The organism is Candidatus Marivariicella framensis, from assembly GCF_982709265.1.
The window spans coordinates 1-57,671 of sequence record NZ_CEXPNT010000007.1 but is presented as its reverse complement, the minus strand read 5'-3'; the positions used below and the strand labels follow the sequence as shown (position 1 = coordinate 57,671).

The window sequence follows — 57,671 nt, the reverse complement described above, 5'->3', positions numbered from 1 at the left end:
CAATGTATCAAACATACTTTATCTGAAATTGGAACTTTCAAAAACATATGGAATTATATCAGCTAAAGAATTTGATGCATTATATTTGTATTAATATTTGATTCTCAATTAAAATATATTTTGTGAAAATATCTTACAACTGGTTAAAAGAATATATAAAATCTGATTTACCTATTGAAAAAATTGCTTCTCATTTGACTGATCTTGGACTTGAAGTTGAAGGAGTGAATTTTTTTGAAACTGTCAAAGGAGGTTTAGAAGGTGTTGTTGTCGGAGAAATTATTAGTTGTATTCAACATCCAAATGCTGATCGTTTGAAACTAACTAAAGTTAAAGTAAATAAATCTGAAATATTACAAATTGTTTGTGGAGCACCAAATGTTGATGAAGGTCAAAAAGTTCCTGTAGCTCTTGTAGGTTCTAAATTATATACTAAGGATGGTGTTGAAATTAAAATTAAAGCAAGTAAAATAAGAGGTGAAGAAAGTCATGGTATGATTTGTGCTGAAGATGAGCTTGGACTTGGTGATTCTCATGATGGAATTTTAGTGTTAAGTGATGATATTCCAATTGGGACTCCTTGTGGAAAAGTTTTTAAGATAAGTGAAGATTATGTTTTTGATATTGGATTAACCCCAAATAGAGCAGATGCGATGAGTCATATGGGTGTTGCTCGTGATTTAAAAGCTTCATTTATACAAAATAAAATTAAATATGAATGGAATAGTCCTACTGTAGAACCATTCCCCTCTGGGTCCAATACTAAAACAATTGGTGTTCAAGTTAACAATCCTGAGATTTGTCCAAGATATTTTGGAATTACACTTACCGATATAAAAATTGGACCTTCACCAAGTTGGATGCAAAACCTTTTAAAGTCAGTAGGTATTTCACCAAAGAATAACATTGTTGATATTACAAATTATGTTTTACATGATTTAGGTCAACCATTACATGCATTTGATGCTGATAGAATTAATGGAAAAATAATAGTAAAGACACTAAAAAATAAAAGTAATTTTAAAACCCTAGATGGTTCCACTATTAAGTTATCATCAGAGGATTTGATGATATGTGATGAAAAGAAGCCTTTGTGTTTAGCTGGTATATATGGTGGTGAATCTTCGGCTGTAAATCAATCTACTACAAATATTTTTCTTGAAAGCGCATATTTTGACCCAATTAGTATAAGAAAAAGTGCTAAAAGACATGGACTTTCAACTGATGCATCTTTTCGATTTGAAAGAGGAATAGATCCTGAAATTACTGAATTTGCACTCAAAAGAGCTTCGCTTTTAATGATAAAATATGCTAACGCAAATGTTTCAAGTGAAATTCAAGAAGCTTGTGAACCTTTAAAAGAAAAGATTAAAGTGTTTTTATCCTATGATAAAATTAATAAAACCATTGGACAAGTCATTTCTAAAGAAGACCTGACAAATATTTTAAATGCTTTAGAGATTAAAATTGAAAGCGTATCAGTTGAAGGAGTGGGACTAACAATACCTAGGTATAGAGTTGATGTTAATAGACCTGCTGATATTATTGAGGAAATCTTAAGAGTCTATGGATATAATTCAATTTTAAACTCTACCGAATTAAAAATTAATTTTCCTGAGTTTAATGATAATAATGATTTTTTCATAGATGAATATGTTTCAATAAAACTTGTAGGCAAAGGTTTTATAGAGGTTATAAATAATTCAATTACAAATCCAGCATATGACAAACTTTCAAATTTAACATTGGACAAACTTGAAAGTATAAAAATAATTAACCCTCTAGGTAATGACTTATCACAACTAAGAAAAACTCTAGTCTATTCAGGGTTAGAAGTAATAGCTTTTAATTTAAATAGACAACAAAAGAACATTAAAGTTTTTGAATTAGGAAAAACCTATTTTATTGAAAGCAAAAAAAATATAGAGCACAAATCTCTATTTACTGGATTAGTTAAGTCAAATGACAATCTTCATTGGAGTGGTGACAACAAAGTTCCTCCCTTTTTTTATTTAAAAGGTGTTATAACTGATATTTTAAATGACTTAAATTTAAAAAATTTAAAATTCACAACTCTTAATTCAGACTTTTTTTCAGAAGGTTTATCAATTGAATCAAATAATAAAGAAATAGGTCATTTAGGTTTAATAAAAAAAACTATAAGAGATTATTTTGGTATAGATCAAGAAGTTTATGCATCAGTACTAAACATAAATTATATAGAAAAATCTAATTTTAAAGAAAATTTTAAGATAAGTGAGATTGCAAAATTTCCATTTACTCAAAGAGACTTTGCATTGCTATTAGATAAATCTGTTTCATTTGAATCTATTGTTGAACTATCTAAAAAAACGGAGCAAAACATACTTGACTCCGTAGAATTATTTGATGTATATGAAGGAAATAAAATCCCTAATGACAAGAAATCTTATGGTATTCGATTTACTTTTCTTGACAAAAGAAAAACTTTAACTGATAATTACATAGATAAAGTAATGAATAAATTAAAAAAACAGTTTGAGCAAGAGCTGAATGCTCAGCTTCGTTAATAAAATATACAGAATGAATTTAAATCTCCTTAAAACTTCAAATTTAGAATCAATTATTATTCAAGTAAATAGAAAAAATTTTGATGACAAACATTTTAATTCTTTTAAAGTGAGTAATCAAATTATAACTCGTAATAAGTTTAATTTTGATATACTTGAGTCAAGTAAAATTATTCATCTAAATTCAATAAGAACAACATGTATTAAATATAGACTTCGCTTTCTTGATATCCAGTTTTTTAAGGGTGAAGTTCCAATTGAAGCAATTGATAAGATCAAACAATTAGAGCTTGACCATAAAACTGAAATTAATAGTTTTAAGATAATGGCACCATCAATTATGTTTCGTTTAAAGAAAACTGACGATCCTTTAATGTTTATTCCAATAGGTAATAATTATTTCTATTTAATTCATAAATGGGGAAATGATTTAAATCCATTAAGAAAACTAAGAATGTGGCCCTTTCATTCTTTAATTAATTTACTTATCACATTATTAGTTATTAGTTTTGCAGTTACACTTATAACTCCACTACAAATATTTACTAAGTCTCCTGACTCATCATCATTTTGGCTTTTATTTCTGTTTATGTTTAAAGCTATAGTTTCTATAGTTTTATTTTTAGGTGTTGCATTAGGTAAAAATTTTAATTCCAAAATTTGGCAAAGTAAATACAATAAAGTTTAATTATTTATATTATCAATTCATATTCTAGAATATATACTGGATCTTCAATAATTGTTATGGCAATTAAAAACGCCCTTATTGAAAAAAATATTATCCCTGTTATAAAGGATCAGTCAGAATCAGCAAGACTTGCTGGTTTTGGAATTACTGCCCCTTTTTCACAAGAAGTATTTGTTCATGATGATGAAAAAATCAATGCAGTAGAAATTATAAAAATGATCATTTGATCTTAAGTGAAAAAATAAAAAGCTTTTTAATTTTATTTCAATTATATTGAAATCGATTTTAAAGTGCTATATAAAAAACTAAAGTCTGAACCTGAAATTAATACTATAATATGAATACAAATTTTGAAACATTAGACTATATCGTTTTTGCTTTATATGGAGTTGTGATTCTTAGTGTTGGCTTATGGGTTTCCAGAGATAAAAAAGGAGAAACTAAAAGTGCTGAAGATTATTTTTTAGCTAGTAAATCACTTCCTTGGTGGGCTATTGGAGCGTCCTTAATTGCTGCAAATATTTCAGCGGAACAATTTATTGGAATGTCTGGTTCAGGTTTTGCAGTCGGACTTGCAATCGCTTCTTACGAATGGATGGCAGCCATAACGTTAATTATTGTTGGGAAGTACTTCCTGCCTATTTTCATTGAAAAACAAATTTACACTATTCCTGAATTTGTTGAAAAAAGATTCTCCAGTCAATTGAAGACAATTTTAGCAATTTTCTGGATTGGATTGTATGTATTTGTTAATCTTACTTCTGTCCTGTATTTAGGAGGGCTAGCATTAGAAACAATTTTAGGTATTGAATTAATTGAAGGAGTTCTTGGGTTAGCACTTTTTGCCGCTGCATATTCGCTTTATGGAGGTTTATCTGCAGTTGCTTGGACTGATATAATCCAAGTGATTGTATTAGTTATAGGTGGATTAATAACTTCTTACTTAGCTTTAAATACAGTTTCAGGAGGTGAAGGAATGTTCAATGGTTTATATAAATTATATGAAGTTGTACCTGATAAATTTGATATGATTCTAGAAAGAAGTAATCCAGAATATATGAATTTACCTGGAATTGGTGTTTTAATTGGCGGAATGTGGGTTGCTAATTTATATTATTGGGGATTCAATCAGTATATAATACAACGAACATTAGCCGCTAAATCTTTAAAAGAATCTCAAAAAGGTATTTTGTTTGCAGCTTGTTTGAAAATGATTCTTCCATTAATAATTGTAATACCAGGTATTGCTGCATATGTAATTGTAAATGATCCTACACTTTTATCAACATTGGGAGAAACTGGTCTTGCAAACATGCCTACTGAAGGGGCAGCAGATAAAGCTTATCCATGGTTAATGCAATTTTTACCGACTGGGTTAAAAGGAATTGCTGTTGCGGCACTTGCGGCTGCAATTGTGTCTTCTTTAGCTTCAATGTTAAATTCTACAGCAACAATTTTTACATTGGATATCTATAAACCTTTTTTTAATAAAAATGCAAATGAATCAAAAACAGTTAATGTAGGTAGAGCTTCTGCTGCGGTTGCACTTATTATTGCTACAATAATGGCTCCTTTTTTAGGAGGAATTCCTCAAGCCTTTCAATTTATTCAAGAGTATACTGGAGTTGTAAGTCCTGGAATTCTAGCAGTTTTTATCCTTGGATTATTTTGGAAGAAAACTTCTAACAAAGGTGCGATATTTGGAGCCCTATTTTCTATACCAATAGCAATGTTTTTAAAAATTGGACCAAAGGGCTGGTTTACTGATACTCTATTAAATAATATTGCTCCTACCCTTCCATTTATAGATCAAATGGCTGTTACTGCAATTTTAACAATGATTGTTATAGCAATAGTTAGTTATTATGAAAATAAAGAAAAAGACGACTCCAAAGGAATTAAACTTGAACCGGGTATTTTCAATACTAGTTCAACTTTTAATATTGGATCTTTTGCATTAATGATAATATTAACTGGACTTTATAGTTTTTTTTGGTAAGCTTTACTAAGAGTACATTTTAAGTCTTAAATCCTTGATTTTTGGATCTGTCATATATTCATCAAAAGTAAGGTGTCTATCTAGTATGCCTTTTGGAGTGAGTTCAATAATTCTATTTCCTAGAGATTGTGCAAATAAATGATCTTGTGTTGAACAAAGCAAAGTACCCTTATATTTTTTTAAAGCATTATTGAAGGCAGTTATTGACTCAAGATCTAGATGGTTAGTAGGTTCATCTAAAATTAAAACATTAGAACGACTCATCATCATCTTAGATAACATGCATCTCACTTTTTCGCCTCCAGATAAAACATTTGATCCTTTTAAAGCTTCTTCTCCACTGAATAACATTTTCCCTAAAAAACCTCTTAAATAAACCTCCTCTCTTTCTTCTTCAACCTCAGTCCACTGCCTTAACCAATCAACTAATGAAAGTGATATATTAAATAAGTAGTCATTATCTATTGGTAAATATGCTTGAGTGGTTGTTATTCCCCAATCAAAACTTCCAGAATCAGGCATTAATTCTTTATTTAAAATTTTAAAAAAACTACTAACAGCTCTAGAATCTTTGCTATAAACAATAACTTTGTCAAGCTTTGTTAAATTTAAATTTATATCACTAAATAGAACTTCTTCATCTATCTTAAAAGAAAGATTTTCTATATTTAATATTTGATTTCCTGCCTCTCTATCTTGTTCAAAAAAGATACCAGGATATCTTCTACTAGATGGTTTTATTTCTTCTATATTTAATTTATCAATCATTTTTTTTCTTGATGTTGCTTGTTTAGACTTAGCGACATTTGCTGAAAATCTTGATATAAACTCCTGTAATTCTTTCTTTTTTTCTTCTGCTTTTTTATTAGACTGAGCCTTTTGTCTTGCTGCTAATTGAGAAGATTCATACCAAAAACTGTAATTTCCAGAAAAGTGATTTATTTTACCAAAATCGATATCTGAAATATGAGTACATACGGAATCAAGAAAATGACGATCATGAGATACAACTATAACAGTATTATCATAATTGCTTAAAAAGTTTTCAAGCCAATTTATTGTGTCATAATCTAAATCATTGGTAGGTTCATCCATAATTAAAACATCTGGGTTACCAAATAATGCCTGGGCCAACAAAACTCTTACCTTTTGTTTACCGTCAAGGTCTCTCATTTTAGTAGAATGAAGAGATTCTGATATTTCTAAATTAGAAAGTAAAGCTGCAGCATTACTTTCAGCATTCCATCCATCCATTTCTTCATATATAATTTGTAACTCTCCCACTCTTTCACCATCGGAATCTGAGAAATTATCATTTAAATAAATTTTTTCCATTTCACTTTTTATAGAGAATAAGTTTTTATCACCTCTTAAAACAGTTTCTAAGACTTGACTTTCGTCATGTGAATTATGATTTTGTTCCAAAACTGAAAGACGTTTACCTTGTTCCAGATTTACACTTCCTGAATTTGCATCTTGATTGCCCGATAATATATTTAATAAAGTTGATTTACCTGAACCATTTGCACCAATAATCCCATAACAACTCCCTGCTGAGAAAGTTATATTAACTTCGTCAAACAGAATTCTTTTTCCATATTGAACTGAAAGGTTATTTACTGAAAGCATAAAAAATATTTTTGGCAAAAATAAGTAAATCCATTAGAGGAAAGCTATAAATTTTATAAATTGAATTTAATTATGTCAAAAATTAATTTTCTAGTGAAATATTTTAAAATTTGTTTTTTAGGTATTGTGTTTCTTTTTTTAAATTCATGTAAAGAAAAAGTAAATGATAATTCAATATTTTTTGGTGGTCAAATTATAAATCCAACATCAAATTACCTTATTCTTCATAAGAATAACACAACAATTGACTGTTTGCTTTTAGATTCAAAGAATAGATTTAAAAAGAGTTTTAATAATTTAACTCCTGGAATTTATAAACTAGAACATATTCCCGAATATCAAACTATTTTTTTAGAGCCTGGTGATAGTTTATGGGTAAGAGCTAATGCAGCAGAATTCAAGCAGTCTATTGTTTTTAGTGGAAGGGGATCAAGTAAAAATAATTTTTTAATGGATATGGAGATTAATATAGAAAATGAAAATAATTTTCTTTCATCAAAATATTCTCTAGAAAGCAATTTATTTTCTAAAATTATTGATTCATTAGTACTTCAAAAAAAGAATCAGTGGAAATTGATGGATTCAATCAACAAACTAACACAGTTTGCTCAAAAAGTGACGATGGCATCATATGTATACCCATATGGAACAAGAAGAGAACGTTATGCTCTTTTGAGAGGAACTAATTGGAATACTTCTAAAGACAGTGTGTATTTTAACTACAGACAATTTTTAAATCTTGAAGAAACTGATTTAGCTTTCTTTGATCCATATATTGATTATGCTCTTAATTTTTTAAACGAAAAATCACTAGATAGCTCAAATTATTATTTTCAAATAAAACAAAAAACTTTTTTTAATATAAAGAGGTTACAGGTTTTAGAAAACAAAATTAAAGGAAGAGAGTTGAAAAATAATTTGGCTAGAGCAATAGCTTATGATGAAATTTTAAACTTTGATAATCATTCTGAACATGACAATTTTTTACAATATTATTTTGCTGTTAATTCAAATACTAAATTTTTAGGTGAAGTTTTAAATCTTCACAATGATATTAAAAAAATGTATACAGGCTCATCTCTGCCTGAGATACCAATTCAAAATTCACAACTTGATACTGTTAGTAGTAATATTCTCTTTAATAATAAGTCAACTGTGATTTATTTTTGGTCTCAATCACAAATGAATCATTACAGAGAAACATTGAGAATAATAGAAGAAATAAAAATTGATAAACCTGAATATCGTTACGTGGGAATATCAATTCAACCATTTAATCAAATGGCATTAGAGGTTAATGAAATATTGAAGCAAAATGTTGATGATCAGTTTGCTATAATTAATTTTAAAAATGCTAGTAAAAAATGGATAATAACACTTTTAAACAAAGCAATTGTCATAGATAATAATGGAAAAATAATTAATGGATTTGCAAATGTTTTTGATTCAAGTTTTGCAAATGAACTTTAATTTCCTTTTTTATGATCAGCCAAAAATTTTTCTAAACCAGAATCAGTAAGTGGATGTTTAGATAAAGCTATTATTGCACTTAAAGGACCAGTCATAACATCAGCCCCTACTTTAGCGCAATTGATTATATGCATTGGATGACGAACTGATGCTGCTAATATTTCTGTTTCAAAAGCATAATTGTCATAAATATGTCTAATTTCCTCAATAAGAAATATACCATCTTGTGATATATCATCAAGTCGTCCTATAAATGGTGAAACATAAGTTGCTCCAGCCTTGGCAGCAAGCAAAGCTTGGCCAGAAGAGAAAATTAGAGTACAGTTTGTTTTAATTCCTTTATTAGAAAAATATCTTATAGCTTTAATACCTTCGGGAATCATAGGGACTTTAACAACAATTTGTGGATGAAGTTCGGCAAGTGCTTCTCCTTCCTTTACTATTCCCTCAAAATCAACTGCAATTACTTCAGCAGAAACATCACCACTAACAGAATTACATATATTGACATAATGTTTTAAAATGTTTTCCTGTCCAGTGATTCCTTCTTTAGCCATTAAAGAGGGATTTGTAGTAACTCCATCAAGAACTCCAAGGTCTTCAGCTTGCTTGATTTGTTCAAGATTTGCAGTGTCAATAAAAAATTTCATAATAAGTTTGTTTATAGATTGTAAAATTTAATTAAGATTTTTTCGTATAAAAAATCAGGTAATATTTTTTTTAAAAAGATAGAAAATTTTTGAAGCCATGGCCCTACTTTATAGTGAACATTTGGAGATTTTGTTTTTATGATTTTAAAAACATTCTTGGCTACTTCATTTGGATCACTTCCACTATTTACATGATCATTCATTTTATTTAAATTTTCTTTGTATATCTTCTCGTATGCTCCTTTATTAACAGGAGAATGGTATCTTCTTGTTGCTATGTTTGTAGAATATTCACCGGGAGCTAGTGTTGATACATTAATACCAAATCTTTGTACTTCCATTCTAATTGATTCTGTAAATATTTCCATTGCAGCTTTTGATGCAGAATAACAACCTCTAAATGGTAAACCCATATATGCTGCTATTGAAGTAATATTAATAATCAAACCACTTTCATTACGTCTCATTGAAGGAAGAACTTCTTGCATTAATTTTATTGGACCAAAAAAATTTGTATTAAAGTTATCTTGCATTGCTTTAATGTTGGTTTCTTCTGCAGGACCAGTAATTCCAACTCCGGCATTATTAATTAAAATATCAATTCTTTTTTCTTTAATGAGAATTTCTTTAACTAATTTAATAATTGATACTTCATCATTTATGTTAAGAGATAGTAAATAATAATTGTTTGGAGTTTTATATTTAACTGGAAATCTGCTGGTCCCATATACTAAGTAACCCTTACCCGAAAGATATTCTGCTGTAGCTTTACCTAGTCCAGAGGAAGCTCCTGTAATTAAAACAACTTTAGCCATATTAAAAAAGGGCAAGCGATCTACATCACACCGCTTCAACTGTCTACCCTTGCTGTGTTCCCACCCTGGGGGGGTTCGACAGGAGCTGGTTGTGCAGGACTTGCCCATTACAAATATAACATTTACATTAATGTCAACAATGAGCTTTAAAATTTAATTTTATTTAACTTCGTATTAAATATTTAATATGAAACAATTATTAAAAACAATAATTATATCTTTTCTGTTAATGAGTTGTAGCACTCAACACTCTTCAGCCTTTAAAATCAAAACAAATTCATTAGAATTTAAACCAAATGACACCCTTGAAATTGAAATTATATCTAGTAAATTAAAAGAAGTTTTCAATAGTACCATTTATATTGATGAAATTAAAGTTGAACCTCCTTATATATTATCTAAACTTAAATTAGGCAAACACGAGGTTAGAGCTGAGTTAAATATTAATGGAAAAAAAATACTTTTAAATAAAGAATTTATAGTGTATGCAAGTGATTCACCTGATTTATACTCATACAAAATAATCAACTCTTATCCCCATGATAAAACTTCATATACTCAGGGTTTAGAGTTTAGTGGAGATACTTTGTATGAAAGTACAGGACTAAAAGGTCAATCAAAAGTTAGGTCAATCAATTATAAAAGTGGACTAGTGATTAATGAAAAAAAATTAAATAAAAATTATTTTGGTGAAGGCCTTTCATTATTAAACAATAAAGTATATCAGTTGACATGGCAAGAAAATATTGGGTTCATATATGATAAAAATCTTTCAAAAGTTGAAGGGTCATTTTCATACAACAAAAGTATTGAAGGCTGGGGTTTATGTAACGACGGATTTAAATTTTACAAATCAGATGGAACAAATAAAATTTGGATTTTAGATTCTAAAAAACTATCTGAAATTGGATATATAGAGGTAATGACAAATAACAAAGCTGTAAATAAAATAAATGAACTTGAATGGGCTGAAGGAAAAATATATGCAAATACATACCAATTTGATAAAGAGGTAGTTTTAATTATTAATCCCATTTCTGGTATGGTTGAAGGTGTTATAGATTTTAGTGGGTTAAAAGAAAAAGTAGAACAAACAGAGTCTTTGAATGTGTTAAACGGAATTGCATACAATAAGAAATTAAAATCTTTTTTTGTAACTGGAAAAAATTGGAGCAACCTTTTCGAGGTTAAAATTTATAAATCCAATGATTAAATTCACTCAAGAAATCATCGTTTTAAAGAAACATCTTGATGATCTTAATCATGTGAATAATGTTCAATATTTATATTGGGCTCAGGAAATAGCAAAATCTCACTGGGCTTTTTTAATTAAAGATTTAAAACAACCGCCTGGAGTATGGGTTGTCAGACATCATGATATTAGTTATAGATTGGGAAGTTTTTTAGGAGATACTATCGAGATTACTACATATATAGATAATGCACGTGGGCCTCTTTCTGATAGAATTGTAGAATTTCACAATAAGAAAAATAATAAACTTTTAGTCAAAGTTTGCACTAAATGGTGTTATATGATAAATTTAAATGAGAGAAAAACATCAACTATACCTAATGAAATTATAAAACTATTTATTCCATTAAATTTAAAAGTTAAATAATTTTCTTCCTTTCATTAAAGAATTTACTTTAAAGGCTACATTGTCTAATTCTAAATTGTTTTCATGATTTCTTATAACATGATCAATTAATTCAACAATGACAGACATCTTATTGGTCTTAAAACCTCTAGTAGTAATTGCAGAAGTGCCAATTCTAATTCCTGAAGTGACAAATGGAGATTTGTCGTCAAATGGAACCATATTCTTATTTACAGTTATTCCTGCCTTAACTAATGCTTTCTCTGCATCCTTTCCCGTAATATTTTTATTTCTTAAATCAATTAGCATTAAATGATTATCTGTCCCATTTGAAATAATATTATAATTTAAATCGATAAAAGCTTTAGCCATAACACTTGCATTGGCTATTACTCTTTTTTGATAATCTTTAAATAAAGGTGAAAGAGCTTCCTTAAAAGCAACAGCTTTACCGGCAATAACATGCATCAATGGACCACCTTGATTGCCTGGAAAAACTGCCATATTTAATAAATTAGACATTTTTTTTAAATATCCATTTCTTAACTTTTCACCAAATGGATTATCAAAATCTTTACCCATTAAAATAAGTCCACCTCTAGGGCCTCTTAGAGTTTTGTGAGTTGTTGTTGTTACAACATGGCAATGTGGCATGGGATCATTAAGAAGCCCAGATGCAATCATTCCTGAAGGGTGAGAAATATCTGCTAATAAAAAACAGTCCACTTTATCTGCTATAGATCTAAAACGTTTAAAATCAATATCACGGGAATAAGCAGAAGCACCAGCAATAATCATTTTTGGTTTTATATTAACTGCTATTTTTTCAATATTATCATAATCAAGTATTCCATTTTCTTGATCTACTCCATAAAAATTAGCATTATATAGTTTTCCTGAAAAATTAACTGGTGACCCGTGAGTTAAATGGCCGCCATGAGATAAATCAAAGCCTAATATTTTATCACCTGGATCTAAAAATGCGTGAAAAACAGCTGTATTAGCTTGAGAACCAGAGTGAGGCTGAACATTTGCATATTCTGCACCATAAAGTTTTTTAGCCCTATCAATAGCTATAGCTTCAACTTGATCTACAACTTCACACCCACCATAATACCTCTTACCAGGATACCCTTCAGCATACTTGTTTGTTAGAACTGATCCAGTTGCCCTCATAACTTCAGGACTAGTAAAATTTTCTGATGCTATAAGCTCAATCCCATTTAACTGTCTATTGTTTTCATCATTAATAAGATTAAAAATTTGTGAGTCCTTCATGTTTATATTTTTAATAATACAAATTTAAAGATTATTAAATGTTGTTTGTAATCATTAAAAAAAATATAAACGAAGTTGTTCACATTCAATAAACATTTAAATCTATAAATTGATATCGTATATTTGCAAAGTGATTAAGAATATTAACATACAAAATAAAAGAGCACGATTTGAGTATGAACTGCTTGATCAGTTTAATGCTGGAATAGTTTTAACAGGTACTGAAATTAAGTCAATTAGAAATAGTAAAGCAACAATTACTGACAGTTTTTGTGAGTTTAACGACAAGAATGAGCTTTATGTAATTAATATGTCAATTGAGGAATATAATTATGGAACAACACATAATCATAAACCTAAACAAAGCAGAAAATTATTATTAAACAAAAAAGAATTAAAAAAACTAAGTAAAGAGGTTAAGAACTCGGGGTTAACAATAGTTCCCTTAAAATTATTTATAAATGAAAAAGGTTTTGCCAAAATTCGAATCGCTTTGGCAAGAGGTAAAAAACTTTATGATAAACGAGAAAATATAAAAGACAGAGATAATAAAAGAAAGCTTGAAAGAATTAAAAAATCATTTAAAAAATGATAAATAATAAGATTTTAAATTTTATTTTAAAATTAAATACTTCAAAAATTTCTACCTCTAGATTAAAAATATTAGATCTTCTAATTCGGGAAGTAAGAATTAACTTGAATAAATCTATATCAGTACAATTGAATTTTATATGTACACATAATTCAAGAAGAAGTCAGTTTTCTCAAATTTGGAGTGAAACATTAGCTTATTATTATGATTATAAAAATATTTCTTCATTTTCTGGTGGAACTGAAATTACTGAAGTATATGATGGTGTTTTAACTTCATTAAGTAAAACGGGTTTTAATGTTTTAAAAAATAATAAAAAACCAAATCCTACCTACTCAATTGATTTTGGAGAATCAAAGAAAAAAGTTGCTGTTTACTCAAAATTGTTTAACTGCGATTTAAATCCAAAATCAGATTTTATTGCAATAATGAATTGTTCTAGTGCAGATAAAAATTGTCCTTTTGTGGCAGGGGCATCAAAAAATATCTCAATGCCATTTGATGATCCTAAATTCTACGATGGCTCAGACGAAGAAATGTTTTATTACAATAAAACTAATATAGAAATTGCAACTTCTATTAAATATTTATACATAAATATTTAATTTTTGTTTTTTAAAAGAGGAACAAACCTAAAACTTCCAAAAGTCTCTTTATTAAATTTACTCTTAGAAACACGGGTATATCTAGTCATAATCTGTTCTTCTTTTCCAACTGGTATTACTAAGTGTCCACCTAAGCATAATTGATCAAGAAGGTCATGAGGGACTGAGGAAGCACCAGCAGTTACTATTATTCCTGCGTATGGTGCATTTTCTTTTAAACCTTTATATCCGTCTCCAAAGACTAATTTTTTCGGCTTCCATTTTAGTTTTCTAAATAATAAATTAGATTTTTTAAATAACACTCTTTGTCTTTCAACACTGAACACTTTACATCCTAATTCAATCAAGACACATGTTTGATAACCTGAACCAGTTCCAATCTCTAAGACCTTGTCACCTTTTTTAATCTTTAATAATTCTGTTTGATAAGCAACAGTATATGGCTGAGAAATGGTTTGCTCCTCACCTATTGGATAAGCTTTATCTTCATATGCAAAACCATCAAGACCAGATTCCATAAACCATTGCCTTGGAATATCACTAATCGCTTTAAGTACGTTTAAGTCTTTAATCCCTTTTGTTTTAAGTAATTCAACTAATTGATTTCTTAAACCTTGATTTTTACTATTATCTAACATACTTAACAAAAGTAATTAAGACAGTGCGAAATAATTCAAGAAGAGTTGTATTTTTAAAAAAAAATAAAAATGCTAAACATTGGAGTTTTTGGAGCAGGTCATCTAGGTAAAATTCATTTAAAACTTTTAAGTCAATCAAAACAATATAATCTTATTGGTTTTTATGATTCAAACTTGTCTAATGCAAAAAAAGTTTCTGAAAATTTTGATTATAAATTTTTTGAATCTGCTGAAAATTTAATATCTAAGTGTGATGTTATAGATATAGTCACTCCTACTCCATTTCATCATAAAATTGCAATATTAGCTTTGTCAAATAATTGTCATGTATTTATTGAAAAACCAATTACGAAATCTGTAAAGGAAGCTAAAGAACTAATTAATCTTTCTAAGTTAAATGGTTTGTATGGACAAGTTGGACATGTTGAGAGGTTTAATCCTGCTTTCATCGCTGCTAAATCGCATATTACTAAACCTATGTTTATAGAAACTCACAGACTTGCTGAGTTTAATCCAAGAGGAACTGATGTTCCTGTAGTATTAGATTTAATGATACATGATATTGATATAATTCTAAGTTTAGTAAGATCTCCAATAAAATCAATCAATGCTTCAGGAGTAAAAGTTATTAGTAACACACCTGATATTGCAAATGCAAGAATTGAATTTGAAAATGGATGTTTTGCTAACTTAACAGCAAGCAGAATTTCTATGAAAAATATGAGAAAAAGTAGATTTTTTCAAAAGGATGCTTATATCTCAATAGATTTTTTAAAGAAACAGACTGAAATTGTTAAAATGAAGGATGCTCAATATAAAACTGATGATTTGGCAATGATTCTTGAAAATGCTGAAGGAGTTAAAAGACAACTGTATTTTGAAAAGCCAGAGATTGAACAATCAAATGCTATTCTTAATGAATTAGAGTCTTTTGCTAACTCAATAAATAATAAACAAAAGCCAATAGTAGATTTAAATGATGGGTGTTTAGCACTAAATACTGCCCAAAAAATTATGGATTCATATTAAACATAATGTTCAAAATAAATAAACTCAATATATTATTACCAAAATTTCCTGAAAACCAGGTATTTGATTCAAGAGACATAGATTCTCATAGTCACAATCAAAGTAAGTTAAAACCTGAAAATTTTTTTAATATTATAAAAAAAGATAATCTTTCTGAAATTCGATCCAGTTGGAACTTAGCGTGTTTAAATTATAATTGTCATTTAAATAAATTCTTGTTGTTAGATATTCAAACAAATAATTCCTTTTATAGAGGTATAATATGTGGTGTTAGTTCTAAAACACTAAATAAAGAATTAGTTATTCCACATGAAAAAGTTTTTAAGAAAAAAGTGAAAAAATTACAAAACTATCTAGATATAGTAAAAATTCAAGCTGAACCTGTTGTGTTTGGAACAAGTTTTTCAAAAGAAATTAATAGTTTAATTAAATCATCAATTCTAAATAAACCTATTATAGATTTTAATTATAAAAATATTAATTATTCAATTAGATATTTCGAGTTAAATGACTCAATAAATAAATTTTCTAAATTTTATATTGTGGATGGACACCATAGAACTTCATCTTTTAAGTCATTCTCTAAAGAGTATCAAAAAGAGCATCAACTATTAACCTTTTTAACTGATATTAAAGATGTTAAATCTGATAAATTCACATGGCACGTTATAGATCCTTCAAGACACCTTATTAATTCAATCTGTAATCTAAAAAAAACTGCATTCAAGCCTGATAATCAACTATTTTGGGCAATGTATAAGAATGAATATTACGTCTTTAATAAATCTGATCTGAAAAATTTATCAATCATTAACCTTGAAAAATGGATTATCAAATCTGGTGATAAGATTAAACGTTATTACACAGTAGGAAATAAAAAATATAATTATTCAAATGGTATAGTTTTTAATTTTCCAACCCTAACTTTCAATCAAATAATTGATTCAATAAATAAACAAGAAATTTTTCCTCAAAAATCAACATTTTTAGAGCCAAAGATGCTTACAGGTTTAACCATATCTGAATTAGTGTAATTGTTTACAAACCTACATATGAAAATTAAAGAAAACTTAAGTTTAATTAAATCAAGAATACCAGAATCTGTTGTTTTAGTTGCTGTATCTAAAACAAAATCAAATAAATTAATAATGGAAGCTTATAATTCTGGTCATAGAGTTTTTGGAGAGAATAAAGTCCAAGAAATGGTGTTGAAATGGGAAACATTACCTAAAGATATCGAATGGCATATGATTGGTCATGTTCAAAGAAATAAAGTTAAATATATGGCTCCATTTGTTTCGTTAATTCACGGAGTAGATAGTCTAAAGCTACTCATTGAAATTAATAAACAAGCCAAAAAAAATGATAGAACAATCAACTGTTTACTTCAGGTTCATATTGCAAAAGAAGAGACCAAGCAAGGATTTAATGTTATCGAATTAGATTTAGTCTTTAAAAAATTACAATCATTAGAAAATATACAGATTAAAGGTTTGATGGGTATGGCAACTTTTACAAATGACAGTTCATTGATTGAGTCTGAGTTTAAGTCGTTAAAATCAAAATTTGATGTATTAAAACTAAACAATAAGAAGTTTGATGTTTTATCAATGGGTATGAGTGGAGATTATAAAAGTGCAATTATTATCGGTTCCACAATGATTAGGGTAGGAAGCAAAATTTTTGGGGAAAGAAATTAGAAATGTACGCAATCGTCGATATTGAAACTACTGGTGGTAAATTTAACGAGGAGGCTATTACGGAAATAGCAATATATAGATTTGATCAGAATCAAGTCATTGATCAATTTATTTCACTTGTTAAACCTGATAGACCTATTCAACCCTTTGTAGTAGGTTTAACTGGAATTACAGATAAAATGCTAAAAAATTCACCTAAATTCTTTGAAATAGCTAAGAGAATAATTGAAATTACTGATGGTTGTATACTAGTTGCTCATAATGCAGAATTTGATTACAGAATACTAAGAACAGAGTTTAAACGCTTGGGTTATGATTTTAAAAGAAAATCATTGTGTACTGTTCAATTGTCGAAAGAACTGATTCCAGGATTAGAATCATATAAGCTAGGAAGATTAGTAAGAAACCTGGGAATACCAATTAGCGATCGACACAGAGCTCAAGGAGACGCTCTTGCTACAGTAAAACTATTTGAGTTGTTAATTCAAAAGGACAAAAAGAAGATTATTTTAAACAGCTATATTAAAGGACTTCACCAACCAAATATTAAATCTAAATACATAAAGATTATTGATCAAATACCAAGTGAAATAGGAGTTTATTACATATACGATAAAGATTCTATAATTTATATTGGAAAAAGCAAGAATTTAAAAAAAAGAGTAAATACACATTTAACTTCTTTAGGATCAAAAGCAATTAAAATTCAAAATCAAATTGATAAAATTAGTTATGATCAAACTGGAAATGAATTACTGGCTTTACTAAAGGAACAGCAAGAAATAAAAGAAAATCAACCTAAATTAAATTTGATATATAAATATCAATTGTTTCCCATAGGTATTAGATTGATTAAGGACACAAATGGTTATGATAATTTAAAAGTTGAACAAATAAAAAACAAACAACAATATTTATTTGTTTTCAATAATAAAATTAATGCATTGAATAAATTAAATCTATGGATAAATGATTATAACCTATGCCAAAACCTAACCTCTTTGTCAAATAATAAGAGTGTATGTAATCAATATGATATTAAATTATGTAAAGGAGCTTGTTGTTCTAAAGAAGGTTCAAAGTCATACAATAAAAGAATGAAAAATCTTTTTAAGAATTTAAAATTTACTTTTCCTACATTTATAATGATTGACAAAGGAAGAAGTATTAATGAAAAAAGTTTTGTTTTAATTGAAAATTATTTAATTAAAGGTTTTGGATATTATGAACTAAATAATCAAATCAAATCTTTGGATAGAATTAGAAATAGACTTGTTAAAATAGATCATAATCAAGATGTTTTCTCAATAGTATATAATTATATGACGCTAAAAAAGTTTAAAGAAATAATTCAATTGTAACTTTTAACTGTGAATGTTTATTTTGTAATTTTATAATAATGATAAAAAAATCTAACAATTGGAGACATAGACTACACGAGGTTATATATGAAGCAGATACTCCTTCCGGAAAGCTATTTGATTTAGTTTTATTAATTATCATCATTCTAAGTGTTGTTCTTGTTGCTCTTGAAAGTATTGATAGCTTTTATAACCGCTACAGTTATTTTTTGAATATTTCTGAATGGGTAATTACAGCTATTTTCACAATTGAGTATATAATAAGACTTATTGCTGTTCACAAACCAATAAAGTATGTGTTTAGTTTTTATGGTATTATTGATTTATTATCCACACTACCAAAATATTTATCACTTTTTTTAGTTGGAACTCAATCTCTTGTTGCACTAAGAGCGCTAAGACTTTTAAGAGTTTTTAGAATATTAAAAATGACTAGATATGTCGGGGAGTCAAATATATTAATGAAAGCATTAATATCAAGTAGAGCAAAAATCGGAGTTTTTATTTTTAGTGTTTTAGTTATCTGTATAATTTTTGGAACATTAATGTATCTGGTTGAAAGCGATGAAAGTGGCTTTACAAGTATTCCAAAGAGTATTTACTGGTGTATAGTAACTCTTACAACCGTTGGTTATGGAGATATTGCCCCAATGACATCAATAGGTCAATTTATTGCATCTGTAATTATGATAATGGGATATGGAATAATTGCTGTTCCAACTGGAATTGTAACTGTTGAACTAACTGATCAGAATAAAAAAATAGACCTTAATACTCAAGCATGTTTACATTGTATGACTAGTGACCATCCTGATGACTCTATTTTTTGCTATCACTGTGGTAAAAACTTAAATGATGTGTGATAAAAATCTTATTTACATTGGAGGTCCAACAGCTGTAGGTAAATCTTTAATTGCAATAGAAATTGCTAAGCATTTTTCAACTGAAATTATTTCATGTGATTCTAGACAATTTTATAAAGAATTGAAAATTGGAACTGCTCCTCCATCAAAAGATGAATTAAATAAAATCAATCATCATTTTATTCAGGATAGAAGTGTGTTAGATCACTTATCTGCTGGAGAATATGAAAAAGAAGCAATAAATATCATAAACAATCTATTTAAAAAAACTAAAAATTTAATTTTAGTAGGAGGCTCTGGCTTATATGCACATTCAATTCTTTTCGGACTAGACTCACTACCAAACATATCAAAGCATACTCTTGATGAAGTTAATAATATATATATAAATAAAGGGTTAACTCATATTCAAAACTTATTAAAAAAGATAGATTTTGAATACTACAACAAGGTTGATTTAAATAATCATAGAAGAATAATTAGAGCTTTATCTGTATCTATTGAATCTAAAACTCCTTATTCCAGTTTTTTAGGTAGAATTAATCAAAAAAGAAATTTTAAAGAACACATTTATGTTATTAATGAGGATAGAGACAAGCTTTATAATAAAATTAATTTCAGAGTTGATCAAATGATAGAAAATGGATTAGAAATTGAAGCTAAATATCTTAATAAAATGAAACATTTGAGAGCTCTTCAAACAGTTGGATATAAAGAATGGTTACCTTATTGGAACGGGGAATGTAAAAAAAAGAATGTGATAGAGGAAATTAAAAAAAATTCCCGGAGATACGCCAAAAGGCAACTTACATGGTTTAAAAAATATAAATCAGCAAAGTGGATGAAGCCTCATGAATCGATAAATAGTATTATAGGTTATCATAAATAATTAGAAATGTTTTTTCTAATACGCTCATCAATATTTTTTGTATCAGCTTTTCGAAATTTTTCTCCCATTATTTTTTCATACAATTCAATATATCTTTCAGAAACTTCATTTACATACTGATCACTCATTTCAGGAACTATTTGCCCATCTAAACCTTGGAAATCATTTGAAATCAACCATTTACGCACAAACTCTTTTGAAAGTTGCTTCTGTGGTTCAGATTTTAATTGCCTTTGGTCATAACCTTTTTTGTAAAAATATCTTGAAGAATCTGGAGTATGAATTTCATCAATTAAAATAATTTTTCCATCTTTTGTTTTTCCAAATTCATACTTCGTATCAACTAAAATTAAATTTTGTTTTGATGCTAATTCACTGCCTCTTTGAAATAATTCGTATGTGTACTTTTCAATCAAAAGATAGTCATCTAAAGAAACTATGTTCTTGTTAATAATTTCTTCTCTTGAAATATCTTCATCATGGTCCTTGTCAGCCTTTGTTGCTGGAGTTATAATTGGTTTGGGAAGCTTATCATTTTCCTTTAAACCTTCAGGAAGATTAACTCCACATAATTTCCTTTTACCCTTTGAATATTCTCTTGCAGAATGTCCAGCTAAATATCCCCTAATAACCATTTCTACTTTATATGGAACACAGTTTAAACCAATTGCAACGTTAGGGTCTGGAGTTTCAGTAATCCAATTTGGTACAATATCTTTTGTTTTATCCATCATTCTAGTAGCAATTTGATTGAGAATCTGTCCTTTAAATGGGATTCCTTTTGAAAGAACTACATCAAATGCTGAAATTCGATCTGTTACTATCATTATTAGCTTTTCGTTATCAAGCTTATATACTTCTCTGACTTTACCAGTATACTTAGATTGTTGGTTTTTAAAATTAAATTTTGTTTTTGTAATAGTTTTATTCATAGATTAATTTTGATCTTCTATATTTTTATAGGCATTAATAACTCTTTTAACAATTTTGTGACGAATAACATCACTGTCATCTAAAAAAACCATTCCAATTCCAGAGATTTTTTTTAAAATTATTAATGCTTCTTTTAATCCTGAAATAATTTTCTTTGGTAAATCAATTTGACCAGGATCACCAGTTATCATAAATTTTGCATTTGACCCCATTCTAGTTAAAAACATTTTCATTTGAGAATGTGAAGTGTTTTGTGCTTCATCAAGTATTACAAAGGCATTGTCTAGAGTTCGTCCTCTCATAAATGCTAATGGTGCAATTTGAATTATTTCCTTTTCGATATATGATTTAAGTTTATCTGCAGGAATCATATCCTTCAATGCATCATAGAGTGGTTGCATATATGGATCTAATTTTTCTTTTAAATCTCCAGGTAAAAAACCAAGGTTTTCTCCAGCTTCTACAGCAGGTCTCGTTAAAATAATTCGCTTAACTTTTTTTTCTTTTAAAGCCTTAACTGCCATCGCAATACCGGTATATGTTTTTCCTGTACCTGCAGGTCCAATTGCAAAAACCATATCATTTTGAGTTATCAAATTCACTAACTTTAACTGATTAACAGTTTTAGCTTTTATTACTTTGCCTCTAACATCATGAATTATAAAGGACTCATTATTTTTAAATTTCAAAAGCTCATCACTGTCTGTCATTAAAAGTCTTTCAATTTCATCAACATCTAAATAGTTTTCATTGGCAAATCTAACTGAAAGCATATCAACTCTTTTTTCAAATTCCTCAAGGACAACTGCTTCACCAAAAGCTTTAATTTTATTTCCTCTTGCTATTATCTTAAGTTTAGGATAATATGACTTCAATAATTCTAAATTACTATTTTGATTTCCAAAAAATTCTTGTGGATTTATATCAGATAATATAATTTCAAGTTCATTCAATACAAAGAAGAGTTATAAAAAATTATTTTTTTGTTACATTGTTGATTATTTTCAAATGTACATCTTTTGATTGAAAATTGATATTAAATTATAGTATGAGCATTGTTACTTTAACTACAGATTTTGGAACTAAAGATTATTTTGTTTCTGCTACTAAAGCTGCCTTATTTTCTGAACTTAATAATATAAATATATTTGATATAAGTCACGAAATCAGCCCTTATAATGTTACTGAAGCTGCATATATTTTAAAAAACGCGTATAAATCTTTTCCCAAAGGAACAATTCATCTTATTGGAGTAGATTCAGAATTAACTCCAGAAAATAAACATTTGGTAATGATGTTTGATGGACATTATTTTATAGGTGCTGATAATGGTATTTTCTCATTAATAATAAATAATAAAAAAGCAGATATTATAGTCTCAATAAACATCCATAAAAATATTGTTACAAGTTTTCCTATTTTAGATGTTTTTGTTAAAATAGCAGGTCATATTTCAAGAAAAGGTGAATTGGAGGTTATTGGCAAAAAAATTAATTCTATTCTAGAATTAACAAATGTAAACCCAGTAATAAATAATTTAAAAAATAAAATTTTAGGAAGTGTTATTTATATTGATAACTATGGAAATGTAATTACTAATATAACAGAAACTATATTTAAGGATATTGGTAAGTCAAGAAGTTTTGTTATAAATGCAAGAACAATAAAGTTTGAAAAAATATTTAATAATTATAGTGAGGCAATAGATTTTAATATAGATAAAGCTAAAAGAGAAGAAGACGGAAAAAAGATTGCTTTATTTAATACTGCAGGTCATTTAGAATTAGCCATTTACAAAAGCAATCCTTCAACAGTTGGGAGTGCAAGTAGCTTATTCGGACTAAATTACAGAGACGCAGTAACAATTATATTTAATTAAACATGTTAGTATTGTTTTTTAAAGAAATAAAGTATTTTTTTATTACTCCTATAGGATATATAATTCTTGGGATATTTTGGACATTTAACACACTTCTTTTTATAGTTATTCAAAATGATTACAATTTCTTTCAAAAAAGCTTCATAGATTTTAATGAATTTTTCACCATAACACCATGGATGTTAATTGTTTTAATACCGATCATTGTAATGAGATCATTTAGCGAAGAATTTCAATCTGGCACAATTGACCTTTTAATTTCAAAACCTATCTCGCTTATAAATATTTTATGGTCTAAATTTTTTGGATGTTTGTTTTTATTTATTCTTTCTATTTCACCTTCTATTATAAATATAATATATGTCTTTCAATTTTCGTCACCAGACAGTCAAGTTGATTTTCAGGTCATTATTGGAAGTTATTTTGGTTTATTACTTCTAGGGTCAAATTTCATTAGTTTGTGTCTTCCAATTTCAATAATTTTTAAAAACCAGATAACTGTTTTTATAGCCAGCTCATTTATATGTTTTCTTCAATATTTTTTATTTAATCAATTGTCAGTTCTTTCAAATTCAGACTTTTTATATGAGCTTATTTTAAATATCGGAAGTCAGGAACATTACTCCAAATTTATTAGTGGAGTTATGCCAATAATTGATATTGGCTACTTTGTTGGCTTAGATGTTTTACTAATGGGAGTGTCCTTGTTTTTTCTTAATAAATCTAGACATCAATAAATGAATAATAAGATCATAATTAATTTATATCTATTCTTTGGGGTTTTTGTTATGCTCATTTCTCAGACTTTAGATTATAAAATTGATTTAACAAATAATAATAGATTTACTTTAACTCCAAGCACGGTTTCCTTAGTTAAAAAAATTAAACAAGAGATAAGGATTGATGTTTTTTTATCTGGTGACTTACCAAGCTCATACAGAAAATTATCAATAGAAACAGATGAACTTCTCAATTCATTCAAATCTATAAATAATAATTTTAAAGTTAATTTCATTAATCCATTCAATGATGATTTATCTATTGAGGATTTAATAAGTCAAATGGCTTCTTATGGAATGAAACCTGAATATATAGTTGATACAAAAAATCAAAGTATAGAGAAAAAAATTATTTTTCCTTGGGCTATTTTAAATGACGGTAATCAATCAGTTTTGATTTCGTTAATAGAAGCGAGCCTTGGAGATTCAGATGAACAAAAAATAATTAATGGAATTGAACAACTAGAGTATAAAATAATTAATGGAATTCAAAGATTAACTAATAATTCCAAAACAAAATTAGCTTTCATAACTTCCCATGGCACAAGCTCCAGACTTAAAATTTCAGATTGGTTAAAAAGTCTTCAAATGTATTATGAAGTATCAGTATTTGATTTTAAAAAATATAAACATAATCCAAAAGAAACACTTGATAATTTAATAACATATCCTCTTTTGATAATATCAAATCCAAAAGAAATATTTACTTCAGAAGAAAAATTTATTCTGGATCAATATCAAATTAATGGTGGAAATATATTATGGTTAATAGATAGAATCAAAATTAACATTGATTCATTATTTAAAAACAATGGTATAGCCGTTGCAGAAAAAAATGACATTGGATTAGATGATTATTTTTTTAACTATGGTTTGAGAATTAACACAGAGTTAGTTAAAGACATGTATTGTGCTCCTTTAGTTATAGCAAATGGAAAGGGCAATCAAACTCAATATGTTCCGTTTCCATGGGTATACTATCCTATGAGTAAACCAAAAAATACGATAATCAATAGAACTAACATTGGAAGTTTATGGTTTAGATTCGTTAGTCCAATTGACACGTTAACAAGCACCATGAACCATAATTATTTAGCTGCATCTTCAAACTACATTCAATTACAAGCAATTCCATCTGTTGTTGATTTAAGTTCTGCAATTAACTCCTTAAAACCTGACAAATTTAATTTAAAATCAAAACCATTTGCTGTACTTTCTGAAGGAGTTTATCAGTCACTTTTTAAAAATCGTATTTCTCCAATAAAAGATATAATCAAAAAAAATGACGGCATTAGTAAGTTGATATTAATCAGTGATGGTCAATTTGGAGAAAATCAAACAGAAAACGACAACCCTCTTGAGTTAGGTTATGATAAATGGACAAATAATTTTTATTCAAACAAAAAATTTTTAATGAATAGTGTTCATTACCTTATTGATCAAAATTTTATAACAAAAGTTAGATCAAAAAAAATTAAAATAAATTTATTTAACCAAATCAAAGTTAACAATCGTTCTTATTATGGATATGTACTGATTTTAATTACTCCTTTATTGGCATTAATAACCTTAAATTATATTGTTGCTAAACGTCAAAAGAGGTATTAGTTAACAAATGTGTATAAGTTCTTTTTTGATTAAAGATCATTTAAAATATCTTTGATTTAAATCCTAATTTAAATGAAATTCATTGTATCAAGTGTAGCCTTATTAAAAGAATTACAAATTATTGGTGGTGTTGTAAATTCCACAAATTCACTTCCAATTCTTGATAATTTTTTGTTTGAAGTAAATAATGAAACTTTGACCTTATCTGCATCAGATCTTGAAACAACAATGTCAACTAGTATAAATATTGAATCAACAGATATATATTCATTAGCTATTCCTGCAAGGTTATTAATTGATACTTTAAAAACTTTTGCGGAACAACCGCTAACTTTTATTAAAACGGAATCAAACACTATTGAAATTAGTGCTAACAATGGTAAATACGCAGTTGCTTATGTGCCAGGTGACGAATTTCCTAAAGCTTTATGCATCAAAGATCCTAGCTCTACAACTATTAAAGGTGATGTGCTTTCTACCTCAATTAATTCAACCTTGTTTGCTTCAGGAAATGATGACTTACGCCCGGTAATGAGTGGTGTTTTTTTTCAATTTAGTTCTGAAGGCTTAAATTTTATTGCTACAGATGCTCACAAAATGGTTAAATATTCAAGAACCGATTATAATACCGAAAAAAGTGCAGAATTTATAATGCCTAAAAAACCCTTGCAGATACTAAAAGGAATAATGTTAGGTAATGAAGATGATATTAAAATTGAATATAATGATACCAATGCTCAATTTATTTTTGGATCATCAACACTCACATGTCGATTGATTGATGGAAAATATCCTAATTATGAGGCTGTCATTCCTAAAGAAAATCCTAATGTTTTAATAATTGACCGTGCTTTGTTTTTAAATACGGTTAGAAGAGTAAGTATTTTTTCTAATAAAACTACTCATCAAATAAGGTTAAAAATTGCTGGGTCTTCACTTAATATCTCTGCTGAAGATTTTGATTATAGTAATAAGGCCGATGAAAGATTAGATTGTGAGTATACAGGAGAAGATATGCAAATTGGATTTAATTCTAGGTTTGTTATTGAAATGCTAAATAATCTGAATTCGTCATCTATTAAATTATCTATGTCACTTCCAAACCGAGCTGGACTAATTACACCCGTCGAAAAAAATGATACAGGAGAAGAGATTACAATGCTTGTAATGCCAGTAATGCTTAATGACTAACAGAAAAGGCTATAGATTCAGATAATCTTTTATAGGTTCCTTTTTCTAACTTTTCTCTGATTTTCGAAAATGCATTAAGAGTCATAGAAACATCTTCTAAGTTATGAGACGCGGTAGGGATTAGTCTAAGTAATATTAATCCTTTTGGAATTACAGGATACACAACAATAGAGCAAAATATTGAATAATTTTCTCTTAAATCTTTCACTAAAACCATAGCTTCAGGAATACTTCCTTTTAAATATACTGGAGTAACACAACTTTTCGTTAATCCAATATCAAAACCTCTCTCTTTTAAACCATCTTGTAAAGAATTTACATTTCTCCAAAGTTTGTCTTTAAATTCCGGCCTGGTTCTGAGCATATCTAATCTTTTTAGGGCTCCTTTAACTAAAACCATCTGTAAAGACTTTGCGAACATTTGAGAACGCATATTATACTTTAAATAATCAATTATTTCTTTGTCCGCTGCAACGAATGCACCAGTTGAAGCCATTGATTTTGCAAACGTTGCAAAATAGACATCTATTTCATCTTGAACTCCTTGTTCAACACCAGCTCCAGCTCCATTTTTGCCTAAAGTTCCAAATCCATGAGCATCATCAACTAAAAAACGAAAATTATATTTATTTTTTAAGGCTGCTATTTCTTTTAACTTTCCTTGTTCACCCCTCATGCCGAAAACACCTTCAGAAATTACAAGTATGCCTCCTCCAGTTTGTTCAGCTATTTTAGTTGCTCTTATTAAGTTTTTCTCTAAACTTTCTATATCGTTATGTTGATATGTATATCTTTTACCATGATGAAGCCTTACTCCATCAATGATACATGCATGTGAGTCAACATCATAAACTATCACATCATCTTTGCTAACAAGACTATCTATAGTTGATAAAATACCTTGATAACCAAAATTTAAAAGGTAGGCAGATTCCTTTTGAACAAAATCTGCAAGTTCAACTTCAAGCTGTTCATGCAATTCAGTATGACCAGACATCATTCTCGCACCCATCGGGTAGGCAGAGCCATATTCTAAAGCAGCATCAGCATCAACTTTTCTAATTTCTGGATGATTTGCTAGACCCAAGTAGTCATTTATACTCCAAGTAACAACTTCTTTTCCGTTAAAAGACATTCGATTGCCAATTGGGCCTTCAAGTTTGGGAAAAACAAAATATCCCTCTGCATGTTTTGCCCATTTACCTAGTGGACCTTTATTTTGTTGAATTCTAGCAAATAAATCTTTCATATCTAAATATATTCAATTTGATGAACAATTTCTTCATCATTTTTGTTAAATCCTTGATTATTCATCCATTCATCATTATAAATCTTACTCATATATCTTGAGCCGTGATCTGGTAAAATAACAACTACATTACTTTTATCATCAAACATCCCCTGATTATTAAGTTGAGCTACAGCCTGCATGGCAGCTCCAGAAGTATATCCAACAAACATTCCTTCATTTTTAGCAATTTTTCTAGCCATATGTGCACTTTTTTCATCGGTAACTTTTATAAAGCTATCAATTACAGAAAAATCAGTAGCCGATGGAATTAAATTTTTACCTAAACCTTCAATTCTATTTGGGTAGATTTCATTTTTATCAAATTCACCTGTTTCGTGATATTTTTTTAATACTGAGCCGTAGGCGTCAACACCAATTATTTTAATATTGGTATTTTGTTCTTTTAAAAACTTTCCTGATCCAGTTAAAGTTCCTCCAGTTCCGCAACAACCAACTAAGTGAGTTAATTTTCCTTCTGTTTGATTCCATATTTCTGGACCTGTTGACAGATAGTGAGCCCTTGTGTTAAGATCATTAAAATATTGATTAACATAAAATGAGTTTTTTGTTTCTTTACTTATCCTCTTAGCTACCTGATAATATGAACGAGGATCATCAGATAAAACATTCGCTGGACAAACATAAACTTTCGCTCCCATTGATTTTAACATATTTATTTTGTCCTTTGAAGACTTTGAGCTAACCGCTAATATGCACTTGTAACCTCTTACTAATGAAACCATAGCAAGGCTAAATCCAGTATTTCCTGACGTTGTTTCAACAATTGTACTATCTGGTTTCAAAAGACCTTTATCCTCAGCTTCCTTTATAATATGTAGAGCAATTCTATCTTTATTAGAATGACCTGGATTAAATGCTTCACATTTAGCATAATATTTGCCAGAAAAACCTTTAACTAATCTATTTAATTTAATTAGAGGGGTCCCTCCAATTAATTCAAGTACGTTATTATAAATCAAACCAGAGTAATTTTCTATTATTTTTAATAATTGCTTACAAATTTAAATAAAATAACTCAATCTACTTGCTCCTCTAATTGTAATAAAAAAGCATAATCCTTTGCTACTTCTTTTAGTGAATCAAACCTACCTGAGGCACCACCATGACCAGTATTCATATTTGTATGAAGAAAAATAACATTTGAATCAGTTTTATAATCTCGAAGTTTTGCTACCCATTTTGCTGGCTCCCAATATTGAACCTGTGAATCATGTAAACCTGTGGTAACCAATATATTTGGGTATGCATGATTCTTAACTTGATCATATGGTGAATATGACAACATATAATTATAATAATCTTTATCTTTAGGGTTACCCCATTCATCGTACTCTCCCGTTGTTAAAGGAATTGTTTCATCCAACATTGTTGTTATAACATCAACAAAAGGAACTGCTGCAATTACTCCATTATATATTTCAGGTGAGTCATTTAAAACAACACCCATTAATAAACCTCCAGCTGAACCTCCATAAGCATAAAGATGTTTGGAGGATGTGTAGCCTTGATCTATTAAGAATTTTGAACATGATATAAAATCACTAAAGGTGTTTTTCTTTTTGAATAGTTTACCCTCCTCATACCAAGAACGTCCAAGGTATTCTCCACCTCTAACATGAGCTATTGCATATATAAAACCTCTATTCAACAAGCTTAATCGTGTAGATGAAAAGTATGGATCTCTGGTTATTCCATATGATCCATAAGCATATTGAAGAAGAGGTGTGTCTTTTGAAAGTTTAGTTTCTTTATGATAAATCAATGATATTGGTATTCTGACCCCATCAGTGGCTTCAGCCCAAATTCTCTTTTCTACATAATTATTTGAATTAAAATCATCATCTAGAACCTTTTGAGTTTTTAAAATAACATTTTCCTTTGAGTACATATCGAACTCCATTATTGAAGGTGGATTAGACAAAGAACTATAAGAATACCTTAACTTAGAACTAGTAAATTGAGGATTATATACACTATACAAACTATAGGTTTCTCCTTCAATTGGAAGAGAATAGCTTGGGTCATCATCCCATGAATGAATTATTAATTGATTTAATCCATTGTGTCTTTCACTAGTAACCCAAAAGTTTTCAAATAACTCTATATCCTCTAACAATACATCTTTTCTGTGATCAATAATTGTAGTCCAATGTTTAATTTCCGTATTATTTAAAGGAGCTTTAACAAGTTTAAAGTTATAGGAGTTATTATGGTTTGTTATTATATAGAAAAAATTATTGTAATGAGAGACACTATATTCAAGTCCTCTTATTCTTTCTTGTATTTTTTTAAAATTATCAGTTGGGTTATTTGCATTTAAATATTGGTGTTCGCTTGTCAATGTACTATAAGATGATATAAAAATATATTCATTAGATTTAGATTTACCAATCCCAACCTCAAATGTATTATCAGCTTCCGTATAAATCAATTCATTGACATCTTTAAATTCTATATTACACCTATAAACTTCATTTGACCTTAGGGTTTTGGGGTCCTTTTTTGTGTAAAATAAATGTTTATTATCATTTGCCCATACACTACCTCCAGTTGTGTTTTTAATATTTGTTTTAATATTTTCATTGGTAATTAAATCTTTAACATAAAGCGTATATTTTCTTCTAGATTGAGTATCAATTGCATATGACATTTTTGAATTATCAGGACTAATATTAATTCCAACAAGACTAAAGTATTCATAACCTTTTGCTTCTATATTCACATCAACTAATATCTCCTCATTAGCAGATAGAGAATCCTTCTTTCTGGTGTATATCGGATATGATTTTCCAATTTCAAACCTGGTTATATACCAGTATCCATTATAAAAATATGGAACAGAACTATCATCTTCTTTAATTCTAGCTTTCATTTCAAAAAATAATTCTTTTTGAATAGGTTTTGATTGTATTGTCAATTTGTTGTAATAATCATTTTCCCTTTCTAAATATTCAATTACTTCTGGGTTATTTCTTTCTCTAAGCCAATAATAATTATCAACTCTAATATCATCATGTATTTTGTGTTGATAGGGAATTTTTTCAGCTTTTGGAGGTGGTAGTTTCGAGTTTTCTTTCATTAAAACATTTTCATTACAAGATGAAGCAAAAATAAATGCTATTAGTGAATAATAAAACATTTTAGAACTTATCATAGTTAAAATTTTAAATTAGATAGTATTTTCATAGTATATTGATGCTGTTCGTTAGTGTAGTCTCTATGAGTCACCATTCTAATTTTTCCTTTTCCAAGCTGAATTAATCTTATATTATTTTTTTCTAAAATTTTAATAAAATCATTTTCATTACATTCTGCTTTTAAAGAAAATATTATAATATTAGTATCGATAGGTTGAACTAAATCAACATAAGATAGATTTTTTAAAACACTTCCAAGTTCTATTGCTTTTTCATGATCTTTTACCAAATCAATAATATTATTATCTAGAGCATAGTTTGCAGCAGCAGCAATATATCCTACTTGTCGCATACCTCCACCTAAAACCTTTCGAAACCTAATAGCTTTTTTTATAGTTTCAGTGCTTCCTAATAGCATTGAACCAATTGGGCAACCCAAACCTTTACTAAAACAGACAGAAATAGTATCAAATAATTTTCCGTAATCAATAGCGTTTGTGTTTGTCGCTATCATAGCATTCCATATTCTCGCACCATCAAGATGAATTGATATATTTTTTTTTTTACACAATAAGCTAATTGACCTAAGTGTTTCCAAGTTATAGCATGCCCCCCCTCCTTTATTAGATGTGTTTTCAAGACTTACTAATGTTGTTGGAGGACTATGATAAAAATCTGAAGGATTTATTACTTCTTCAATTTGATCTTTATTTAACAACCCTCTACTACCTTCAACTAATCGACAAGAAACGCCAGAATTGAAGCTGACACCTCCACCCTCATAGTGATATATGTGAGAATAGTGATCACAAATTAACTGATCACCAGGTTGAGTATGGATTTTAATAGCTACTTGATTAGACATTGTTCCAGAAGGAAAAAACAAACCCGCTTGTTTACCAAATAATTTAGCGACCCTTTCTTCAAGCTTATTTAATGTTGGATCTTCTTTAAAAACATCATCACCAACTTTCGCCTCCATCATTGAGTTTAACATTTCTTTTGAAGGAATAGTAAAAGTGTCGCTAATTAAATTTACATTCATAATTAAAAATCACATACAATTGAACCAATAGGCGAGCCATCCGGTATTTTTTCAGTTTTTAAGGGAGAAATAAGTTCAGGTTGGGACTTAAATTGACTTATTTGGTTTTGATAAAACTTAGAAAATCTAATCTCTGAATTTTTATTAAGCCATGTAGATAAATCATCTAGCTCATTATAAATTTCACCCCTAATCTGAGGGTAAACATTATTAGAATTACTTAAAATCATAAGATGTTTAAGTAAATTGGCTTGATTAATCTCTTTAATTGATTGAAAATAAGAATCAGTTGTATTTGTTTTAAATATTTCTTCGATTAATTGTAAAATAACATCATTAAAAGTCAACTGATCTTTATAAATAGCATCTTGCTGAATTAACCTTGATACTCTTTGAGGATTTAAAATCATACCTATTACAGCATCACTTAATGAATTTGCAACACCTAAATAATCAAACCCAACTCCAGTTTGTGATCCAAAACTCTCTCGATTTCGATAATTTCCAAAAGTTCTTGGACTTAATATTGAATGGAGTGATTTTGGAATTGTTAATTCCGAAGGGGAAATTGAATTCAACAAACTTTTCAAAGCGAGTTTTTGATCACTAGTATTTACAGGTGATGTTTCATATTTAATATTGCTTTTAACACCATAATCATAATTTATTCCACCAATTAACTTTACAACAGCCTGTAACTGATACCTATGCAAAAAATACATTGGAACTAGTCTATCTTCAAGAACTGAATAATTTTCACCAAATCTAATATGATCTAAAGAAAATTGATTCATGGCTATCTTTCTGATTTTTAATAAATTATCTAATTCATTGGTCGCAATTGCTCCATTATCCCATAAATGTGATTTTGGGTGAGCACCGCCAATTGGTCTTGAATCAGAATCAGAAATAAATCTATGACCATTTATATAGCTTTTTTCTAATATATTTTGAAGTGCAAAGTTTTCATCAATTTCATCAGAAAAAACTGAATAATTATATGAAACACTAACCTTATCCCAATCTCCTATTCCTATAGCGTAGGCATTATCATAATTTATTTTTCCTTCAATAATGCTTAATGTAGGATGTGGATAATCCATAACCGAAGATCTATTATTTGCACTTGCAGCAAAATTATGAGCAAACCCTAATGTGTGTCCAATTTCATGTGCTGATAATTGTCGAATTCTTGCCAAAGCCATTTCTAAAGCTTTTTTATCCTTATTGTTGTTGATTTTAAATGGTGATTCAGTTAAACCTAAAGCAATCATAAAATCCTGTCTAATTCTTAAACTACCCAGACTTACTTGCCCTTTTAAAATCTCTCCAGTTCTTGGATCAATTATACTGGCTCCGTAACTCCAACCTCTTGTAGAGCGATGAATCCATTGAATAACATTATACCTAACATCAAGAGGATCAGCATCATCTGGCAATATTTTTACCTGAAATGCATTTTTAAAGCCTATATTCTCAAAAGCTTGATTCCACCATCTACCCCCCTCTAGTAATGCTGACCTAACTGGCTCAGGTGTTCCATTGTCAAGATAATAGACTATTGGCTCAATTGGTTCACTGATTTTTAATTCAGGATTTTTCTTTTCTAAACGATGTCTAACCACATATTCTTGAAGTGTGGGTTCGTTTACAGGAGTTGCATAATCATAAAACCTAAATGCATTTACTCCACTCCTTGGATCAAAGCGTCTCATTTTAAAGTCTAATGGAGGTAATTCAATGAAAGAGTGGTGTTGATTAACTGATACTGCATCAGCAGATGGAGTTACAGTCTTTATCAAACTGCCTTGAGGCTGACCAGTAAAAGTTAGTTGAATATCAAATTCAATATTTTTAGGAAAAGCCTTTGTCCGTTTAAGTTCCATTGAGGATCTTGACTTGTTGACAGAATAAGAACCTTGCTTTCTAGACTTTAATCTTTGCGACACTCCATGCGTATCATTTAACAAAAACTCGTTTAAATCAATTACATATCCATTTTTATTAGATTCCTTAATCGGAAAACTCCATATAACTGATTTTGCAAATGCTTGTTTAATTGATTTTTTTTCTAAATAATTGTTTGAATTTGCACGATATTTTTGATTTGGTTCAACTAATAACAGCTTATTTCCTGCTTTTTTAAAGTATACTACTCTCCTACCCCCAAGTTGTCCTCTGTCTAAACCAATATCATTACTTCCAATTCCTTCACTTAAGCTATTTACATACAAAAACTGCTTTTCCAATTCTTTAACCTCTAAATAAATATGGTCATTAGTGTTGTCATAATAAAAATTAAAATACCCTAAATAAGATTTCATTGAATCATATTTAGATGTTTTAACTCTAGACTTGCCTTTATTTTTTCTTATTTCTTTGCGTTGAGCGATAATATTTACAGATAAAAACATTAGCAATAAACCCAATAGGAATTTTTTATTTTTCATTTATATTGATTTTAAATAAAACTAATAAAAATAGAGACATGTAGGTTTACATTTTATATTAATAAAAATTTTTATTAATCGTATAATAAAAGCTAAGCTTAGATCGATAATACCAATAAAGTAAATTACTTTAGCTAAACAACTTTTAAAACATGCTCACTACAGAAATATTTAAAGAGCTTATAGATCGCCTTGGCGCGTTAAGGAGGTATCTTTGACATACCTGCAAAGGAAATAGAAATTTCAAATAAAGAGGAAAAAACTTTATCTCCAAATTTTTGGAATAATCCTGAAGATGCAGAATCATTTATGCGTGAACTTCAATCTCAAAAAAAATGGGTTATAGATTATAACCTAATTCGAGATAAATTGGAAGAATTAGAAATTTTATTAGAATTTTTAAGCGATGGAGAGGCTAGCCAGAATGAGCTGGATGACTTATACAAAGAAATCATAGAGCTTTTTGAGAAATTAGAGTTTAAGAACATGTTGTCTGATGAAGGAGATAATCTTTCTGCAATACTTCAAATAACTGCTGGAGCTGGTGGTACGGAAAGTTGTGATTGGGCAGAAATGTTAATGAGAATGTATTTAATGTGGGGGGAAAAAAATGGATTTAAATTAAAAGAACTAAATCATCAGGCAGGAGATGTAGCTGGAGTTAAAACAGTAACTATTGAATTGCAAGGTGAATTCGCCTTTGGATGGTTAAAAAGTGAGAATGGAGTTCATAGATTAGTTAGAATTTCTCCTTTTGACAGCAACGCTAAAAGACATACTTCTTTTGCTTCTGTTTATGTCTACCCCTTGGTTGACGATACAATTGAAATAATTATAAATTCTTCAGACATAACCTGGGAAACTATGCGTTCAAGTGGAGCTGGAGGGCAAAATGTGAATAAAGTTGAAACAGCTGTTAGATTAAGACACAAACCATCAGGAATAGTTATTGAAAACTCAGAAACAAGATCTCAGCTAGAAAATAAAGGAAAAGCAATGCAGTTACTCAAATCTCAATTATATGAAATTGAATTACAAAAGAAAATGTCTGCAAGAGAAGAAATAGAGTCATCAAAAATGAAAATTGAATGGGGTTCACAAATAAGAAATTATGTGATGCATCCCTATAAGTTAATAAAAGATGTCAGGTCTAAGGTTGAAACTAACGATGTAGATGCTGTAATGAATGGTTCAATCGATAAGTTTCTAAAAGGATATTTAATGTATATGGGACAGAAAAATAATGATGATGACGAAATATAAAACCTATTAAAGTCGATTTTTATTAAAGTTTTCCAATCCTTTATTCAACCAATTTTTAAATACAGTTTTATCTGCATATTGAATAGGATCGTTTAGCAGCTCTCCATCAGAGGTTATTAAAACATAAAATGGCTGTGATGCTGTTTTAAAATTTAAATATTGAAAAGTTGACCACTTTTGTCCAATAGTTTTAATATTTTTCAATGTTCCATTTAATCGTTTTATACTAAATTGATTTTCTTTTATCAATTCATTTCTATCATCTACATAAAGCGAAACTAATACTATCTCATTATTTAAAATTTCAAATACTTGTGGGTCAGACCAAACATTTTCTTCCATTCTTCTACAATTGACACAAGCCCAACCAGTAAAGTCAATTAGAATTGGTTTATTTGTCTTCTCAGCAATAACTCGACCATCAAAAAAATCTTTATTGCAATCTAAATTAAGAGGACATTCGTTATTTGAGTCATTTATACTATAAAAAAGTGGAGGAGGAAAGCCACTTAATAACTTTAAGTTATTTCCTTTTACTAATAAACCCTGAACAAGGTATATGGTGAAGAAAACAAAAAATAATCCAATTGATTTTCTAAAAATTTTTATTTTATGTTTAACCTCATGTGGAAAATGAAATATTCCAAATAAATATAGTGCTGTTAGCAAAGATATTAATGCCCATATTGATACAAAAACTTCACGTTTTAATATTCCCCAATGAGAAACTAAATCTGCATTTGATAAAAACTTTAAAGCTAAAGCCAGTTCAATAAAGCCAATAACAATATTTGTTGTGTTAAGCCAGGTGCCAGATTTAGGAATAAGCTTTAAGCTTTTTGGAAACAAAGAGAACAAGCCAAAAGGCAACGCCAAGGCTATCCCAAAACCAAGCATACCAAATGATAATTGTGCTGCACCACCATCAGATGTTAGCGATCCTGCTAACAAAGAACCTAATATTGGTCCAGTACATGAAAAAGAAACAATTGACAATGTTAAAGCCATGAAGAATAAACCCATTACACCTTTCCATTTTGAAGATGCAGAATCAGAAAAATTAGACCATTTATTAGGCAAAGTAAGTTCGTAAAATCCGAAAAATGAAAAAGCAAAAAATATAAACACAAAAAAGAATATTAAATTAACAACAACATTAGTTGCAATTACATTTAATATTTCAGGATCTAAAGAGTCAAATAGATGAAATGGAAGACTTAATAAAACGTATATAAGAATTATAAAAAATGAATATATAAAAGAATCTTTCACCCCTTTTGATCTTGATTTTACATTTTTAATAAAATATGAAACTGTAAGAGGAATCATTGGAAACACACAAGGAGTTAATAAGGCTAGAATTCCTCCTAACATTCCTAACATAAATATTTTCCAATTACTTTTATTTGAATTATTATTTTTATTATTTGTTAAATATTCCGATTCAGATAAATTTAATTTTAAAGAATTGGCTATGGATATACTTTTTTCATCAATTGAAACACTTTTTGATACAACATTATTTTTGAGACTGAAACTAAATGGTTCAGACCTAAATACGCACAATTTATCATCACATGCTTGATATTCAACTGTACCTGATATTGAGTCTATGGAATCATTAATTTGAATTTCGAGTTCAAATAAAGCATTCTTTTCAAAATATTTTAAATCTTTTTCAAAAATAGGATCATATGAAATAATGCTTTCTCCTTCACTAACTTTTAGTATTGAACTATATGGCTCTTCTTCAAATAAAAACATTGTTGAAAGAGGTGGTTCGTTTTCTATAAATTGGGAGTACATATGCCAATTATCCTCAATCTTGGCTTCAAACTTTAAAGCTATGGTCGAATCACTTATCACCTCATAACTAAAGTTCCATTTTACAGGCTCTATTGCATCTTGAGATTTTAATAAATTTAATGATATTACAAAAAAAAGTAGAAGTAATCTTTGCATTTTTCTATGATAAATCGATACGAATATACATCCTTTTATTTGAATTTATATTAGATAAAAACCTTCTGTCTGCTCTTTTTCCAATAACCCATACAACCATATTATTAGAAGTTAAAATCCATTGATTTTCTTTTTCAAATGAAGAAAATTTTTCATCTTTAAAATATTTACTCAATTTTTTTCTACCAGACATTCCTGTTGGATAAAAATATGCGCCAACATAAGGCTTCTTAATTTCTAATATCGAGTTTAGCAATGAAGGATCAACTTCAATTGAATTAATTATATCATGAAGTGGCTCTAGACTTATTTCAATATTAAATGGAAATTTCAACTTTTGTGGAATTAAATTAATTTCATGAGACATTTTAATTTGTTCTATTTTTTTTCTTAAAATAAGACATTCGCGATCTCTTAACAATTCGTGAGAGTCAGAAGATATTAATTTGCCTGGAGACGAGTTAATCAATTTTTCCAACTCCAATGGATGAATAAATCCGTATTGTTTAAAAATTGCATGTAAAAAAAATTCTTTAGGACTTAGCTTGTTTATATCCTTAAGGTCTATTTTAATACCTGTTTCAATATTTATAAAAAAATTTTTTTTAAAATCATCTATTTGAATATTTAATGCTTTGCTAGCATCACCAATATGATTGATAGTTTTTTGAAAATATTTTTCAAGATCAGGTATGATCTTTTTCCATTCTGGAATAACTAAATTCCTTATTGAGTTTCTTAAATAATCATTCTTTAAATTACTTTTATCTTCATTCCATTTAAGATTATTTTCATTAGCATATGCTAAGAGCTCTTCCTTGGTGTAATTCAATAGTGGTCTTATTAATTTATTTGTTTCAGGTATACCAATCAAACCGTTTATACCACTACCCCTGCTGATGTTAATTAAAAATGTTTCTAATTGATCATTTAGATGATGTGCAGTTATTACGCAAGAAATGTCATTCTCAATTAATAAATCATTAAACCAATTATACCTAATGTCTCTAGCGGCCATTTGAATTGAACACTTGTTTTTCTTAGAATATTCAATAGTGTCAACTTTTTTAAGAAATAAATCAACATCTAAACTATTTGCTAAATTTTTAACTAAAATAGCATCGTTGTCACTATGCTTTCCTCTTAGATTGTAATTACAATGCGCAATACAAAACTTAAATTTTGAATTAGAAAATAAATGCGTTAGAACAATACTGTCAACTCCTCCACTTACAGCTAAAAGAGATTTTTTATTCTTGAGCTGCGGATATAAGTCTTCTATTTTTAAAGATTTTATACTCATCTAAGAGCAAAATTAACTATTAATAGACGTTTTATGAATTTAATATTGTAATTAAAACTTATATAAATGAAAGTTTTGTTGAAAAAACATACTAAATCAAAGATTTTTTTAAACATAATTAAATTAAATAGCTAAAAATAAATAATATGATAAAAATAAATAGGAATTGAGTTTATTAAATTATTATTATGATATTTGACGTCATGAAATTTTTATCAATTTCTCGCATATTATTTATCTCTGGACGCCCTAACTTTCAACGTCCCGCCTAAGGGCATTACATATATATGGAATCTAGGTGAGTCCGGTTCCTAAAAAATTTTCAACTTTTTTATTAATTATTATTTTTTCTAATCATGGATATTGAAATTTCAAATCCGACACATCTACATCATGCAAATAAAATTTCAGCTTGCATTGATGCTTCAGCAAAAGTTAGAGGCACCGGTATAGCAAGAAGATCCCCTGCATATATTTCTGAAAAGATAGAAAAAGGAAATTCAGTCATTGCTTCGATAAATAATGAATTTGCAGGGTTTTGCTATATAGAAATATGGGATCATGGTGATTATGTAGCTCATTCTGGTTTAATTGTTGATCCAAAATTTAGAGGCAAAGGTTTAGCTAGGAAAATTAAAAAAAAGATTTTTGAACTTTCTAGAAAAAAATTTCCAATAGCAAAATTATTTGGAATAACCACAGGTCAAGCTGTTATGAAAATAAATTATGAACTAGGCTATAAACCCGTTCATTTTTCTGAGCTAACTAAAAACCCTGAATTTTGGAAAGGATGTCAGACATGTAAGAATTATGATGTGCTTAATCGAACCGAAAGAAAATTATGTCTTTGCACAGGTATGCTATATGAGTCCAATAAAAAAAAGTAAAATGAAAAAACTAGTTCTTGCCTATAGTGGTGGTCTTGATACATCTTATTGTATAATGAAGCTTTCTCAAGAAGGCTACCAGGTCCATGCAGTTTCAATAAACACAGGTGGTTTCACAACAAATGACATAAGGAAACAAAAAAATAAAGCCATTAAACTTGGTGCAAAATACTATGAATCAATTAACGCTCTAAATTCATTTTATGAGAAAATTATAAAATACTTAATATTTGGAAATGTTTTAAAAAATAATACTTACCCGTTATCTGTTAGTTCAGAAAGAATTATTCAAGCAATTGAAGTAATTAACTATGCTAAAAGTATAGATGCTAAATATGTTGCACATGGAAGTACGGGCGCTGGAAACGATCAAGTACGTTTTGATTTAATTTTTCAAATATTAGCACCTAATATAGAAATAATTACTCCAATTAGAGATCAAAGATTATGTAGAAAAGATGAAATTAAATACTTGAAATTAAATGGAATTAACATTTCATGGAAAAATGCTCAATATTCTATAAATCAAGGTTTATGGGGTACTAGTGTTGGGGGTAACGAAACTTTGACTTCACTTAACGGCTTACCTGAAAAGGCTTATCCAAGTCAATTAGTTGAGACAGAATCAAAAAAAATAACCCTTGAGTTTAATAATGGACAGGTGGTAGCATTAAATGGAAAAGAAGGTGATTCTGTTATTTTAATTAATAAGCTACAAAAAATAGCTAAAGGTTTTGCTATTGGAAGAGGTATTCATGTAGGTGATACTATTATAGGTATTAAAGGGCGTGTTGGATTTGAAGCAGCAGCTCCTCTAATAATAATCAATGCTCATCATTTATTAGAAAAGCATACCCTATCTAAATGGCAACAATTTCAAAAAGAGCAATTAGCAAATTTTTATGGAATGCTTTTACATGAAGGAAACTATCTAGATCCAGTTATGAGAGATATAGAAGCCTTTTTACAAAAGAGTCAAAAAACTGTTAATGGGAAAGTTTTTTTAAAGCTTCACCCTTATAGATTCGAACTGGAAGGTATTAAATCTAAAAATGATTTAATGAATACGTCATTTGGAGACTATGGAGAAATGAATAAGAACTGGTCGGCAATTGATGCAAAAGGTTTTATAAAAATAACGTCAAACGCACATAAAATTCATAAAAGCATAAATAACAAAGAATGAAAACAGCAGGAATTATTGGAGGATCTGGTTATACAGGTGGAGAATTAATTCGATTATTAATCAATCATCCAAAAATAGAATTAGAATTTGTTTATAGCAGGACTAAGCAAAACAAACTTATAAGTGATACTCACCCTGATTTATTAGGGAGTACTATCTTATGTTTTACAAATAAAATTAATGAACAAGTTGAGGTAGTTTTTCTTTGTTTAGGGCATGGAAAATCTTTTAAATTTTTAGAGGATAACATTTTTTCTGATTCTACTATAATTATTGATTTAAGTAATGATTTTCGTTTAAAGCAAGACAATACGTTTAAAGGAAGAAAATTTGTTTATGGGCTACCAGAATATAAAAAAGAAAATATTAAAGCTGCAAATGCTATATCTAATCCAGGGTGCTTTGCAACTGTAATTCAGTTAGCATTATTACCTTTAGCAAAACACAGACTACTTAATAGTAAGGTTCATGTCAATGCTACTACTGGTAGTACTGGAGCTGGAGCCCAATTCTCTTCAACAAAACATTTTAGTTGGAGGAATAATAATCTTTCGTGGTACAAGCCTTTTGCTCATCAACATTTGGGAGAAATTACTGAAACACTTTCAAGTCTTCAAAATAATGAGACAAATCTTATTTTTCTTCCCCATAGGGGTGATTTTACCCGAGGAATTTTTTCAACAGCCTATCTTGAATATAAAGGAACGGTTAAGGAAGCTGAAAAATTATATAATGATTTTTATTTAGATGCTCCCTTTACACATATCTCAGAAAATGAAATTGATTTAAAAAATGTAGTTAATTCTAACAACTGCTTTATTCATTTATATAAACATGAAAATCTTTTATTAATTACCTCTGTAATTGATAATTTAATAAAAGGTGCTTCAGGTCAAGCTGTACAAAACCTCAATTTAATGATGGGATGGAATGAAAATTTAGGTTTGAAACTAAAATCAAGTATATATTAAATAGAATTAAAATGAAAATAGCCATTATAGGGACAGGAAATCTAGGATTGAGTATTGCCAAAGGGCTTATAATCAATGATATAATTACTAAGCTTTATCTAACTAAAAGAAATTGTGAAGATTTGAAAAAATGGAATGAAAATCAAAATATAACAGTAACTAATGATAATAGAGAAGCTGTATCAAACTCTGATATATTAATTTTCGCAGTACAACCAAGTCAGTTTGAAAATATTCTTAAAGAAGTTGTAGATCTGTTAAATGAAAAACATGTTATAATATCAACTATAACCGGTTTCAAAATTAATCGAATTGAATCTATTGTTAGCACAAACTATCCTATTATAAGATCAATGCCAAATACTGCTATATCTGTTGGTAAGTCAATGACATGTTTATGTAGTAATAAAACCGGAAAGAAACGTATTGATATTGCTACTGCAATATTTAACGCTCTTGGAACTTCAATTATAATTGAAGAGCAACATATGCAAGCTGCTACAGTTCTTTGTGCTAGTGGAATTGCTTTCTGGATGCGACTTATTAGAGCAACTACTCAAGGTGGAGTTCAATTAGGTTTTGATGCAAATGAATCAATGAAAATGTCAATGTATACTGCACTAGGAGCCGCTACTTTATTAATAGATACTGGATCCCATCCAGAAAAAGAAATTGATAAAGTGACAACTCCAAGAGGATGTACTATAACAGGCCTAAATGAAATGGAACATCAAGGTTTGAGTTCGTCTCTCATTAAAGGCATAGTGGCATCTTTTGAAAAGATTAATGAAATCTCAAAACAATAATATGAAACTATTTGATGTTTACCCTTTATATGATGTTAACCCTACAAAAGCAAAAAATGTATTTGTTTATGATAAAGATGGAAAAGAATATCTTGATCTTTATGGAGGACATGCTGTTATTTCAATAGGTCATTCTCATCCAGATTATATTAAAAACATATCTAGTCAATTAAATAAAATTGGGTTTTATTCAAACTCAGTAATAAACCCTCTACAAAAAGAACTGGCAAATTCAATTGAAAGTTTATCGGGTTGTTATAATTATCGATTATTCATATGTAACTCAGGAGCTGAATCAAATGAAAACGCATTAAAACTTGCTTCAATGCATACTGGAAAGAAAAGAGTTATCGCCTTTAAAAATTCATTTCATGGAAGAACAAGTGCGGCTATTGCAGCAACAGATTTTAGAAGTTTTCATTCTCCTTTAGACCAACAACAAAAAGTAACGTTTATTTCACTTAATGATATTTATGCTTTAGAAAATGAATTAAAAATAGGTGATGTTTGCGCAGTTTTATTTGAATCAATTCAGGGTTATGGTGGCTTAGATGAGCCAAGTGAAGAATTTATCTTATCAATAGAAAAAATGTGTAAGAAATACGAAGCTTGTTTAATTGCTGACGAAGTACAGTCTGGTTTTGGTAGATCTGGAAAATTCTTTGCCTTCCAAAAATACAATATTGAACCACATTTTATTTGCATGGGAAAAGGAATGGGGAATGGTTTTCCTGTTGGAGGAGTTCTTATTCACCCAAATATAAAGGCTAAATATGGAATGTTAGGAACAACATTTGGCGGAAATTACCTTGCGTGCTCAGCTTCAATAACTGTTTTAGATGTTATTAAAAGAGAGAAACTCCAAGAAAATGCTAAAATTATGGGAGATTATTTTGTTAAAAAAGCGAAAAGCATTTCTCAAGTAATTAGAATTAAAGGTCGAGGGTTGATGTTAGGTTTAGAGTTTGACTTTCAAGTTAGTGACCTTAGAAAAAAATTAATTTATGATAAGAAAATATTTACTGGTGGAAGTGGTAATAAAAACCTATTGAGGATTTTACCGCCTTTAACCATTCAAAAGACTCATTTTGATAAATTTTTTAAAGCATTAAAAGAATTGTTATGAAAAATTTTATCAAGCTAGAAGATCTAACAAATTTTAACGAAACACTTTCACAAGCAATTGACTTAAAAAAAAACATTACTAAATATAGTGCCCTAGGTAAAGGAAAAACATTAGGAATGTTATTTTTTAATCCTAGTTTAAGAACAAGGTTAAGTACACAAAAAGCTGCAAACAGTCTTGGGGTTCATTCAATGATAATGAATTTTAGTAATGAAGCTTGGGCTTTAGAATTTGAAAATGGGACAAGAATGACTGGAATACGATCCGAACATATTAAAGAAGCTGCTGGAGTAGTCTCGCAATACTTTGATATGGTGGCTATAAGGGCATTTGCCTCTCTGACTAACAAAGAAAAAGATGAAGCAGAAATTGTATTAAACAGTTTTTCAAAGTATGCAACTATTCCAATTATTAACATGGAAAGTGCTACGGCGCATCCACTTCAAGCTCTTGCTGATGCTATTACACTAACAGAACATAGGACACCTCATCGTCCTAAAATAGTTTTAACCTGGGCGCCTCATCCCAAAGCACTTCCACATGCAGTGGGGAACTCTTTTACAAAGATGATGAAAAATATTGATGCTGAATTTATAATAGCTAATCCCGAAGGATACGCTTTGAATCCAGAAATAACAAAAGGGGTGAAAATATATACAAATCAAGATAAAGCTATTGAAGGAGCCGATTTTGTATATGCAAAAAGCTGGTGTTCTTATGAGCAATATGGTCAAATATTAAGAACTGATGACAAATGGATGATAACCCCAAAAAAAATGAAACTCACCAATAATGCTAAATTCATGCACTGTCTTCCTGTAAGAAGAAATGTTGTTGTAGCAGATAGTGTTTTGGATAATCCTAATTCGTTGGTTATAAAACAGTCAGAAAATAGAATTTATGCTGCACAAGCAGTTTTAAAAGAAATTTTAGAAAATGGATAAACTTTTTGTTGTCAAAATTGGAGGTAATGTAATTGAAAATTCTGCAAAATTAGAATCTTTTTTACAAGATTTTACTGCGCTAAAAGGATTCAAAATATTAATTCATGGTGGGGGTAAAAAAGCTACAGAAATGGCCGATAAACTAAATATTCCTGTTCAAATGATCGAAGGAAGAAGAATCACAAATGAAGATAATTTAGACGTCATCACTATGATGTATGGAGGGAAAATTAACAAAAATATTGTAGCAAAGCTACAAGCATTGAATTGTAACGCTATTGGACTCTCGGGGGCAGACGGTAATTCAATCTCAGCAGTAAAAAGGTCTGTGAAAGATATTGATTATGGATTTGTTGGAGACATTACGGAAATCAATTTAAACTTGTTTTTATTATTGTTAGAAAATGCTCTAACCCCTGTATGTTGTGCAATATCACATGATAAAAATGGTCAGCTTTTAAATACCAATGCAGATACTATAGCATCAGCTATTGCAAAAAGTCTTTCAAATTATTTTGAAGTGTCTTTATGGTATTGTTTTGAAAAAAATGGCGTTCTAGGATCTATTAGTGACGAGCAAAGTGTAATTGAGTTGATTAATCCCAAAACTTATGATAACCTTAAATCAAAGGGAATTGTCAATTTAGGGATGATCCCAAAAATTGATAATTGTTTTGATGCTCTCCAAAATGGAGTAAAAATGGTTAAAATTGGATCACCAAAAATGATTAATGTTAATGAAGCTCATACAACTCTAATTTTATAATATGAAAAAGGAATTGACAGAAAAGGCAATAGTATTATTAAAAGACTTGATTAGCATTCAATCTTTTTCAGGTGAAGAAGACAAAACTGCAAATAGAATTGAAAAGTGGTTCATTGAAAACGAGATTATATTTAACAGATCGAAAAATAATATTTGGGCATTAAACAGATATTACGATTCAAACAAACCTACTCTTCTTTTAAACTCTCACCATGATACTGTAAAACCAAACACTGCATATACTAGAAACCCATACAAAGCTGACATTGAAAACGGAAAAATATATGGCTTAGGCAGTAATGATGCAGGTGGTGCATTAGTTTCTCTTATTGCATTATTCACTTTTTATTATAAACAAAAAAAATTAAAATACAACCTTGTAATTGCAGCATCAGGTGAAGAGGAAATTGCAGGGATCAACAGCTTGAGAGGTTTAATTCCTAAACTACCTTCAATTGATCTTGCAATTATTGGAGAACCTACCGAGATGAATTTAGCGATTGCAGAAAAAGGTTTAATTGTATTTGATGGTGTTATAAACGGTACTGCAACTCATGCGGCACATTATAACAATGATAGTGCAATTATGAAATTACCTAAAGTATTAGAATGGTTTGAAAATTTTTCATTTGAAAAAAAATCAAATTTATTAGGTCCAGTGAAAATTACGATTACACAAATTCATTCTGGGAAAGAACATAATGTAATTCCAGCCAAAGTAAATTTAGTAATTGACGTTAGAGTAAATGATAAATATACTAATGAAGATGTTTCAGAAATCCTAATGAAGGAAGCTCCCTGCAAGTTAATTCCAAGATCTTTGGGGTTAGGGTCTTCATCTATAGACATAAATCATGAATTGGTTCAGTCAGGAATTAGTATTAAGAGAATTACGTACGGCTCTACTACCCTTTCAGATCAAGCTGCATTAAGTTGTCCATCATTAAAAATGGGTCCAGGTTTATCGACTAGATCCCATACAGCCAATGAATATATATATATTAATGAAATTGATGAAGCAATTGAAATTTATATACAGCTATTAAAAAAAATTTTATAAAAAGGATTAATATGAAAATCTGGGGAGAAAATAAAAAAATAAATGAAAAAGTAGATCAATTTACTGTAGGAAATGATCGTAAATATGATCTTAAACTAGCTAAATATGATTGTGAAGCTTCAATTGCTCATGCCAAAATGTTATATGAAATAGGAATTTTAACAGAACACGAAGCGAATAAGATCTGTGAAGTATTATTAGAAATTAAAATTCAAGCTCAAAATGGAAACTTTACTATTGAAAATAAATTTGAAGATATGCATTCAAAAATTGAATATATTTTGATTGACAAATTAGGGAATATTGGTAAAAAAATTCACACAGCTAGATCAAGAAATGATCAAGTTTTAGTTGCAATGCATTTATACTTAAAGAATGAAATTTCATTAATAAAATTAGAAACCAAAAATTTATTTGATTTGCTAATTAATTTATCTGAAAAACATAAAGCAGATTTACTGCCTGGTTATACACATTTTCAAACAGCTATGCCGACTTCATTTGGAATGTGGTTTTCTGCTTATGCAGAAAGCCTAATTGATGATGTTCAGTTTTTAAATACAGCGTATTGTTTATCAGATCAAAATCCTTTAGGGAGTGCGGCAGGTTTTGGAAGTTCTTTTCCTATAAACAGAGAATTAACTACAAAGCTTTTAGGCTTTAAAACTCTTAAATTTAATTCTACTGCTGCTCAAATGAGTCGAGGAAAAGTTGAAAAATCAACTGCAATAGCTATAAGTATACTAGGAAGTACCCTTGCAAAATTATCAATGGATATATGTTTATACATGGGACAAGATTATGAGTTTATTTCTTTTCCTGACAACCTGACTACTGGATCGAGTATAATGCCTCATAAAAAGAATCCCGATATATTTGAATTAATTCGAGGCAAGTGTAATATGCTTCAAGGAATTCCTTATCAATTGTCTATTCTAATGAGCAATCTTCCAAGTGGATACCATAGAGAATTTCAATTAACAAAAGGCCCTATAATTAATGCTATTGAAGAATTAAAATCATGTTTAGAGATTTTAATTTTTAGTTTACCACAAATTAAAATCTCTAAAAAAATTACCAATCAAAAAAAATATGACACCCTATTTAGTGTGGATACTTTATATGCTGAAGTAAATAAAGGTAAACCATTTAGAGATGTATATATTGAATACAAAAAGAGTATTAAAACTGGAAAATTCAAACCAAATAGATCAGTAAAACATTCACATACAGGAAGTATTGGAAACCTATCTTTAGAAAAAATAAAACATAAGTTTGAAAAAATGTTCTAAATATGTAGCGGGCGATTATCAGTAGCAGCAAGAGCAGCTTCTTTTACTGCTTCGGCATATGTTGGATGAGAGTGACTCATTCTAGAAATATCTTCTGCCGAGGCTCTAAACTCCATAGCTGTTACTGCTTCTGCAATAAGATCTGCGACTCTAGCCCCTACCATATGAACTCCTAAAACTTCATCAGTTTCGGAATCAGCTAATATTTTAACAAAACCATCTGTATCCATGCTAGCTCTTGCTCTTCCTAGAGCTCTCATTGGGAATTGACCAACTTTGTAATCAATTCCTTCAGATTTTAACATTTCTTCTGTTTTTCCAACTGAGGAAACTTCTGGCCATGTATATATCACATTTGGAATAAGATTGTAATCAATGTGAGGTTTTTGACCAGCAATAATTTCTGCAACCATAACTCCTTCCTCTTCAGCTTTATGAGCCAACATAGCTCCCCTAACAACGTCTCCAATTGCAAAAATATTTGAATTACTAGACTGAAGCATTTCATTTACAATAACTTCTCCTTTTTCATTTAGTTTCACTCCAGCTGCTTCTGAATTTAAACCATCAGTAAAAGGCTTTCTTCCAACAGAAACAAGACAGTAATCACCTTCGAAAGTTATCTCAGATTTGTTCTTATCTAATGCTTTTACAATTACTCCTTCTTTTAAACGATCAACTTGAACTACTGAATGTGAAAAATAAAACTTTATACCTTGTTTTTTTAAAACCTTAGTTAGCTCTCTGGATATACTAGAATCCATGATTGGTGTAATACGGTCTGCATATTCTATAACAGAAACTTCAGAACCGATTCGACGATATACTTGACCTAGCTCAAGACCTATAACTCCTCCCCCTATTACAACCATATGTTTGGGGATTTCTTTCAATGAAAGAGCCTCAGTAGATGTAATAATTCTTTCTTTATCAATTTTAGCAAAAGGTAAAGTGGTTGGTTTAGATCCTGTAGCAATTATTGTATTTTTAGATTCAATAACTTCAGATTTATCAGATTCAATTTTAATATGAGTTGAGTCTTGAAAACTACCAATACCATGAAAAACATCAATTTTATTTTTATCCATTAAATAATTTATACCCTTAGTTGTTTGATCAACAACAGATTGCTTTCTTGCAATCATTTTTTTAAGGTTAACCTTTATCTCTCCAGAAATTTCTATTCCGTGAGTATTAAAGTTTTTAATAGCTTCCTCATAATGATGAGATGAATCAAGTAGCGATTTTGAAGGAATGCATCCTACGTTTAAACAAGTGCCTCCTAAAGATTTATATTTTTCAATTAAAGCAGTTTTGAGTCCTAATTGAGAGCATCTTATGGCCGCAACATATCCGCCAGGACCTGAGCCAATTACAGTAACATCATATGATTTCATACTATCCGTTTGATTATAATGTAAAATTAGTTAGAAAATTCTTAACATTGTACAAATAGATATCATCTTAAATTAAAAGTTTTGAATAAAGTAAAATCACTTCCTATTGTCTCATCATTAATTCCATTGATAATGCTTATACTGCTCCTAGCATATAATGTTTTTGTTTTTGGAGATGATGCACTCTCAGGATCAAATCAATTTATTTTATTAATTGGTGCTTCTATTGCTGCAACTGTTGGTTTTTATTACAAAGTATCTTATAAGAAAATGCTAGTTAAAGTTGCAGATAATTTTCAATCAGTAGCGGGTGCAATTTTAATTTTACTTTTTGTAGGCGCATTAGCGGGAACTTGGCTAGCAAGTGGAGTAATTCCAGCTATGATATATTATGGGTTAAAAATTCTGCATCCTACCATATTTCTTCCCTCTTGTATAATAATATGTGCCATAATATCTATTGCAACAGGAAGCAGCTGGACTACTTCGGCAACAGTAGGGATTGCATTAATTGGAATTGGTAAGGCATTAGGCTTACCACCGGGAATGATTGCAGGTGCTGTTATATCTGGCGCGTATTTTGGAGATAAGTTATCTCCTTTAAGTGACACTACAAACTTAGCTCCAGCAATGTCTGGAGGGGATTTATTTACTCATATTAAATATATGACCTTAACTACTTTTCCTAGTATAATAATAACAATAATAGTATTTATAATGCTCGGTTTTTTTCAAGAGCAAAAAGGAGCAGCTGATATTTTAACTTTATTAAATCAAATAGAATTAAAATTTAATATTAATTATTGGTTATTCATAGTTCCAGCATTTGTAATCTTTTTAATTTCAAGAAAAACACCACCGCTTATAGCTCTTTTAGCCGGTACAATATTAGGAGCAATTTTTGCATTGATTTTTCAACCTGATATTGTTTTAGCTTTAAGTGGCGAAAAAACCTATAATTTTTCCAGTGCTTATAAAGGAATCTTGAATGCGATTTCAGTAAGTAGTCAAATAGAAACTGAAAATAAACTCTTATATGATCTTTTTTCATCAGGAGGGATGAAGGGAATGTTAGACACTATCTGGCTTATAATATGTGCAATGGTTTTTGGAGGGGTAATGGAGGCTATTGGTGCACTCTCTTCCATTACAAATACACTTTTAAATTGGGCTAAAAACACTTTTCAATTATTCGCAAGTACAGTTGCAACATGTTTAACAATTAATTTAACTGCCTCAGACCAATATTTAGCAATTGTAATTCCAGGAAAGATGTTTTCAAAAGCATATAAAGATCGGAATCTTGCTCCAGAAAATCTAAGTAGAACACTTGAGGATTCGGGGACTGTTACATCTGCATTAATTCCATGGAACACTTGTGGAGCATACCAATCAAGTGTTCTCAACGTAGGAGTAAGTGAATATTTTATATATGCGATTTTTAATTGGATAAGTCCATTCATGACTCTTCTATATGCCCTATTAAAAATAAAAATACGTTCTTTAAAATAGTGTTCATAAATAAATATTGAAAATAAATCAAATCATTACTAATTTGTATTTTTGTAACTAATATTTTGATATTGTAAAAAACAAATGGCTTTAAGTAAAAAAAAGAATCCAACTTCCAAAGAAACTATTAGACAAAGAACTATTATTTTAGGAAGTTTTTTAGTTTTAATAAGCTTAATTCTTTTCGTCTCTTTTACGTCATACCTATTAACTTGGGAGGTTGATCAATCAACATTAACATCATTTCAAGATCGTGACGTACAAACTGAAAATATTTTAAGTAAAATAGGTGCATGGCTTGGGCATTTATTTATTTTTAATCTTTTTGGTATTTCTTCATATATTTTTAGTTATTTATTTTTCATTACTGGTTCTATCTTATTTTTTGATATTTCTCGAAAAAGTTTAATTATTAAATGGTCTTGGGGATTAAACTATATTTTATTTGGTTCACTTTTTCTTAGCTTTTTTCATGACGAATTTCCTGTTATTGATGGGGTTGTTGGTTATGAATTATCTAATCTTATCACTGATTACACAGGTTTCTTAGGTTTCAGCTCTATAATCTTTTTCTATTTTTTATGTATCATCGTTTTTCATTGGAATTTTACTCCTGAAAAAATCTATCAATATTTTAAAAAACCTGATACTAAAGCTAAGGAAGATCTTGACATTGATGAAAATGATTTAATTCAAAGTGAAGCATCTAATTTAAATATTGAAAAGTCAAATTTCTCTAACACCAAAATTAAAGAATTAGATGAAAAATTTGAAGAAAAGCTAAAAGACAATAATAAAGTAGTAGGTAATTCGAATGATGATAACGAATTAAAAATGGAAATAGAAGATACTCATCAAGATTCAGAAGATAAATTATCCGAAAAACTAGTTGAAAAGCACGGAGAGTTTGATCCAACCCTAGAATTGAGTAAATTTAAAATCCCATCTATTGACTTGTTGAAAGATTACCCAAATACAGGAATAACTATCAACCAAGAAGAGTTAGAGGAGAATAAAATAAAAATTGTAAATACTCTAAAAAATTACAAAATTGGTATTGCTCAAATTAAAGCTACAATTGGACCTACAGTAACACTTTATGAAATTGTTCCAGAAGCTGGAATAAGAATTTCAAAAATTAAAAACCTTGAGGATGATATTGCATTATCTCTTTCAGCTCTTGGTATAAGAATAATTGCGCCTATTCCTGGAAAAGGTACTATAGGAATTGAAGTTCCAAATCAAAATCCAAGCATTGTCTCCATGAAATCAGTTATTTCATCAACTAAGTTTCAAAAAGCAGAAATGGAACTTCCAATTGCTTTAGGTAAAACAATAAGCAATGAAACTTTTGTTGTTGATCTTTCAAAGATGCCTCATTTACTTATGGCTGGAGCTACAGGTCAAGGAAAATCAGTGGGTTTAAATGCTGTTTTAACTTCACTTTTATACAAAAAACATCCAGCTGAAGTTAAATTTGTTTTAGTTGATCCAAAAAAAGTTGAATTAACAATTTATAATAAAATTGAAAGGCATTATCTAGCAAAACTACCTGATAGTAAAGATCCCATAATAACTGATAATAGTAAAGTTATAAATACTCTAAATTCATTATGTATTGAAATGGATAATAGATATGAGCTTTTAAAAAATGCATTATGTAGAAACTTAGTCGAATACAACAAAAAATTCAAGAACAGAAAGCTTAATCCAAATGATGGGTTTAAATATCTACCATATATAGTTCTTGTTGTAGACGAATTTGCTGATCTAATTATGACTGCTGGAAAAGAAGTAGAAACTCCTATTGCTCGTTTAGCTCAATTAGCAAGGGCCGTCGGAATTCATTTAATAATTGCTACACAGAGACCTTCTGTAAATGTAATTACAGGAATTATTAAGGCAAACTTTCCTGCTAGAATAGCATTTAGAGTAACATCGAAAATTGACTCTAGAACAATCTTAGATAGTGGAGGTGCAGATCAATTAATAGGTCGTGGAGACATGTTATATACTCAAGGCAACGAACTATCAAGAATACAATGTGCTTTTGTGGATACACCTGAGGTTGACCGAATAGCAGATTATATTGGTTCTCAAACTGGATTTAGTGATGCATATATACTTCCTGAGTATATTAGTGAAGAAAATAATAATTTATTAGATATCGATGCTTCAGATAGAGATGCCTTATTTAGAGATGCTGCTGAAGTTATTGTTATTGCTCAACAAGGATCTGCCTCTCTATTACAAAGAAAATTAAAATTGGGTTACAATAGAGCTGGACGAATTATTGATCAAATGGAAGCCGCTGGGATTGTTGGACCCTTTGAAGGAAGTAAAGCAAGACAGGTTTTGGTTTCAGATTTAAATCATTTAAACAATCACTTGGACAATGAGAAAATTTAAAAAAATAGTATTATTTAGTTTGCTTTTCGTTCTATCTAACTTCCTGTTTAGTCAAACCTCATTAAAAGCTAAAAAACTTTTAGATGACACTTCTACTCAGATGAGTAGTTACAAGAATTATCAGTTTAATTTTAAGTATGCTTTAGAAAATACTCAAGAAAACATAAAACAAGAGACCAGTGGTAGTATTGTTGTTTCAGCTAAAAAATATAAATTAATTACATCAGATATAACTCAACTGTTCGATGGTAAAGATTTATACACTATAATTCCTGAAAACGAAGAAGTTTTAATTTCAAAACCCGATCAAGAAGATACTGCTATTTTAAATCCTACAGAACTAATTGATATATATAAATCTGGATATGATTTTCATTGGGACATACTTCAGATTGTTAGAGGCAACAAGATTCAATTTGTTAAATTAATCCCAACTGAGGAAAGTCAAGATGTATCCTATATTCTTCTTGGAATAAACACAAAGTCTAAAAACATTTATAAACTTATAGAAGTTGGTAAACAAAGAACAACCACAACGCTTACCCTTGAAAATTTCGTTATCAATAAAAGCATATCTACTGACTTTTTTATTTTTAATGACGTTGATTATCCTGGATTTTATATAAACTAATGATTAAAATAATTGATTTATATATTTTAAAACTATACACTACTAGATTAGTTTCAGTCTTTGTTATTTGTATGCTAATCTTTATAATTCAAGCATTTTGGCTATACATAGATGAACTAGCTGGAAAAGGTTTGGATTTTTTAACAATATTTAGATTTTTGATCTACTATTCTCCCAAACTAGTACCACTGGTCCTTCCTCTCTCTGTTTTATTAGCTTCTTTGATGACCTATGGTACTTTATCTGAAAATTATGAGTTTGCAGCAATGAAATCTACAGGGATTTCATTACAAAGAGCTATGCTAGCATTAGTCTTTTTTCATATTTTTTTAGGTATTGGCACCTATTTTTTTTCAAATCATATAATCCCCTATGGAGAATTAAAATCATATAATCTTAGAAAAAATATTTCAAAATTAAAGCCAGCATTAGCGATAAGAGAAGGTGTTTTTAATGACTTAGGTCAAATGACAATAAAGGTGATGAGAAAATATGGTGATAATAATCAATTAATGGAAGATATTATTATACATGAAAAAACTAGAGACAATAAAAATAGAGTTGTCATAAAAGCAGAATCAGGGGAGTTAAGAAGTGAAACTACAGATGCAATGCTTCAAATGGTTCTCTATAATGGTTATAGATATGAAGATGTTGTTCCAAAAAAGCTTACTGATCAAATCAAGTACCCATTTACAAAAGTTCACTTTGAAGAGTATATCATGAATATTGACCTTTCACAATTTAATAATGTAGACCTAGAGGCTCAAGATTATACGACCACCTATAGAATGCAAAAAGCAAAGCAATTAAAAGTAAGCATTGATTCTTTGGAAATTGATTTGGAAGAACAAAAAAATATATTTAGTGAAAATTACAATAAAACAAATGGTCTTTCTCAACTTACTGTAATCGAAAAAGACAGTACTGGTTTATCTAATCTTTTAAGATCAAATGTTTTAGAGTTTATCAATGCTGATAAAAAATATAAATATGCTGAAGTGATAAGAACAACAATCCCTCGTTTATCTGGAACTATTAATAACCTAAAAAGCAAAAAACGTAATTTTTTCTTATTCCAAAAGCTAATAAACCTTCATAAAACAACACTTTATGATAAGTATACTTTAATATTTGCTTCAATCTTACTTTTTATCATCGGAGCATCGCTTGGTGCAATTATAAAGAAAGGAGGTTTGGGTTTACCATTAGTTTTATCTGTTGTAATATTTTTAATTTATCACTACATAGGTCTTTTTAGCAAAAACGCTGCAGAAGACAATAGCATTACACCAATGTTTGCATCGTGGATTTCCACTATAATATTGGCTCCATTTGCTTTTATATTAGCTAAAAGAGCATCTTCAGATAAAGGGCTTGTAAATCTAGATCCTTTATTAATTCCAATTCAAAAACTTTATTTTAAATACATGGGGGGTAAAAAACATTGATGAAAAAACAAATAGAATTAAATACAATTTCTGAAGCTATATCAGATATAAAAAAAGGCAAAATTATAATTGTCGTTGATGATGAAAATAGAGAAAATGAAGGTGACTTTATCTGCGCTGCCGAAAAAGTAACTCCAGAGCTAGTTAATTTCATGATAACTCATGGAAGAGGACTAGTTTGCGCTCCATTAAATGAAAACAGGTGTTATGATCTAAATTTAGATAAAATGGTGTCTAATAATACCGATCCATTGGAGACTGCTTTCACAGTTTCTGTTGATTTAAAAGGAAATGGAGTAACCACAGGTATATCTGCTAACGACAGATCTAAAACAATTAAAGCATTAGTTGATAACGACACTCAACCTCATAACCTTTCAAGACCTGGACATATTTTTCCGTTAATTGCAAAAGAAGGAGGAGTTTTAAGAAGAACTGGTCATACTGAAGCTGCAATAGATTTTTCAAGGTTGGCCGGTTTAAAACCAGCAGGAGTTATAGTTGAGATAATTAATGACGATGGATCAATGGCAAGGCTTCCAGAGCTAGTTGAAATTGCGAAAAAGTTTGACTTAAAAATTGTATCTATAGAAAACTTAGTTGCATACAGAATGGAACATGATAGTTTAATTTTAAAAAAGGTTGATACAGAAATAGAAACCAGGTATGGCAAATATAGATTAAGAGCGTATCAACAAACCACTAATAGTCAGATTCACTTAGCCCTTTCAATTGGAGATTGGGAGGCAAAAGAACCAATCTTAACAAGAATTAATTCATCAAGAATACATGATGATATTTTAGGCGTTCTTACTGGAGCTTCTGATAAAAGTCTGGATGGTATATTTTCCTTAATTAATAAAGAAAAAAAAGGAGCTATACTTTTTATTAATCATCAAGAATCAAGTGAAGATCTGTTATCTCGAATCAATTCATTAAAGGATATTCAAGATGATGGAAAAGTAAATCAAGTTCCTCCTTTAAGAATGGATTATAAAGATTTTGGTATCGGAGCACAGATATTACATGACTTAAATATTACAAAGTTGAGAATAGTTAGTAATTCAAAACAAATACCTAGAATTGGATTAACTGGATATGGATTAGAGATAACGGACCAAGTAGGTTATTAAAAGAACCATAGTTTAACTGCCATTGCTACAACCATAAATAATAAAGAGAATTTTATAACCTTCTCCCCTTTTCTCACAGAATATCTACTTGTAAACCAAGCTCCAAATATTGTTCCAAAAGAAAGCCATAAACCCATTGACCAATTAACTTTATTATTATAAGCAAATAAAGCTAAAGCACCAATAGTATAAACACCAACTAAAGCAACTTTAGCAGCATTTGTTTTAATAAGAGATAGTCTATTATACCTAGTTAAAAAGAACATAATAACAATTCCAATTCCAGCATTAATAAAGCCGCCATAAATACCAATAAAAAAGAAACCTAAGCAGCTAATATATAAATATTTACCTGTCAGTCTCTCTTCTAATACTTTAATATTATTTTTAGGCTTAAAAACTATCAAAAGCCCAACTACTACAATAATTATTGCTAGAATTTTATTAAACAAATCACCCTGGATATCAATAGCAATCTGCGCTCCAATTATAGCACCAATTGATGCTGAAATTCCTAAATAAAGATTAAATGGATAGGTGCTTATGCCCTTACTTTTATATCCCAATGTTCCTGAAATTGATTGCATCAAAATTCCAATTCTATTTGTTCCGTTTGCAACGCCTGGAGGCAGACCTAAAAAAATTAATATTGGAAGTGTTAATAAAGATCCACCACCCGCTAAGGTGTTAATCACGCCGGCAATAAAGCCAGACACAATCAATATTAAAACTTCCTGAATTCCTTCCATGATGTAAATATACTTAGTATATAAAAGCCAAGCACAAACTTTTTTTATTACCTAAAAAACAATGTATATTTGCCACCGCAAAGGAGAAATGGCAGAGTGGTCGAATGCGGCAGTCTTGAAAACTGTTGAGGGTCAC

51 protein-coding genes and 1 other RNA gene (1 of these 52 running past the window's edge) are annotated in these 57,671 nt (G+C 29.2%); 35 read left to right on the top strand and 17 right to left on the bottom strand.

The genetic code is table 11. The features are described 5' to 3' along the window. The 5 genes from recG to AC34EU_RS03940 form a co-directional block, all read left to right on the top strand. Positions 1–66: the 3' end of an ATP-dependent DNA helicase RecG gene (gene recG, locus AC34EU_RS03960; protein WP_487533567.1), read on the top strand. 2,034 nt of this gene lie to the left of the window's left edge; only the last 66 of its 2,100 coding nucleotides appear in the window; its start codon lies off the left edge, out of view; the stop codon is at positions 64–66. Positions 67–122: 56 nt separating this feature from the next. Then, positions 123–2,549: a phenylalanine--tRNA ligase subunit beta gene (gene pheT, locus AC34EU_RS03955; RefSeq protein ID WP_489666793.1), complete on the top strand. Its 2,427-nt coding sequence runs from the start codon at positions 123–125 to the stop codon at positions 2,547–2,549. Positions 2,550–2,562: 13 nt separating this feature from the next. Beyond that, a complete protein-coding gene (locus AC34EU_RS03950; protein ID WP_487533569.1) occupies positions 2,563–3,237 on the top strand; it encodes a hypothetical protein in 675 nt (224 codons plus the stop codon). A gap of 56 nt (positions 3,238–3,293) precedes the next feature. Continuing rightward, a complete protein-coding gene (locus AC34EU_RS03945) occupies positions 3,294–3,464 on the top strand; it encodes a DUF2007 domain-containing protein (protein ID WP_487533570.1) in 171 nt (56 codons plus the stop codon). A 110-nt stretch (positions 3,465–3,574) separates the two neighbouring features. Then, positions 3,575–5,236, top strand: a complete 1,662-nt coding sequence (locus AC34EU_RS03940; protein WP_487533571.1) for a sodium/sugar symporter — start codon at positions 3,575–3,577, stop codon at positions 5,234–5,236. 6 nt (positions 5,237–5,242) lie between these two features. On the opposite strand, the gene AC34EU_RS03935 is transcribed toward AC34EU_RS03940, so the two are convergent. Further along, on the bottom strand, positions 5,243–6,865 hold the full coding sequence (locus tag AC34EU_RS03935; RefSeq protein ID WP_487533572.1) for an ABC-F family ATP-binding cassette domain-containing protein: 1,623 nt from the start codon (positions 6,863–6,865) through the stop codon (positions 5,243–5,245). Between the two features lie 72 nt (positions 6,866–6,937). Here AC34EU_RS03935 and AC34EU_RS03930 point away from each other — a divergent pair, with 72 nt between their 5' ends. Continuing rightward, positions 6,938–8,335 carry a hypothetical protein gene (locus AC34EU_RS03930; protein WP_487533573.1) on the top strand — a complete coding sequence of 466 codons (1,398 nt, stop codon included), beginning with the start codon at positions 6,938–6,940 and terminating at the stop codon, positions 8,333–8,335. Here the strand turns inward: AC34EU_RS03930 and fsa are convergent. The 3 genes from fsa to ffs form a co-directional block, all read right to left on the bottom strand. Continuing rightward, positions 8,332–8,985 (bottom strand): fructose-6-phosphate aldolase, encoded by a 654-nt coding sequence (gene fsa, locus AC34EU_RS03925; RefSeq protein WP_487533575.1) that lies wholly within the window; start codon positions 8,983–8,985, stop codon positions 8,332–8,334. The two genes, AC34EU_RS03930 and fsa, sit on opposite strands and share 4 nt — an antisense overlap. Positions 8,986–8,996: 11 nt before the next feature. Continuing rightward, entirely contained in the window at positions 8,997–9,800 is an 804-nt protein-coding gene (locus AC34EU_RS03920; protein ID WP_487533577.1) for an SDR family oxidoreductase, read from the bottom strand. Between the two features lie 6 nt (positions 9,801–9,806). Then, positions 9,807–9,906, bottom strand: an RNA gene (ffs, locus tag AC34EU_RS03915) — signal recognition particle sRNA small type. Between the two features lie 81 nt (positions 9,907–9,987). On the opposite strand from ffs, the gene AC34EU_RS03910 reads away from it, so the two are divergent. Together AC34EU_RS03910 and AC34EU_RS03905 are read left to right on the top strand one after the other, a co-directional pair. Next, entirely contained in the window at positions 9,988–11,013 is a 1,026-nt protein-coding gene (locus AC34EU_RS03910) for a glutaminyl-peptide cyclotransferase (RefSeq protein ID WP_487533578.1), read from the top strand. Then, complete coding sequence (locus AC34EU_RS03905; protein WP_487533580.1) at positions 11,006–11,419, top strand: acyl-CoA thioesterase; 414 nt, start codon at positions 11,006–11,008, stop codon at positions 11,417–11,419. Before AC34EU_RS03910 ends, AC34EU_RS03905 begins: the two co-directional genes overlap by 8 nt. Here AC34EU_RS03905 and glyA read toward each other — a convergent pair. After that, a complete protein-coding gene (gene glyA, locus AC34EU_RS03900) occupies positions 11,405–12,676 on the bottom strand; it encodes a serine hydroxymethyltransferase (RefSeq protein WP_487533581.1) in 1,272 nt (423 codons plus the stop codon). The genes AC34EU_RS03905 and glyA overlap by 15 nt on opposite strands. 130 nt (positions 12,677–12,806) lie before the next feature. Between glyA and smpB the strand changes: the two genes are divergently transcribed. Next, on the top strand, positions 12,807–13,268 hold the full coding sequence (gene smpB / locus AC34EU_RS03895; protein ID WP_487533582.1) for an SsrA-binding protein SmpB: 462 nt from the start codon (positions 12,807–12,809) through the stop codon (positions 13,266–13,268). Continuing rightward, the gene (locus tag AC34EU_RS03890) at positions 13,265–13,873 is read left to right on the top strand and encodes a low molecular weight phosphatase family protein (RefSeq protein WP_487533583.1); all 609 of its coding nucleotides are present in this window, start codon (positions 13,265–13,267) and stop codon (positions 13,871–13,873) included. Before smpB ends, AC34EU_RS03890 begins: the two co-directional genes overlap by 4 nt. Here AC34EU_RS03890 and AC34EU_RS03885 read toward each other — a convergent pair. Next, positions 13,870–14,511 carry a protein-L-isoaspartate(D-aspartate) O-methyltransferase gene (locus AC34EU_RS03885; protein WP_487533584.1) on the bottom strand — a complete coding sequence of 214 codons (642 nt, stop codon included), beginning with the start codon at positions 14,509–14,511 and terminating at the stop codon, positions 13,870–13,872. The genes AC34EU_RS03890 and AC34EU_RS03885 overlap by 4 nt on opposite strands. Before the next feature lie 69 nt (positions 14,512–14,580). Here AC34EU_RS03885 and AC34EU_RS03880 point away from each other — a divergent pair, with 69 nt between their 5' ends. The 6 genes from AC34EU_RS03880 to miaA are packed head-to-tail and all read left to right on the top strand — an operon-like array spanning position 14,581 to position 20,353. Then, positions 14,581–15,540 carry a Gfo/Idh/MocA family oxidoreductase gene (locus AC34EU_RS03880; protein ID WP_487533585.1) on the top strand — a complete coding sequence of 320 codons (960 nt, stop codon included), beginning with the start codon at positions 14,581–14,583 and terminating at the stop codon, positions 15,538–15,540. A 5-nt stretch (positions 15,541–15,545) separates the two neighbouring features. Continuing rightward, complete coding sequence (locus AC34EU_RS03875) at positions 15,546–16,574, top strand: DUF1015 family protein (protein WP_489696070.1); 1,029 nt, start codon at positions 15,546–15,548, stop codon at positions 16,572–16,574. Positions 16,575–16,592: 18 nt separating this feature from the next. Next, a complete protein-coding gene (locus AC34EU_RS03870; protein ID WP_487533588.1) occupies positions 16,593–17,240 on the top strand; it encodes a YggS family pyridoxal phosphate-dependent enzyme in 648 nt (215 codons plus the stop codon). Positions 17,241–17,242: 2 nt separating this feature from the next. After that, positions 17,243–18,601, top strand: a complete 1,359-nt coding sequence (locus tag AC34EU_RS03865; RefSeq protein WP_487533589.1) for an exonuclease domain-containing protein — start codon at positions 17,243–17,245, stop codon at positions 18,599–18,601. Between the two features lie 38 nt (positions 18,602–18,639). After that, positions 18,640–19,464 carry an ion transporter gene (locus AC34EU_RS03860; RefSeq protein ID WP_487533590.1) on the top strand — a complete coding sequence of 275 codons (825 nt, stop codon included), beginning with the start codon at positions 18,640–18,642 and terminating at the stop codon, positions 19,462–19,464. Next, complete coding sequence (miaA, locus tag AC34EU_RS03855) at positions 19,457–20,353, top strand: tRNA (adenosine(37)-N6)-dimethylallyltransferase MiaA (protein WP_487533591.1); 897 nt, start codon at positions 19,457–19,459, stop codon at positions 20,351–20,353. Before AC34EU_RS03860 ends, miaA begins: the two co-directional genes overlap by 8 nt. Here miaA and AC34EU_RS03850 read toward each other — a convergent pair. Then, the gene (locus tag AC34EU_RS03850) at positions 20,344–21,285 is read right to left on the bottom strand and encodes a phosphoribosylaminoimidazolesuccinocarboxamide synthase (RefSeq protein WP_487533592.1); all 942 of its coding nucleotides are present in this window, start codon (positions 21,283–21,285) and stop codon (positions 20,344–20,346) included. The genes miaA and AC34EU_RS03850 overlap by 10 nt on opposite strands. A 3-nt stretch (positions 21,286–21,288) precedes the next feature. After that, positions 21,289–22,239 carry a PhoH family protein gene (locus tag AC34EU_RS03845; protein WP_487533593.1) on the bottom strand — a complete coding sequence of 317 codons (951 nt, stop codon included), beginning with the start codon at positions 22,237–22,239 and terminating at the stop codon, positions 21,289–21,291. A 95-nt stretch (positions 22,240–22,334) separates the two neighbouring features. Between AC34EU_RS03845 and AC34EU_RS03840 the strand changes: the two genes are divergently transcribed. The 4 genes from AC34EU_RS03840 (at position 22,335) to dnaN (ending at position 26,743) form a co-directional block, all read left to right on the top strand. Next, positions 22,335–23,165: an SAM hydrolase/SAM-dependent halogenase family protein gene (locus AC34EU_RS03840; protein ID WP_487533594.1), complete on the top strand. Its 831-nt coding sequence runs from the start codon at positions 22,335–22,337 to the stop codon at positions 23,163–23,165. 2 nt (positions 23,166–23,167) lie between these two features. After that, complete coding sequence (locus AC34EU_RS03835; RefSeq protein ID WP_487533595.1) at positions 23,168–23,902, top strand: ABC transporter permease subunit; 735 nt, start codon at positions 23,168–23,170, stop codon at positions 23,900–23,902. Beyond that, positions 23,903–25,552 carry a gliding motility-associated ABC transporter substrate-binding protein GldG gene (gene gldG, locus AC34EU_RS03830; protein WP_487533596.1) on the top strand — a complete coding sequence of 550 codons (1,650 nt, stop codon included), beginning with the start codon at positions 23,903–23,905 and terminating at the stop codon, positions 25,550–25,552. Positions 25,553–25,624: 72 nt separating this feature from the next. Beyond that, positions 25,625–26,743, top strand: coding sequence for a DNA polymerase III subunit beta (gene dnaN / locus AC34EU_RS03825; protein WP_487533597.1), 1,119 nt, complete (start codon positions 25,625–25,627; stop codon positions 26,741–26,743). On the opposite strand, the gene capB is transcribed toward dnaN, so the two are convergent. From capB to AC34EU_RS03800, 5 genes are read right to left on the bottom strand one after another with little or no spacing between them, the layout of a single operon-like run. After that, positions 26,733–27,992, bottom strand: a complete 1,260-nt coding sequence (gene capB / locus AC34EU_RS03820; RefSeq protein WP_487533598.1) for a cysteate-C-fatty acyltransferase — start codon at positions 27,990–27,992, stop codon at positions 26,733–26,735. The genes dnaN and capB overlap by 11 nt on opposite strands. A gap of 2 nt (positions 27,993–27,994) precedes the next feature. After that, on the bottom strand, positions 27,995–29,014 hold the full coding sequence (capA, locus tag AC34EU_RS03815) for a cysteate synthase (protein WP_487533599.1): 1,020 nt from the start codon (positions 29,012–29,014) through the stop codon (positions 27,995–27,997). 56 nt (positions 29,015–29,070) lie between these two features. Beyond that, positions 29,071–31,209 carry a S9 family peptidase gene (locus tag AC34EU_RS03810; protein WP_487533600.1) on the bottom strand — a complete coding sequence of 713 codons (2,139 nt, stop codon included), beginning with the start codon at positions 31,207–31,209 and terminating at the stop codon, positions 29,071–29,073. A gap of 2 nt (positions 31,210–31,211) precedes the next feature. Beyond that, positions 31,212–32,237, bottom strand: coding sequence for a threonine aldolase family protein (locus AC34EU_RS03805; RefSeq protein WP_487533601.1), 1,026 nt, complete (start codon positions 32,235–32,237; stop codon positions 31,212–31,214). Positions 32,238–32,239: 2 nt separating this feature from the next. Beyond that, a complete protein-coding gene (locus AC34EU_RS03800) occupies positions 32,240–34,687 on the bottom strand; it encodes a zinc-dependent metalloprotease (protein WP_487533603.1) in 2,448 nt (815 codons plus the stop codon). 152 nt (positions 34,688–34,839) lie between these two features. Between AC34EU_RS03800 and prfB the strand changes: the two genes are divergently transcribed. Further along, positions 34,840–35,950, top strand: a protein-coding gene (gene prfB, locus AC34EU_RS03795; protein ID WP_487533604.1) for a peptide chain release factor 2 whose coding sequence is annotated in 2 segments (ribosomal slippage) — positions 34,840–34,902 and positions 34,904–35,950 — 1,110 coding nt in all. Because the reading frame shifts where the segments join, the coding sequence is not laid out codon by codon here. Between the two features lie 6 nt (positions 35,951–35,956). Here the strand turns inward: prfB and AC34EU_RS03790 are convergent. Together AC34EU_RS03790 and tilS are read right to left on the bottom strand one after the other, a co-directional pair. After that, complete coding sequence (locus AC34EU_RS03790; protein ID WP_487533605.1) at positions 35,957–37,912, bottom strand: protein-disulfide reductase DsbD family protein; 1,956 nt, start codon at positions 37,910–37,912, stop codon at positions 35,957–35,959. Positions 37,913–37,916: 4 nt separating this feature from the next. Further along, positions 37,917–39,215 carry a tRNA lysidine(34) synthetase TilS gene (gene tilS, locus AC34EU_RS03785; protein ID WP_487533606.1) on the bottom strand — a complete coding sequence of 433 codons (1,299 nt, stop codon included), beginning with the start codon at positions 39,213–39,215 and terminating at the stop codon, positions 37,917–37,919. A gap of 356 nt (positions 39,216–39,571) precedes the next feature. Here tilS and AC34EU_RS03780 point away from each other — a divergent pair, with 356 nt between their 5' ends. Genes AC34EU_RS03780 through argH form a run of 9 tightly spaced genes read left to right on the top strand, consistent with a single transcriptional unit; the run spans position 39,572 to position 48,253 of the window. Next, the gene (locus tag AC34EU_RS03780) at positions 39,572–40,102 is read left to right on the top strand and encodes a GNAT family N-acetyltransferase (RefSeq protein ID WP_487533608.1); all 531 of its coding nucleotides are present in this window, start codon (positions 39,572–39,574) and stop codon (positions 40,100–40,102) included. Between the two features lies 1 nt (position 40,103). Continuing rightward, complete coding sequence (locus AC34EU_RS03775) at positions 40,104–41,288, top strand: argininosuccinate synthase (RefSeq protein WP_487533609.1); 1,185 nt, start codon at positions 40,104–40,106, stop codon at positions 41,286–41,288. Then, the gene (gene argC, locus AC34EU_RS03770) at positions 41,285–42,259 is read left to right on the top strand and encodes an N-acetyl-gamma-glutamyl-phosphate reductase (RefSeq protein ID WP_487533610.1); all 975 of its coding nucleotides are present in this window, start codon (positions 41,285–41,287) and stop codon (positions 42,257–42,259) included. The genes AC34EU_RS03775 and argC overlap by 4 nt, the downstream gene beginning before the upstream one ends. An 11-nt stretch (positions 42,260–42,270) precedes the next feature. Then, positions 42,271–43,065, top strand: coding sequence for a pyrroline-5-carboxylate reductase (proC, locus tag AC34EU_RS03765; protein WP_487533611.1), 795 nt, complete (start codon positions 42,271–42,273; stop codon positions 43,063–43,065). A 1-nt stretch (position 43,066) separates the two neighbouring features. Further along, entirely contained in the window at positions 43,067–44,191 is a 1,125-nt protein-coding gene (locus AC34EU_RS03760; RefSeq protein ID WP_487533612.1) for an aspartate aminotransferase family protein, read from the top strand. Next, complete coding sequence (locus AC34EU_RS03755) at positions 44,188–45,135, top strand: N-acetylornithine carbamoyltransferase (RefSeq protein ID WP_489666690.1); 948 nt, start codon at positions 44,188–44,190, stop codon at positions 45,133–45,135. The genes AC34EU_RS03760 and AC34EU_RS03755 overlap by 4 nt, the downstream gene beginning before the upstream one ends. Continuing rightward, complete coding sequence (gene argB, locus AC34EU_RS03750) at positions 45,128–45,901, top strand: acetylglutamate kinase (RefSeq protein ID WP_487533615.1); 774 nt, start codon at positions 45,128–45,130, stop codon at positions 45,899–45,901. Before AC34EU_RS03755 ends, argB begins: the two co-directional genes overlap by 8 nt. Before the next feature lies 1 nt (position 45,902). Next, entirely contained in the window at positions 45,903–46,961 is a 1,059-nt protein-coding gene (locus AC34EU_RS03745) for a M20/M25/M40 family metallo-hydrolase (protein WP_487533616.1), read from the top strand. An 11-nt stretch (positions 46,962–46,972) separates the two neighbouring features. Then, positions 46,973–48,253, top strand: coding sequence for an argininosuccinate lyase (argH, locus tag AC34EU_RS03740; protein WP_487533617.1), 1,281 nt, complete (start codon positions 46,973–46,975; stop codon positions 48,251–48,253). Here argH and lpdA read toward each other — a convergent pair. Beyond that, on the bottom strand, positions 48,250–49,650 hold the full coding sequence (lpdA, locus tag AC34EU_RS03735; protein WP_487533618.1) for a dihydrolipoyl dehydrogenase: 1,401 nt from the start codon (positions 49,648–49,650) through the stop codon (positions 48,250–48,252). The two genes, argH and lpdA, sit on opposite strands and share 4 nt — an antisense overlap. An 81-nt stretch (positions 49,651–49,731) precedes the next feature. Between lpdA and nhaC the strand changes: the two genes are divergently transcribed. The 5 genes from nhaC to ribB all read left to right on the top strand — a co-directional run bounded on the left by nhaC (position 49,732) and on the right by ribB (position 56,786). Next, a complete protein-coding gene (gene nhaC / locus AC34EU_RS03730) occupies positions 49,732–51,162 on the top strand; it encodes a Na+/H+ antiporter NhaC (protein ID WP_487533619.1) in 1,431 nt (476 codons plus the stop codon). An 84-nt stretch (positions 51,163–51,246) separates the two neighbouring features. Then, positions 51,247–53,571 (top strand): FtsK/SpoIIIE family DNA translocase, encoded by a 2,325-nt coding sequence (locus AC34EU_RS03725; RefSeq protein ID WP_487533620.1) that lies wholly within the window; start codon positions 51,247–51,249, stop codon positions 53,569–53,571. Next, positions 53,558–54,202 carry an outer membrane lipoprotein periplasmic chaperone LolA1 gene (gene lolA1, locus AC34EU_RS03720; protein ID WP_487533621.1) on the top strand — a complete coding sequence of 215 codons (645 nt, stop codon included), beginning with the start codon at positions 53,558–53,560 and terminating at the stop codon, positions 54,200–54,202. The genes AC34EU_RS03725 and lolA1 overlap by 14 nt, the downstream gene beginning before the upstream one ends. After that, positions 54,202–55,653: an LptF/LptG family permease gene (locus tag AC34EU_RS03715; protein ID WP_487533623.1), complete on the top strand. Its 1,452-nt coding sequence runs from the start codon at positions 54,202–54,204 to the stop codon at positions 55,651–55,653. Before lolA1 ends, AC34EU_RS03715 begins: the two co-directional genes overlap by 1 nt. After that, on the top strand, positions 55,653–56,786 hold the full coding sequence (ribB, locus tag AC34EU_RS03710; protein ID WP_487533624.1) for a 3,4-dihydroxy-2-butanone-4-phosphate synthase: 1,134 nt from the start codon (positions 55,653–55,655) through the stop codon (positions 56,784–56,786). Before AC34EU_RS03715 ends, ribB begins: the two co-directional genes overlap by 1 nt. Here ribB and AC34EU_RS03705 read toward each other — a convergent pair. Beyond that, on the bottom strand, positions 56,783–57,535 hold the full coding sequence (locus tag AC34EU_RS03705; RefSeq protein ID WP_487533625.1) for a sulfite exporter TauE/SafE family protein: 753 nt from the start codon (positions 57,533–57,535) through the stop codon (positions 56,783–56,785). The genes ribB and AC34EU_RS03705 overlap by 4 nt on opposite strands. Between the last annotated feature and the right edge of the window lie 136 nt (positions 57,536–57,671).

Excerpts from the sequence above, each read along its gene's own strand:
- AC34EU_RS03950 (WP_487533569.1), top strand. The coding sequence starts at position 2,563 with ATGAATTTAAATCTCCTTAAAACTTCAAATTTAGAATCAATTATTATT.
- AC34EU_RS03945 (WP_487533570.1), top strand. The coding sequence starts at position 3,294 with ATGGCAATTAAAAACGCCCTTATTGAAAAAAATATTATCCCTGTTATA.
- AC34EU_RS03940 (WP_487533571.1), top strand. The coding sequence starts at position 3,575 with ATGAATACAAATTTTGAAACATTAGACTATATCGTTTTTGCTTTATAT.
- AC34EU_RS03935 (WP_487533572.1), bottom strand. The coding sequence starts at position 6,865 with ATGCTTTCAGTAAATAACCTTTCAGTTCAATATGGAAAAAGAATTCTG.
- AC34EU_RS03930 (WP_487533573.1), top strand. The coding sequence starts at position 6,938 with ATGTCAAAAATTAATTTTCTAGTGAAATATTTTAAAATTTGTTTTTTA.
- fsa (WP_487533575.1), bottom strand. The coding sequence starts at position 8,985 with ATGAAATTTTTTATTGACACTGCAAATCTTGAACAAATCAAGCAAGCT.
- AC34EU_RS03920 (WP_487533577.1), bottom strand. The coding sequence starts at position 9,800 with ATGGCTAAAGTTGTTTTAATTACAGGAGCTTCCTCTGGACTAGGTAAA.
- AC34EU_RS03910 (WP_487533578.1), top strand. The coding sequence starts at position 9,988 with ATGAAACAATTATTAAAAACAATAATTATATCTTTTCTGTTAATGAGT.
- AC34EU_RS03905 (WP_487533580.1), top strand. The coding sequence starts at position 11,006 with ATGATTAAATTCACTCAAGAAATCATCGTTTTAAAGAAACATCTTGAT.
- glyA (WP_487533581.1), bottom strand. The coding sequence starts at position 12,676 with ATGAAGGACTCACAAATTTTTAATCTTATTAATGATGAAAACAATAGA.
- AC34EU_RS03890 (WP_487533583.1), top strand. The coding sequence starts at position 13,265 with ATGATAAATAATAAGATTTTAAATTTTATTTTAAAATTAAATACTTCA.
- AC34EU_RS03885 (WP_487533584.1), bottom strand. The coding sequence starts at position 14,511 with ATGTTAGATAATAGTAAAAATCAAGGTTTAAGAAATCAATTAGTTGAA.
- AC34EU_RS03880 (WP_487533585.1), top strand. The coding sequence starts at position 14,581 with ATGCTAAACATTGGAGTTTTTGGAGCAGGTCATCTAGGTAAAATTCAT.
- AC34EU_RS03875 (WP_489696070.1), top strand. The coding sequence starts at position 15,546 with ATGTTCAAAATAAATAAACTCAATATATTATTACCAAAATTTCCTGAA.
- AC34EU_RS03870 (WP_487533588.1), top strand. The coding sequence starts at position 16,593 with ATGAAAATTAAAGAAAACTTAAGTTTAATTAAATCAAGAATACCAGAA.
- AC34EU_RS03865 (WP_487533589.1), top strand. The coding sequence starts at position 17,243 with ATGTACGCAATCGTCGATATTGAAACTACTGGTGGTAAATTTAACGAG.
- AC34EU_RS03860 (WP_487533590.1), top strand. The coding sequence starts at position 18,640 with ATGATAAAAAAATCTAACAATTGGAGACATAGACTACACGAGGTTATA.
- miaA (WP_487533591.1), top strand. The coding sequence starts at position 19,457 with ATGTGTGATAAAAATCTTATTTACATTGGAGGTCCAACAGCTGTAGGT.
- AC34EU_RS03850 (WP_487533592.1), bottom strand. The coding sequence starts at position 21,285 with ATGAATAAAACTATTACAAAAACAAAATTTAATTTTAAAAACCAACAA.
- AC34EU_RS03840 (WP_487533594.1), top strand. The coding sequence starts at position 22,335 with ATGAGCATTGTTACTTTAACTACAGATTTTGGAACTAAAGATTATTTT.
- AC34EU_RS03835 (WP_487533595.1), top strand. The coding sequence starts at position 23,168 with ATGTTAGTATTGTTTTTTAAAGAAATAAAGTATTTTTTTATTACTCCT.
- gldG (WP_487533596.1), top strand. The coding sequence starts at position 23,903 with ATGAATAATAAGATCATAATTAATTTATATCTATTCTTTGGGGTTTTT.
- dnaN (WP_487533597.1), top strand. The coding sequence starts at position 25,625 with ATGAAATTCATTGTATCAAGTGTAGCCTTATTAAAAGAATTACAAATT.
- capB (WP_487533598.1), bottom strand. The coding sequence starts at position 27,992 with ATGAAAGATTTATTTGCTAGAATTCAACAAAATAAAGGTCCACTAGGT.
- AC34EU_RS03810 (WP_487533600.1), bottom strand. The coding sequence starts at position 31,209 with ATGATAAGTTCTAAAATGTTTTATTATTCACTAATAGCATTTATTTTT.
- AC34EU_RS03805 (WP_487533601.1), bottom strand. The coding sequence starts at position 32,237 with ATGAATGTAAATTTAATTAGCGACACTTTTACTATTCCTTCAAAAGAA.
- AC34EU_RS03800 (WP_487533603.1), bottom strand. The coding sequence starts at position 34,687 with ATGAAAAATAAAAAATTCCTATTGGGTTTATTGCTAATGTTTTTATCT.
- AC34EU_RS03790 (WP_487533605.1), bottom strand. The coding sequence starts at position 37,912 with ATGCAAAGATTACTTCTACTTTTTTTTGTAATATCATTAAATTTATTA.
- tilS (WP_487533606.1), bottom strand. The coding sequence starts at position 39,215 with ATGAGTATAAAATCTTTAAAAATAGAAGACTTATATCCGCAGCTCAAG.
- AC34EU_RS03780 (WP_487533608.1), top strand. The coding sequence starts at position 39,572 with ATGGATATTGAAATTTCAAATCCGACACATCTACATCATGCAAATAAA.
- AC34EU_RS03775 (WP_487533609.1), top strand. The coding sequence starts at position 40,104 with ATGAAAAAACTAGTTCTTGCCTATAGTGGTGGTCTTGATACATCTTAT.
- argC (WP_487533610.1), top strand. The coding sequence starts at position 41,285 with ATGAAAACAGCAGGAATTATTGGAGGATCTGGTTATACAGGTGGAGAA.
- proC (WP_487533611.1), top strand. The coding sequence starts at position 42,271 with ATGAAAATAGCCATTATAGGGACAGGAAATCTAGGATTGAGTATTGCC.
- AC34EU_RS03760 (WP_487533612.1), top strand. The coding sequence starts at position 43,067 with ATGAAACTATTTGATGTTTACCCTTTATATGATGTTAACCCTACAAAA.
- AC34EU_RS03755 (WP_489666690.1), top strand. The coding sequence starts at position 44,188 with ATGAAAAATTTTATCAAGCTAGAAGATCTAACAAATTTTAACGAAACA.
- argB (WP_487533615.1), top strand. The coding sequence starts at position 45,128 with ATGGATAAACTTTTTGTTGTCAAAATTGGAGGTAATGTAATTGAAAAT.
- AC34EU_RS03745 (WP_487533616.1), top strand. The coding sequence starts at position 45,903 with ATGAAAAAGGAATTGACAGAAAAGGCAATAGTATTATTAAAAGACTTG.
- argH (WP_487533617.1), top strand. The coding sequence starts at position 46,973 with ATGAAAATCTGGGGAGAAAATAAAAAAATAAATGAAAAAGTAGATCAA.
- lpdA (WP_487533618.1), bottom strand. The coding sequence starts at position 49,650 with ATGAAATCATATGATGTTACTGTAATTGGCTCAGGTCCTGGCGGATAT.
- AC34EU_RS03725 (WP_487533620.1), top strand. The coding sequence starts at position 51,247 with ATGGCTTTAAGTAAAAAAAAGAATCCAACTTCCAAAGAAACTATTAGA.
- lolA1 (WP_487533621.1), top strand. The coding sequence starts at position 53,558 with ATGAGAAAATTTAAAAAAATAGTATTATTTAGTTTGCTTTTCGTTCTA.
- AC34EU_RS03715 (WP_487533623.1), top strand. The coding sequence starts at position 54,202 with ATGATTAAAATAATTGATTTATATATTTTAAAACTATACACTACTAGA.
- ribB (WP_487533624.1), top strand. The coding sequence starts at position 55,653 with ATGAAAAAACAAATAGAATTAAATACAATTTCTGAAGCTATATCAGAT.
- AC34EU_RS03705 (WP_487533625.1), bottom strand. The coding sequence starts at position 57,535 with ATGGAAGGAATTCAGGAAGTTTTAATATTGATTGTGTCTGGCTTTATT.